Annotated in this window: 54 protein-coding genes, 1 pseudogene and 1 other annotated feature (2 of these 56 cut by a window edge); of the genes and pseudogenes, 28 read left to right on the forward strand and 27 right to left on the reverse strand. The window is 36.8% G+C overall.

What is annotated here, in order from left to right; translation table 11 throughout:
• Nucleotides 1–533, reverse strand: partial view of a monovalent cation:proton antiporter family protein gene (locus tag J2S08_RS02240; protein ID WP_307226249.1) — the start only. It extends 1,324 nt beyond the left edge of the window; only the first 533 of its 1,857 coding nucleotides appear in the window; its start codon is at nt 531–533; its stop codon lies beyond the left edge, outside the window.
• Nucleotides 534–628: 95 nt separating this feature from the next.
• Entirely contained in the window at nt 629–2,005 is a 1,377-nt protein-coding gene (gene mgtE, locus J2S08_RS02245) for a magnesium transporter (RefSeq protein WP_307226251.1), read from the reverse strand.
• A gap of 220 nt (nt 2,006–2,225) precedes the next feature.
• On the opposite strand from mgtE, the gene prpE reads away from it, so the two are divergent.
• Nucleotides 2,226–2,960, forward strand: coding sequence for a bis(5'-nucleosyl)-tetraphosphatase PrpE (gene prpE, locus J2S08_RS02250; RefSeq protein ID WP_307226253.1), 735 nt, complete (start codon nt 2,226–2,228; stop codon nt 2,958–2,960).
• A gap of 294 nt (nt 2,961–3,254) precedes the next feature.
• Here the strand turns inward: prpE and J2S08_RS02255 are convergent, their stop codons facing one another.
• From J2S08_RS02255 to J2S08_RS02270, 4 genes are all read right to left on the reverse strand, one after another.
• Entirely contained in the window at nt 3,255–4,136 is an 882-nt protein-coding gene (locus J2S08_RS02255) for an RluA family pseudouridine synthase (RefSeq protein ID WP_307226254.1), read from the reverse strand.
• 15 nt (nt 4,137–4,151) lie between these two features.
• The gene (locus J2S08_RS02260; protein WP_307226256.1) at nt 4,152–4,952 is read right to left on the reverse strand and encodes an NAD kinase; all 801 of its coding nucleotides are present in this window, start codon (nt 4,950–4,952) and stop codon (nt 4,152–4,154) included.
• Between the two features lie 103 nt (nt 4,953–5,055).
• Complete coding sequence (locus J2S08_RS02265; protein ID WP_307226258.1) at nt 5,056–5,748, reverse strand: GTP pyrophosphokinase; 693 nt, start codon at nt 5,746–5,748, stop codon at nt 5,056–5,058.
• 10 nt (nt 5,749–5,758) lie between these two features.
• Complete coding sequence (locus tag J2S08_RS02270; protein WP_307226259.1) at nt 5,759–6,136, reverse strand: UPF0738 family protein; 378 nt, start codon at nt 6,134–6,136, stop codon at nt 5,759–5,761.
• A gap of 421 nt (nt 6,137–6,557) precedes the next feature.
• On the opposite strand from J2S08_RS02270, the gene J2S08_RS02275 reads away from it, so the two are divergent.
• The 10 genes from J2S08_RS02275 to J2S08_RS02320 all read left to right on the forward strand — a co-directional run bounded on the left by J2S08_RS02275 (nt 6,558) and on the right by J2S08_RS02320 (nt 16,933).
• Nucleotides 6,558–7,148 carry a CYTH domain-containing protein gene (locus tag J2S08_RS02275; RefSeq protein WP_307226261.1) on the forward strand — a complete coding sequence of 197 codons (591 nt, stop codon included), beginning with the start codon at nt 6,558–6,560 and terminating at the stop codon, nt 7,146–7,148.
• 105 nt (nt 7,149–7,253) lie between these two features.
• Nucleotides 7,254–7,940 (forward strand): lytic transglycosylase domain-containing protein, encoded by a 687-nt coding sequence (locus J2S08_RS02280; RefSeq protein WP_307226263.1) that lies wholly within the window; start codon nt 7,254–7,256, stop codon nt 7,938–7,940.
• A 289-nt stretch (nt 7,941–8,229) separates the two neighbouring features.
• On the forward strand, nt 8,230–8,631 hold the full coding sequence (locus tag J2S08_RS02285) for a globin domain-containing protein (protein ID WP_307226265.1): 402 nt from the start codon (nt 8,230–8,232) through the stop codon (nt 8,629–8,631).
• The gene (locus tag J2S08_RS02290; protein WP_307226267.1) at nt 8,631–9,494 is read left to right on the forward strand and encodes a ClpXP adapter SpxH family protein; all 864 of its coding nucleotides are present in this window, start codon (nt 8,631–8,633) and stop codon (nt 9,492–9,494) included. The genes J2S08_RS02285 and J2S08_RS02290 overlap by 1 nt, the downstream gene beginning before the upstream one ends.
• A 489-nt stretch (nt 9,495–9,983) precedes the next feature.
• Entirely contained in the window at nt 9,984–11,216 is a 1,233-nt protein-coding gene (locus J2S08_RS02295) for a DUF418 domain-containing protein (RefSeq protein ID WP_307226269.1), read from the forward strand.
• Between the two features lie 256 nt (nt 11,217–11,472).
• Nucleotides 11,473–12,174, forward strand: a complete 702-nt coding sequence (locus J2S08_RS02300) for a response regulator transcription factor (protein WP_307226271.1) — start codon at nt 11,473–11,475, stop codon at nt 12,172–12,174.
• On the forward strand, nt 12,141–13,247 hold the full coding sequence (locus J2S08_RS02305) for a sensor histidine kinase (protein WP_307226273.1): 1,107 nt from the start codon (nt 12,141–12,143) through the stop codon (nt 13,245–13,247). The genes J2S08_RS02300 and J2S08_RS02305 overlap by 34 nt, the downstream gene beginning before the upstream one ends.
• A 509-nt stretch (nt 13,248–13,756) precedes the next feature.
• The gene (locus J2S08_RS02310; RefSeq protein ID WP_307226275.1) at nt 13,757–14,530 is read left to right on the forward strand and encodes an ABC transporter ATP-binding protein; all 774 of its coding nucleotides are present in this window, start codon (nt 13,757–13,759) and stop codon (nt 14,528–14,530) included.
• The gene (locus J2S08_RS02315) at nt 14,505–16,418 is read left to right on the forward strand and encodes an ABC transporter permease (protein ID WP_307226276.1); all 1,914 of its coding nucleotides are present in this window, start codon (nt 14,505–14,507) and stop codon (nt 16,416–16,418) included. The genes J2S08_RS02310 and J2S08_RS02315 overlap by 26 nt, the downstream gene beginning before the upstream one ends.
• Before the next feature lie 338 nt (nt 16,419–16,756).
• Complete coding sequence (locus J2S08_RS02320; RefSeq protein ID WP_370875617.1) at nt 16,757–16,933, forward strand: hypothetical protein; 177 nt, start codon at nt 16,757–16,759, stop codon at nt 16,931–16,933.
• 165 nt (nt 16,934–17,098) lie between these two features.
• Here the strand turns inward: J2S08_RS02320 and pepF are convergent, their stop codons facing one another.
• The 4 genes from pepF to spxA all read right to left on the reverse strand — a co-directional run bounded on the left by pepF (nt 17,099) and on the right by spxA (nt 22,146).
• Complete coding sequence (pepF, locus tag J2S08_RS02325; protein WP_307226280.1) at nt 17,099–18,916, reverse strand: oligoendopeptidase F; 1,818 nt, start codon at nt 18,914–18,916, stop codon at nt 17,099–17,101.
• A 403-nt stretch (nt 18,917–19,319) separates the two neighbouring features.
• The gene (locus J2S08_RS02330; RefSeq protein ID WP_307226282.1) at nt 19,320–20,540 is read right to left on the reverse strand and encodes a competence protein CoiA; all 1,221 of its coding nucleotides are present in this window, start codon (nt 20,538–20,540) and stop codon (nt 19,320–19,322) included.
• A 156-nt stretch (nt 20,541–20,696) separates the two neighbouring features.
• Entirely contained in the window at nt 20,697–21,356 is a 660-nt protein-coding gene (gene mecA, locus J2S08_RS02335; RefSeq protein WP_307226284.1) for an adaptor protein MecA, read from the reverse strand.
• Nucleotides 21,357–21,750: 394 nt separating this feature from the next.
• Entirely contained in the window at nt 21,751–22,146 is a 396-nt protein-coding gene (gene spxA / locus J2S08_RS02340) for a transcriptional regulator SpxA (RefSeq protein ID WP_307226287.1), read from the reverse strand.
• Nucleotides 22,147–23,017: 871 nt separating this feature from the next.
• Nucleotides 23,018–23,327: a binding site (T-box leader), on the forward strand.
• A 137-nt stretch (nt 23,328–23,464) separates the two neighbouring features.
• On the opposite strand from spxA, the gene trpS reads away from it, so the two are divergent.
• A complete protein-coding gene (gene trpS / locus J2S08_RS02345; protein ID WP_307226586.1) occupies nt 23,465–24,466 on the forward strand; it encodes a tryptophan--tRNA ligase in 1,002 nt (333 codons plus the stop codon).
• A 521-nt stretch (nt 24,467–24,987) separates the two neighbouring features.
• Here the strand turns inward: trpS and J2S08_RS02350 are convergent.
• From J2S08_RS02350 to J2S08_RS02360, 3 genes are all read right to left on the reverse strand, one after another.
• Entirely contained in the window at nt 24,988–25,734 is a 747-nt protein-coding gene (locus J2S08_RS02350) for a YjbA family protein (RefSeq protein ID WP_307226288.1), read from the reverse strand.
• 177 nt (nt 25,735–25,911) lie between these two features.
• Nucleotides 25,912–26,124, reverse strand: coding sequence for a hypothetical protein (locus J2S08_RS02355; protein WP_307226291.1), 213 nt, complete (start codon nt 26,122–26,124; stop codon nt 25,912–25,914).
• Nucleotides 26,125–26,328: 204 nt separating this feature from the next.
• The gene (locus J2S08_RS02360) at nt 26,329–27,117 is read right to left on the reverse strand and encodes a DUF2268 domain-containing putative Zn-dependent protease (RefSeq protein WP_307226293.1); all 789 of its coding nucleotides are present in this window, start codon (nt 27,115–27,117) and stop codon (nt 26,329–26,331) included.
• A 219-nt stretch (nt 27,118–27,336) separates the two neighbouring features.
• Here J2S08_RS02360 and J2S08_RS02365 point away from each other — a divergent pair, with 219 nt between their 5' ends.
• Nucleotides 27,337–28,476, forward strand: coding sequence for a DUF418 domain-containing protein (locus J2S08_RS02365; protein WP_307226295.1), 1,140 nt, complete (start codon nt 27,337–27,339; stop codon nt 28,474–28,476).
• A 294-nt stretch (nt 28,477–28,770) separates the two neighbouring features.
• On the opposite strand, the gene fabF is transcribed toward J2S08_RS02365, so the two are convergent.
• From fabF to J2S08_RS02385, 4 genes are all read right to left on the reverse strand, one after another.
• The gene (gene fabF / locus J2S08_RS02370; protein ID WP_307226297.1) at nt 28,771–30,012 is read right to left on the reverse strand and encodes a beta-ketoacyl-ACP synthase II; all 1,242 of its coding nucleotides are present in this window, start codon (nt 30,010–30,012) and stop codon (nt 28,771–28,773) included.
• A gap of 162 nt (nt 30,013–30,174) precedes the next feature.
• A complete protein-coding gene (locus tag J2S08_RS02375) occupies nt 30,175–31,113 on the reverse strand; it encodes a beta-ketoacyl-ACP synthase III (protein WP_307226299.1) in 939 nt (312 codons plus the stop codon).
• 543 nt (nt 31,114–31,656) lie between these two features.
• Nucleotides 31,657–32,610, reverse strand: a complete 954-nt coding sequence (locus J2S08_RS02380) for a BMP family ABC transporter substrate-binding protein (RefSeq protein WP_307226301.1) — start codon at nt 32,608–32,610, stop codon at nt 31,657–31,659.
• 359 nt (nt 32,611–32,969) lie between these two features.
• A complete protein-coding gene (locus J2S08_RS02385) occupies nt 32,970–33,836 on the reverse strand; it encodes a hypothetical protein (protein WP_307226303.1) in 867 nt (288 codons plus the stop codon).
• An 823-nt stretch (nt 33,837–34,659) separates the two neighbouring features.
• Between J2S08_RS02385 and J2S08_RS02390 the strand changes: the two genes are divergently transcribed.
• Complete coding sequence (locus tag J2S08_RS02390; RefSeq protein WP_307226304.1) at nt 34,660–34,845, forward strand: YjzD family protein; 186 nt, start codon at nt 34,660–34,662, stop codon at nt 34,843–34,845.
• 436 nt (nt 34,846–35,281) lie between these two features.
• On the opposite strand, the gene clpB is transcribed toward J2S08_RS02390, so the two are convergent.
• Entirely contained in the window at nt 35,282–37,885 is a 2,604-nt protein-coding gene (gene clpB / locus J2S08_RS02395; RefSeq protein WP_307226306.1) for an ATP-dependent chaperone ClpB, read from the reverse strand.
• Nucleotides 37,886–38,360: 475 nt separating this feature from the next.
• On the opposite strand from clpB, the gene J2S08_RS02400 reads away from it, so the two are divergent.
• A complete protein-coding gene (locus tag J2S08_RS02400; RefSeq protein WP_307226307.1) occupies nt 38,361–39,188 on the forward strand; it encodes an undecaprenyl-diphosphate phosphatase in 828 nt (275 codons plus the stop codon).
• 101 nt (nt 39,189–39,289) lie between these two features.
• Here J2S08_RS02400 and J2S08_RS02405 read toward each other — a convergent pair whose 3' ends face one another.
• On the reverse strand, nt 39,290–39,598 hold the full coding sequence (locus J2S08_RS02405) for a metal-sulfur cluster assembly factor (RefSeq protein WP_307226310.1): 309 nt from the start codon (nt 39,596–39,598) through the stop codon (nt 39,290–39,292).
• 340 nt (nt 39,599–39,938) lie between these two features.
• Between J2S08_RS02405 and J2S08_RS02410 the strand changes: the two genes are divergently transcribed.
• Nucleotides 39,939–40,751, forward strand: a complete 813-nt coding sequence (locus J2S08_RS02410) for a Cof-type HAD-IIB family hydrolase (protein ID WP_307226312.1) — start codon at nt 39,939–39,941, stop codon at nt 40,749–40,751.
• A gap of 147 nt (nt 40,752–40,898) precedes the next feature.
• Here J2S08_RS02410 and J2S08_RS02415 read toward each other — a convergent pair whose 3' ends face one another.
• The 5 genes from J2S08_RS02415 to J2S08_RS02435 form a co-directional block, all read right to left on the reverse strand.
• A complete protein-coding gene (locus tag J2S08_RS02415; RefSeq protein ID WP_307226314.1) occupies nt 40,899–41,501 on the reverse strand; it encodes a CPBP family intramembrane glutamic endopeptidase in 603 nt (200 codons plus the stop codon).
• A gap of 1,027 nt (nt 41,502–42,528) precedes the next feature.
• On the reverse strand, nt 42,529–42,993 hold the full coding sequence (locus J2S08_RS02420) for a hypothetical protein (RefSeq protein ID WP_307226316.1): 465 nt from the start codon (nt 42,991–42,993) through the stop codon (nt 42,529–42,531).
• Nucleotides 42,994–43,315: 322 nt separating this feature from the next.
• The gene (locus tag J2S08_RS02425; RefSeq protein WP_307226318.1) at nt 43,316–43,588 is read right to left on the reverse strand and encodes a hypothetical protein; all 273 of its coding nucleotides are present in this window, start codon (nt 43,586–43,588) and stop codon (nt 43,316–43,318) included.
• A 502-nt stretch (nt 43,589–44,090) separates the two neighbouring features.
• The gene (locus J2S08_RS02430; RefSeq protein WP_307226320.1) at nt 44,091–44,243 is read right to left on the reverse strand and encodes a hypothetical protein; all 153 of its coding nucleotides are present in this window, start codon (nt 44,241–44,243) and stop codon (nt 44,091–44,093) included.
• The gene (locus tag J2S08_RS02435) at nt 44,240–45,307 is read right to left on the reverse strand and encodes a Rap family tetratricopeptide repeat protein (RefSeq protein ID WP_307226322.1); all 1,068 of its coding nucleotides are present in this window, start codon (nt 45,305–45,307) and stop codon (nt 44,240–44,242) included. The genes J2S08_RS02430 and J2S08_RS02435 overlap by 4 nt, the downstream gene beginning before the upstream one ends.
• Before the next feature lie 506 nt (nt 45,308–45,813).
• Here J2S08_RS02435 and J2S08_RS02440 point away from each other — a divergent pair.
• Nucleotides 45,814–45,957, forward strand: coding sequence for a hypothetical protein (locus J2S08_RS02440; RefSeq protein WP_307226324.1), 144 nt, complete (start codon nt 45,814–45,816; stop codon nt 45,955–45,957).
• 58 nt (nt 45,958–46,015) lie between these two features.
• Here J2S08_RS02440 and J2S08_RS02445 read toward each other — a convergent pair whose 3' ends face one another.
• A complete protein-coding gene (locus J2S08_RS02445; protein ID WP_307226326.1) occupies nt 46,016–46,870 on the reverse strand; it encodes a YitT family protein in 855 nt (284 codons plus the stop codon).
• An 88-nt stretch (nt 46,871–46,958) separates the two neighbouring features.
• Here J2S08_RS02445 and J2S08_RS02450 point away from each other — a divergent pair, with 88 nt between their 5' ends.
• The 11 genes and pseudogenes from J2S08_RS02450 to J2S08_RS02490 all read left to right on the forward strand — a co-directional run bounded on the left by J2S08_RS02450 (nt 46,959) and on the right by J2S08_RS02490 (nt 55,620).
• Nucleotides 46,959–47,816, forward strand: coding sequence for a DegV family protein (locus J2S08_RS02450; RefSeq protein WP_307226327.1), 858 nt, complete (start codon nt 46,959–46,961; stop codon nt 47,814–47,816).
• A gap of 610 nt (nt 47,817–48,426) precedes the next feature.
• Nucleotides 48,427–48,801 (forward strand): GntR family transcriptional regulator, encoded by a 375-nt coding sequence (locus J2S08_RS02455; protein WP_307226329.1) that lies wholly within the window; start codon nt 48,427–48,429, stop codon nt 48,799–48,801.
• Nucleotides 48,802–48,803: 2 nt separating this feature from the next.
• Complete coding sequence (locus J2S08_RS02460; protein ID WP_307226331.1) at nt 48,804–49,667, forward strand: ABC transporter ATP-binding protein; 864 nt, start codon at nt 48,804–48,806, stop codon at nt 49,665–49,667.
• A gap of 1 nt (nt 49,668) precedes the next feature.
• On the forward strand, nt 49,669–50,310 hold the full coding sequence (locus tag J2S08_RS02465) for an ABC-2 transporter permease (RefSeq protein WP_307226333.1): 642 nt from the start codon (nt 49,669–49,671) through the stop codon (nt 50,308–50,310).
• 218 nt (nt 50,311–50,528) lie between these two features.
• Complete coding sequence (locus tag J2S08_RS02470) at nt 50,529–51,386, forward strand: CPBP family intramembrane glutamic endopeptidase (protein WP_307226335.1); 858 nt, start codon at nt 50,529–50,531, stop codon at nt 51,384–51,386.
• Nucleotides 51,387–51,523: 137 nt separating this feature from the next.
• The gene (locus J2S08_RS22360) at nt 51,524–51,760 is read left to right on the forward strand and encodes an ABC-2 transporter permease (protein ID WP_370875618.1); all 237 of its coding nucleotides are present in this window, start codon (nt 51,524–51,526) and stop codon (nt 51,758–51,760) included.
• A gap of 329 nt (nt 51,761–52,089) precedes the next feature.
• Nucleotides 52,090–52,911, forward strand: coding sequence for a CPBP family intramembrane glutamic endopeptidase (locus J2S08_RS02475; RefSeq protein ID WP_307226337.1), 822 nt, complete (start codon nt 52,090–52,092; stop codon nt 52,909–52,911).
• Between the two features lie 142 nt (nt 52,912–53,053).
• Entirely contained in the window at nt 53,054–54,016 is a 963-nt protein-coding gene (locus J2S08_RS02480; RefSeq protein WP_307226339.1) for a TraB/GumN family protein, read from the forward strand.
• 32 nt (nt 54,017–54,048) lie between these two features.
• Nucleotides 54,049–54,230: pseudogene (locus J2S08_RS22365) on the forward strand (hypothetical protein); the annotation flags it as partial.
• A gap of 260 nt (nt 54,231–54,490) precedes the next feature.
• Nucleotides 54,491–55,336 carry a CPBP family intramembrane glutamic endopeptidase gene (locus tag J2S08_RS02485; protein ID WP_307226341.1) on the forward strand — a complete coding sequence of 282 codons (846 nt, stop codon included), beginning with the start codon at nt 54,491–54,493 and terminating at the stop codon, nt 55,334–55,336.
• A gap of 95 nt (nt 55,337–55,431) precedes the next feature.
• On the forward strand, nt 55,432–55,620 hold the full coding sequence (locus tag J2S08_RS02490) for a hypothetical protein (protein ID WP_307226343.1): 189 nt from the start codon (nt 55,432–55,434) through the stop codon (nt 55,618–55,620).
• A gap of 7 nt (nt 55,621–55,627) precedes the next feature.
• Here the strand turns inward: J2S08_RS02490 and cydC are convergent, their stop codons facing one another.
• Both cydC and cydD read right to left on the reverse strand, forming a co-directional pair.
• Nucleotides 55,628–57,370 carry a thiol reductant ABC exporter subunit CydC gene (gene cydC / locus J2S08_RS02495; protein WP_307226344.1) on the reverse strand — a complete coding sequence of 581 codons (1,743 nt, stop codon included), beginning with the start codon at nt 57,368–57,370 and terminating at the stop codon, nt 55,628–55,630.
• A protein-coding gene (cydD, locus tag J2S08_RS02500; protein WP_307226346.1) for a thiol reductant ABC exporter subunit CydD crosses the window boundary here: on the reverse strand, nt 57,367–57,671 show its final stretch. Its footprint extends 1,426 nt past the window's final position; the window shows 305 of its 1,731 coding nt (coding positions 1,427–1,731); its start codon lies off the right edge, out of view — the gene reads right to left on this strand; the stop codon is at nt 57,367–57,369. Before cydD ends, cydC begins: the two co-directional genes overlap by 4 nt.

A 57,671-nucleotide genomic window follows, 5' to 3' on the forward strand; every position in this document is an offset into this window, starting at 1 on the left:
ACCATTGTAATCAAGTCAGCAATGACGGCGATTAACAAAATAATTTGACCGATTCCAGTTTTCATGATATTAGCTTCTTTTAACGTAGGTACAACGACTCCAAGCGAAATGGTTGAAATGATTAATGTCATCAAAAATGCATTTTCAATTAAACCAATCCAAACAAAAAGATAAGACAATAAGAGCGATATGACAAAAATACCAGCAAAAATAACGGTCGCTGTACCTAGACGATGAGGTTCCTTTTTTCCATTAGGCAGCAAAACCGTTTTTTTGTTTCCAGAAAACGCGGAAAAGTCAATCTCAACACCACTTAAAAACATTAAAAAAATGAATCCTAATGTTGACAATGTTTGCAGCCACATATCATCATGAACTAAATTTAGTCCACTTTTCCCTATTAATAGCCCCATTATAATTTCAGCAATAACGACTGGTATAAAATTCATTTTAAATCGATGTAGTAAAATAGGTGTTAGAAATGCGACAACAATAACAATCACAATCGAGATTAATGATGCTGGCTGCTCCAATGTAAACCTCCCCTTTCAGAAATAAATATCAAGGTATCTCTTCTTATCTAATAGCTGCCATGATGATAGAGGGTGGCTTTAAATAATACAATCTATCAATGAACCAAGTAATTCATAAACATCGTTGCCATTCCAAAATAAATAAGTATAGAAATAATGTCGTTAATCGTCGTAATAAAAGGTCCAGATGCAACTGCTGGATCAATCTTCAATTTATGCATGAAGAGAGGAACTAACGCCCCAGCAAGTGTTGCAACAAAAAGGGAAGCAAGGATTGATATGCCAACAAGCATACCAAGAAAAAGTTCTCCCTTCCATAGATAGACAATAATTGTAATTAAGATGCCGCATGTCGTTCCTGTGATGAAACCTGTACCTGCTTCACGAGCAATGAGTTTCCATTTGCTTTCTTTCTCAATATCACCGGTTGCAATACTTCTAACAGAGACTGCCAGTGCTTGCGTTCCTGTATTTCCAGCCATTCCTGCAATTAATGGGATAAACACTGCTAAGATAGCAACTTGGCTGAGAGTATCCTCAAAACGACCAATTAAACTAGCTGTAAACATCCCGAGAAACAGTAGAATGATCAACCAAGGTAATCTCTTCTTCGCAGCTGAAAATGGATTTTTATCAGTTGAATCGACATCGGTAACCCCTGCTAATTTTGAGTAATCGTCAGATGCTTCCTCATCCATTACATCGATAATATCGTCAAATGTAATAATGCCAAGCAAATGATTTTGAAAATCAACAACCGGTACAGCTAGGAAATTATAATCTTTCATCGTTCTAGCGACTTCCTCTTGATCTTCCCCTACTGAAACTGATACAACCCGATCATTAATAATTTCGGAAATCATTGTTTCATCGTCGCTAATAATTAAATCCCTTAAAGAAATAACACCTAGCAATCGTTTATAATCGTCAATGACATACACATAATAAATCGTTTCTGCTTTTGGTGCTTCACTTTTTAAAATATACATGGCGGACCGAACTGTTTGATTAGCTACAATCGCAACATATTCCGTCGTCATAATACTTCCAGCAGTATATTCTTCGTAGTGAAGCAAGTCTTTTATCTCCTGAGCTGCCTCAGGATTCATAATTGATAAATAACTAGCAACTTGAACCTTATCTAGACGATTAAGGACATCTACAGCATTATCAGCATACATATGGCTTAACATGTCTGCTGCATAGCTTGGGTCCATATCTGCTAACAACATCTCATATTCGTCATCTTCAATCTCAAGATTTTCGAACAAATTGGAAATTTCTTTAGGAGAAAGGTAATAATAGACATATATACGTTGCTGTTGTTCAAGTGTCATGAAAAACGTGGCTTGGTCATATGGATGGCTGTCTATAAATTCATCTCGAAAGACATCGATATTTTCTTCTTGAAGTGCCTTCAGCAATATTTCCTCATTCAATTGTCTTGCTTCCTCCATATAAGCTTCTCCCATCGTCACTTCCCCTCCTTCCATCTTGTCTTCATTATCCTAACAAATCTTTTCAAGATTGTCGTTACTTATCTTAAAAAAAGTAATGTAATGATATCGTCAGCTTTTTCTTGAAACGAACAACCTGATCTTTTAAATGGGAATTATTGGATTATATTGCTAAACTTAATCTTTATTAATTGGGAATCCTATTCATACAAAAAACATATTCCTGAGGTGAATCATGAATATTGATATTATTGGCGATATTCATGGATGCTTCCATGAATTTTATCAATTGACAGTTAAATTAGGTTATCAGTGGCAAGATGGAGTTCCTATCCATCCACATCAGCGCATCCTTGGGTTTGTAGGTGACTTAACAGACCGTGGACCACAATCATTAAAAACAATCGACGTTGTCTATCAACTTTGGCGACAGAAACTTGCTATCTATGTACCTGGAAATCATTGCAACAAACTTTATCGCTATTTTTTAGGACGTCCAGTCCAAAAAAAACATGGATTAGAAACAACTGTACATGAATTAATGCAGCTTTCAAAAACAGATTTTCATGATTATCAGGAAAAATTTATTCAACTTTATGAACATGCACCATTATATGCTCAATTGGATAATAAGCGATTGATTATTGCACATGCAGGCATCCGCGAGAAAGACATTGGAAGGTACAACAAGAATGTGAAAACATTTGTTTTATATGGAGATATCACTGGAGAAAAACATCCTGACGGTTCTCCAGTAAGAAGGGATTGGGCGGCCTCTTACGATGGAAAGGCGTTTATTGTTTATGGACATACACCCGTATTGCAAGCTCGTTTCTTGAAAAATACTGTTAATATCGATACTGGCGCTGTCTTCGGTGGAAAATTAACTGCGCTTCGATATCCTGAAAGAGAAATCGTTGATGTGCCTTCTACGATGCCCTTTAAACAAGAGAAATTTCGTTCCTATTAGCGTTTCACAACAAAAAAGAAGGGAGACTCAAAGGACGCCAAGGCGTTCTTTTACAGTCATCCCCTTTTTTAGAATACCATTAAAGATTTCTCTCATCCCCCACTGATAAGAAGTAGAACAAAGGCTAAGATCGCAGGCGGCCTCGAGAAGGAAACCGCTTTTCTTCGTGCGATGTTGATTCAAGAAGCTTTCCTTATCCTGTCGGCCCGAACCAATCGGACATTTGACTTTCAGTTTCCCCCCACCTAGCGCTTCTGATTCCTCGTGCTCTTGAGGTGGGGGTCTTACTCCCAGTTAGATGTGGGATAAATCGGCTGGCAAAGCAGAGCAAAAAGTAAGATGTTTATGCAAGAAAGGATGATAAAAGCGGAGCTCCTTACAGTGCAGTGCCTGTCTTTTAATTTGATCAAGAGGACCATCATATAACTCATCTCCCAAGAGTGGATGACCGATATGGGAGAGATGAACACGAATTTGATGTGTTCTCCCAGTTTCAAGTCGTAATTGTAGATGGCAAAAATCAGCATATTGGGAAATAACCCGATAATGGGTGGCAGCATACTGTCCATCCGATCGTACTTCCCGCTCTATGATGCTGTCGCACTTTCTGCCAATTGGCAACTCAATAAACCCTTCCTTTTCTTTGCATACTCCTTTTGCAAATGCTTCATATATTCTTTCTATCTTTTGCTGCTTTTGCATTTCACTAAAGAGATGGTGCGCATAACGATGCTTTGCAATGAGGACAAGACCTGACGTTTGGCGATCCAATCTTGTTACAATATGTACAGCTCGCTGCAAAGCTATTTGTTCATAATACCCTATAATCGCATTAGCTAGACTTCCGCTCGGATGCTCCCGCGAAGGAATGGTATTCATGCCTGCAGGTTTATCAACAACCAAAACATCTCGATCTTCATACTTTATAACAAGTGGAATATTCTCTCCTGCCAGCTTATTGCTAGGATTTTCTGGTGGAAACACAATCGTTAATATATCAGATGCTTGTAGCTGATAGCGGACATTTTGCTCAATCCCATTAACACATATCGATCCCCCAGAAAACTTAATAGCAGTAAGCGCTCTCCTAGACACGTGCTGCGTCTGTAAAAACTCCTTGATTGTCTTCATAGCGTTCTGCTGATCAATCTCCCATTGGAGAAAAAAAGCGGTCATTTTTTATCCTCCTTATTAATCAGCATCGGATATGAAGGAATCATGCACTCGTTTCCAAAAAGGGAATGGGCGAAAGCGCGCAAAGCGGACTTTTTCCTTTGCTACCCGAAATTGGATCGACTTTAAGTCGCGATGCAGTAGTGTTAAATGGTCAATCGTCACCATAAAATCTGGTCGATTTACTGGTTTTAACATACAAGTATGATGTCCTGGCAAAATTAAAGGTGAGCCGATCGTTCTAAACACTTTATTATTAATAGATGCCATTTCAGCTAGTTGAATGGATTGCAGAGAAGGATGAATAATTGCTCCACCTAATGCTTTATTGTATGCAGTACTGCCAGATGGAGTAGAAATACAAAGTCCGTCGCCTCTAAAACGTTCAAAATGCTCGCCGCGGATTTCAACATCCATAACGAGAGTACCTTCGACACTTTTTACTGTGCATTCATTTAATGCAAGATATCGTGATTCTTTTCCGCCATGCTGATAACGAACAATAACTTCTAAAAGCGGGTATTCAATCACTTGATACGGAGTTTTCGCAATTGCGATGACAAGCTTTTCAATTTCAGAAGGCACCCAATCTGCATAAAAGCCAAGATGGCCTGTATGTACACCAACAAAAGCAGTTTTATCAAGCCTTGAACTATAACGGTGAAAAGCATATAAAAGAGTCCCGTCGCCACCAACAGAAATAACGATATCTGGTTGACTTTCATCATATACTAGATCAAAATCTAATAAATATGTCCGCATCTTATGCATTAACGCATTCGACTGTGAATCACCTTTCGACGTAATGGAAAATTTCATGATCGACACCCTTTTGTGAAAATTTTCTTTAAAGTGCATGTTTAATAGCTGCTGTTGCATATAGGACAAGCAAGTAATAGGAACAAGCTATCAGTTCTTATAGTTAGTGATCTCCATTTTTATAAAAAGCCCCATTTAGTGAGCTTCCTTCACTTTTTTCCTTTTTCTCTTTTAACAGCGTTTCTTTGTTTTTTGAAAAATAGACTTGCGCTTCTTGAATTTCTTCCTTTATTTGTGACATTTCTTCATCCAATCGAAAAGCGGCTTCTGCCGCTCGCTTAAGTCGCATACTAATTTCATCTGGGAAGCGGCCTTTATATTTATAATGCAATGAATGTTCAATCGTCGCCCAAAAGTTCATAGCCAACGTGCGGATTTGAATTTCTGCAAGTATTATTTTTTCACCGTGAATTGTTTGAACAGGATATTCAATTACCACATGATAAGATCGATAACCGCTCGGTTTCTTATGGGAAATATAATCACGCTCTTCAACGATCCGCATATCATTACGGTTACGGAGCAGCTCAACCACTGTTTTAATATCATCTACAAATTGACACATCATTCTTAATCCGGCAATATCTTGCATATCGCTGCTTAATTTATCAAGAGGAATGCGCTTTTGATTTGCCTTATCCAAAATACTTGCAATTGGTTTCACACGTCCAGTCACAAATTCAATTGGCGAATGACTGTGATCGTATTGAAATTGTCCACGCATTCCTTTTAATTTTACTTTTAACTCCTCTACTGCCTGCTTATAAGGAGCAAGAAATTGATCCCAATGGTTCATCAACATCACCTCACAAAGCGGATAAAAACGTCGCTTCTACCTTTTTCACCATCTGCTCTCCATAATTTCCATTTCCTTGAATATTTTCAATCAAGTAAGTTAGTTCCTCGTGAAAGTTGATTAACTCAAGCCTTTCATTATAAGAAATAGCCTCAATCTTTGTCCCGCTTGCAAGCGCTGCTTTCAACGCCGGCCAGACTTGTTCATGAATATAAAAATAAACATACTCTTTTTCATCTGAGACCAAATATATAAATGCAGTTTCATCTGAATCGACAATCATTTGCGCTGCCGCTTCCAAAGAACGAAAAGAAACTTTTTCCTCTGTAAGCAACTCCAATGACAACGCTGTCTGATTGAATTTGTTAAAATGGATTTTTTTCCTCATCACGCATAACCTCCACCTTTCTTATTATAGCTTCAGTGCCCATCTTCTTCAAAGTTAAATAAAGTGAAACTTCCATGAGTGGGGGTTTTCTCCCATCCTACATACAAAGGATCTCAAGCTAAAGCGCGACGTCCTGCCGCAACGCTTGAGTGACCAACATCCTGTTGGCCCGAACCAATCGGACATTTGACTTTCAGTTAACCCCCACCTAGACTTCCTCGTTCCTCTTACTCTTGAGGTGGGGGTCTTACTGCCAGTTAGATGTGGGATAAACATTAATAGCATTCCTTTTCATCAAATAGGATAGAAAGCATCCCTTCAATCAAGCTGTTCAGAATGTAAAAGGCGAACATTCACAGTTCTTCATCTTGCATCACCTGCGATTTCAATAGATAATAAGTAAAAGGAGACAAGGAAAGGTTTGTTGCAATTGAGCGAAGCATTAGAAATAGAATTTAAAAATATCGTTTCAAAAGAGGATTTTCACGCTATGACAGCATTTTTTTCAATTTCTGAAGAGGACTTTCACCTACAAAAAAATCATTATTTTGATACAAACACATTTGCTTTAAAAAATAGCGGATGCGCTTTAAGAATTCGAAAAAAAGCAAATCAATTTGAATTGACATTTAAACAACCTGTAGAAGCTGGAGTACTGGAAACAAATCAAATGATCTCCGAACGAGAAGCTGCTGCAATGATAAAAAACGGTTACCTGCCTTCAGGAGAAGTGCAAGAGCTTTTGACAGCAAGAACACCAGCAATTGATTGCGTAGAATTTCTCGGATCTTTAACAACAAAAAGAGCAGAAATGCCATATAAAGATGGAACTTTGATGTTTGACCACAGTTTCTATTTAAAAAAGGAAGATTTTGAGATAGAATATGAAGTAAACGATGCACAACGAGGAAAAGAAGTCTTTCTCGACTTACTCAAACAGCTAGAAATCCCGCTTTGTCCAGCTGTAAGCAAACCGCTAAGATTTTGGAGGGCGAAGCAGGCGGATCATTAAAATAAGAGCTTTCTCCTAAAAGATTGAACTCGTACAAAAAGGGAAACTTCCATTTTCCTACTCTTGTACTCCAATCGTATAGAGAGCCTCGAAAGGAGATTAGTAATGAATACATCCAATCAGCTAAAGGTTATGTTTGAATTGCAAGCCTTACAGAATTTCTCAAGACCTTTTTCTACCTATCAAAACGAGAGTAATAGCAATTATTTATTTCAAGAAATGTTGAATTCAGCGCTTCAAGAAGTATTATTAAATGAACAGATGGGAAATAAAGAAACCACTTTTTCGCCTGCATCTTTATTATCAGCTCAAGGCATGTTCAATAATCACGATACCGTCCCTTTATTAAACAAACAGTATCAACCTATTAGTACATCATATGTTGGTGCAACTGGAAAACAGCATGTCAACACTCCACAAGATCTTGAGGCTATCATTGAAAAAGCGGCAGAAACCTATCAATTGCCTCCTGCCTTGATTAAAGCCGTCATTAAGCATGAATCTAACTTCAACCCGCAAACAGTCAGCAGTGCAGGTGCATCTGGCCTTATGCAGTTGATGCCTAGCACCGCGAAGGGTTTAGGAGTGAATAACATCTTTGATCCTGAAGAAAACATCAACGGAGGAAGCAAATATTTGCGAAGCATGCTAGACCGCTACAATGGAAGTATAGAATTAGCGCTTGCTGCTTATAATGCAGGACCGGGAAATGTTGATAAATATCAAGGAATTCCACCTTTCAAAGAAACACAACAATACGTTCAAAAAGTGACCAATACATTTTTGGCATAAGCATTCTTACATGATACATACACAAAAAATGAGCAGGTTGCCCTGCTCATTTTTTGTGTCCCTAAATCTATCATTTTTTCCAATTTTCCCCGTCCCTTCACTTTCTCGAAAAACATTGTACAATATGAAAGGTATGCTTTACATGGGATAAGCAATATTTTCGTTCAGTTCATCATGCATATCTTAGAATTTAGAACCTTTCAAACAACCCCAAAAGCTATTTATTTGAGTTATGAAATCTTGATTGCTACAATAAAAATACAATCTCAGATAAAAAGGAGACATTCATATGGTTGAGAAGCGCATGACGCCGTATGACCTAATTGGAGAGGAACAGCTCTCTAGTCTTGTAAATGCCTTTTATCTCCGGGTTGGAAAACATCCTGATCTTATCCCGATTTTCCCGGAAGATTTAACGGAAACTGCAAGAAAACAAAAGCAATTTTTAACGCAATTTTTAGGCGGTCCTCCGTTATACACTGAAGAACATGGACATCCGATGATGCGTGCTCGTCATTTAGCTCATAAAATTACACCTGCACGAGCAAAAGCTTGGCTTTCTTGCATGAGTGAAGCAATGGACGCTGTTCAATTGCAGGGGCCAGTACGTGATCAATTTTTCGCTCGCCTTACAATGACAGCTAGACACATGGTGAATACAGAAGATCTAGATACAGGTGAAAACGATTGATGAATAATAACATGTTTTGCCAATCTGATTGGTATCATATTGATCATAAACCGTTGGAAATTTACATGTTTATCGATCCGCTTTGTGCAGAGTGCTGGGCGTTAGAACCTATTATGAAAAAGCTGCACATTGAGTACGGAGCCTATTTTAGACTAAAGCATGTTTTAAGTGGACAATTAGCTACACTCAATCTTGGAGCAAAAAAACAAAGCAAGATTGCAAAAATATGGGAAATGACTGCAATTCGATCTGGAATGTCATGCGATGGAAGTTTTTGGCTAAAAAAGCCGATTTCTTCTCCTATTCTCACCTCCATATCGATAAAAGCTGCCGAGCTTCAAGGGAAAAGGGCAGGCATTAAATTTCTGCGGAAACTACAAGAACTGCTATTTCTTGAAAAAGAAAACATTTCGGACTTGCATGTACTTAAAAATGCAGCCGCAATCGTTGGATTAGATGTAGAGGAATTTGTAAAAGACTTACATTCAAAAAGTGCGTCCAAAGCGTTTCAATGCGACTTAAAAATTGCAGCAGAAATGGATGTAACAGAGATGCCGACTCTTGTCTTTTTCAATGAAAATATTGAGGATGAGGGCTTAAAGATTACGGGAATGTATACATATGACATCTATGTCCAGATTATTTCTGAAATGCTGGACAAAAAGCCTAAACCATCATCTATCCCACCACTGGAACAATTTTTACAACATTATAAGCTCGTAGCATCTAAAGAAATTTCAGTTGTTTATGAAATGCCTATTTCCCAAGTTGAAAAAGAAATGAAAAAATGGATACTTCAACAAAAAGTGGAAAAAATCCCTGCGAAGTATGGTACGTTTTGGAGATACATTGGAGAAGACTAAACAAATTTTTAAAATATTTAGAAATAAGTGGGGGGGCTTTCCCCCACTATGTTAAAGCAGCATTATTTTTTCCAATTGGCATTTTTTCAATAAAATTTTGACTAACCATAACGAAATTACAGGCTCTCCAGTATTGCTAATAGTCATGTGGCACTCCTCCAACTAATCATAGTTAGTTGTTTTTTTTATTCTCCAAATCCCATTTAATTTCATCATAAAGCTAACCTCTTTTTGATATTTTTCAGTATCTTTCTTGTATAAAATGTAAGTTATTTATTATGTTTTAAACGACTTCATTGTCATTTAACAATTTTTAATCATTGGAAAAAAATGTATGACTTTATGTCAATATTGTAAGCTAAACTTGTCTGTTTGTCATTTTATTCGATTTCTTCTCCTCCTTCTTTTCACTATGATAAATATAAATATCGCTCACTGATTAATGCAGCGGGGATCACTTATGAAAAAAGAAAAGAAGGTGTTTTTACTATGCAGCCATTACAACCTATACAGCCGCATGAACGAATTGAGATCATCGATATTATCCGGGGCATCGCTATTTTAGGCATACTCCTCGTTAACATCGCACATTTTAGTTATCCTGATCTTTATTTGCATATGACAGGAAAAGACCACTTTTTAATGAAAGATTGGCACAAACTAGACTTTATAATAGGAGATATTCTCAATATATTTGTCCGAATGAAATTTGTAATGATGTTTTCTTTTCTATTTGGGTTTGGGATGATCATCATGATGGAAAATGCACAAGCGAAAAAACGACGCTTTGTTCCTACGTATCTTCGCAGATTATTCGTGCTGCTCGTTATCGGCATCATCCATGGTTTTTTCATTTGGGATGGTGATATTCTCACACAATATGCACTGCTCGGATTTATCTTATTGCTATTCCGAAAATGCAAACCGAGAACTTTGGTTATCTTCTCGATCGTTTTCTATTTATTGTTCTCACTGCCATCTATACAAACTAGTTTTCAGACAATAGATCCAGAACAAGAACAGGCGATGATGCAATATCAAGAAGAAATGGCACAAATGTTCAATGATAAGGCGAAACAAGCACTTCAAGCTTATGGGAACGGCACTTTTACAGAAATCGTAAAACAGCGTGTTCATGATCGTATTTACTATATGGCCATTAATGGAATGCTTTCAACGAATCCACTGCTGTTTTTCTATGCATCGATCCCAATGTTTAGTTTGTTATTATTAGGTGCTGCATTTGCTAAGTCAAAGATTTTTCACGACCCATCTAAACATCTTAGATTGTTAAAAACATTATGGTGGTTAGGATTGCTCATTGGTTTGCCGGCAAATATCGCGTATGTCTTATGGAATGAAGATTTCCTGCTCCTAGGAGCACCACTGCTCATGTTATTTTATGTGACTTCCGTGGTATTTTTATTTCATTTTCAATGGGGAAAACGACTGCTCATGCCCTTTTCCGCTGTAGGTAGAACAGCTTTTACCAATTATCTGATGCAATCAGTGATTGGAACGCTCATATTTTATAATTATGGACTTGGTTTGTATGGCAAGGTGCAGCCATTCGTGGCTGTTTTGATCGCACTTGGTATCTTTATCTTCCAAATGTTTGTTAGCAATATTTGGCTGAAACAATACCGTTACGGCCCATTTGAATGGGTATGGCGAACGTTGACTTATGGTAAACGCCCTTCCTTTCGTCTAAAATCATCGTAAAAAACGTTCCTCTCCTAAGACTGCTCCAAATGTCATTAGACTTTTGGGGCAGTCCTTTTGCACTTTTCACGATAAACAGTAAAATAAGAATAAAAGTGTTCTTAAATCGTTTGGGAAAAATGACGTTTAAATATATTCTTTCTCGTGGTTAGTACCTTTGCGTTGAGAGGCAAGCCTCCTTATCAATGCATGTTCAAGCATTATTCTTATGTCATTTGCATACGAAGAACGAAACATGAAAAAGGAGCAAACAGAGATGTACAAAATTTTAGTTGTGGAAGATGATCAAAAAATGGCATCTATCATTTGTAACTATTTACAAAAATACGGGTATGATGCTCAATTTGCCAATGACTTTGAACGAATCAAAGAGCATTTTCTTGATTATCGGCCAGATTTAATCATTCTCGATATTAATTTGCCTTCCTTTGATGGTTTTTATTGGTGCCGGCAAATTCGCGGCTTTTCCAATGTGCCGATAATCTTTCTATCAGCACGCGCTGGCGAAATGGATCAAGTACTTGCAATTGAAAACGGCGGCGATGATTATATTACTAAACCTTTTCATCTTGAGGTAATGCTGGCAAAGATTAAAAGCGTGATTAGAAGAACCTATGGCGACTATGCTACAGCTACTGATCATGATGTTCTTGAAATCGAAGGGCTTTTTTTACATCGCAATAAAAATATAATCGAATTTAATCATCAAAAAATTGAATGCAGTCCGAAAGAATTTCGGCTTATCGATACACTAGCAAAAAAAACGGAACAAATTGTTTCAAGAGAGAAGTTGTTGGAAGCGCTCTGGGATGAAATCGACCTTGTTGATGATAATACATTAAATGTTAATGTCCGGAGAGTAAGAAACAAATTAAAAGAGCTTGGCATCTATGATGCGATCCAAACAGTAAGAGGACAAGGATATTGCTTAAAAAAAAGCTGGGGGCGGAAACATTGACTTTTTTTCATTTTCTTCGGGACAGACTTGGTTATGTAAGCTTTTATGTCCTTAATCTCATCATCGCTTTAGTCATTGTTAAACTTAGTTTGCTCGAAAAAAGCATTGATATTGAAACGAACTACTTTATTTATATTGCAATCATTTCTTTCGTGCTTCTGCTCTTATATTGTTTTATTTCTTATGTAAGACAGAAGCCTTTCTTCGATCAATTTCACCATGCATTGAACGATAAAGATTTGCATGCCCTTATTAAAATAGATCATGCCATTACATATGAACAAAAACAATTCTACAAGCTCTGTCTTGTAAGCTACAATGACTATTTGCAAAAGCTGCATCAATATGAAGCACAACAAAAACAAGCATACTATTTTACGAATCGCTGGACGCATCAAATGAAAACACCCTTATCTGTCATGCAACTGCTTATTCAAGAAGAAAACAACTGGAGCAAAGAAGAACTGCTTGAGCATATGGAAGAAGAAATCGTGAAACTAACGGATGGAATGCAGATGATGCTTTCTACCATTCGGCTGCAAAAATTTGAACTTGATTTCTCAATTCAACAAGTTCCACTCATTGCTCTCATCCGCTCTCTGCTTCATGAAAAACGCAAAACATTCATCCGTTATCATCTTTTTCCAAAGCTTGAAACTGGGCAAGATGAAATTTGGGTTGAATCCGACAAGAAATGGCTCACATTTGTGCTTGAACAACTATTAAATAATGCATTGAAGTACTCACAAGCTGCATCAACTGAAAGCAAGTATATTACCATCACTGTCACATCATCTGAAAAAGGGACAAAGATAGAGATAAAGGATGAAGGTATTGGCATAAAAAAAGAGGATGTCCCCCGCGTATTTGATGCCTTTTTTACTGGTGAAAATGGCCGTAAGCTCAGAGAGTCAACCGGTATGGGCTTATATCTGGCAAAACACATTTGTGACAAACTAAAACATAACATCACCATTGATTCGAAGGAAAACTGCGGAACAACCGTTGCGATTCATTTTCCTCCCCGTACAGATTATTATGATGTTTTGCAGAATAAAGAAAGCTTCAAATAGGCGCAGCTATACGATGTTTTAAATATGGTTGTTCATTATATCACAGTAAAGTGAAACTTCCATCAGTGGGGTTTTCTCTCATCCCCCACTGATGGGAAGTAGAACAGAGGCTAAGGTCGCAGGCGTCCTTGAAAAAAAAACCGCTTTTTCTTTGTGCGATGTATCGCTCCCGAAGCTTTCCTTCAAGAAGTTTTCCTTATCCTGTCATCCCCAACCAATCGGACATTTGACTTTCAGTTTCCCCACCTAAACATCTTCGATTTCTCTTACTCTTAAGGTGGGGAGCTTACTGTCAGTTCGATGTGAAATAAGAGGAAATAACTGTTAATGGTTATAAACCTCGGAGAAGCAATGCTGCCTGAGAGATTAGCTGGAGCCTTTTTACTTTTAAATGTAATAAAATGAATGACAACATTGTCACCTTTCTCGCTTTTATTGTCACCAAAATAAATAGCAAGCAAACGGCTTTTTATATAAAGTAGAGCTATAGAAGAAGGGAGTTTGCATACATGTTAAAGGCAACCAATATTACGAAAACGTACAGCTCAAAAAAAGGCAGCTATATGCATACAGCATTGCATCCATTCAATTTGCAAGTAGCTAAAGGGGAATTTGTCGGCATCATGGGACCTTCAGGAAGCGGCAAATCAACGTTATTGAATATACTAGCAACGATTGATCAGCCTTCTTCTGGTACAGTGGAGTTAGATGGCATCCTGACAAAACAATTAAATGATAAAGAGCTTGCATTGTTTAGAAGAAAACGGTTAGGTTTCATTTTTCAAGACTTTCATTTGCTTGATACGTTAAATGTTAGAGAAAACATCTTGCTGCCCCTTGTCCTTGAAAAAAGCAGCCTCCAAGACATGGAGAAACGTCTTCAGGAAATGGCGGTTATGCTCGGCATTCAAGATATTTTAGAAAAACGAACGTATGAACTCTCTGGTGGACAGCAGCAGCGAACAGCAGCAGCACGGGCAATGATACATGACCCAGATTTAATTTTAGCCGACGAGCCTACAGGCAATCTTGATTCCGCCTCAGCAAAATCTTTAATGGAGGCTCTTGCTGCGTTAAATGAACAGCAAGAACGCACCATCCTAATGGTGACCCATGATCCTGTTGCAGCAAGCTATTGTAAACGGATTGTTTTTATCCGTGACGGTCAAACGTTTACAGAAATTTATAAAGGGGAGCAAAGGCAAGCATTTTTTCAGAAAATCCTTCATGTGCTATCCGTGTTAGGGGGTTCTATCGATGACATTTCGCCAGCTCGTCATTAAAAACATTAAAGGAAATTTTCAACGGTATAGCTCATATTTATTAAGCAGTGCGTTTACTGTCTTTATATTTTATTTATTTGCTGCTTTCCTTTTCCATCCAGAAGTACGAAACCAAAATATTCATCCAATTATTACGATTTTGTTGATCGGTTGTGAGCTCGTTATTTTGTTTTTTACGATTTTCTTTGTTCTATATTCTAACGCTGCTTTTATGAAATCACGAAAAAAAGAATTTGGGCTCTTGAAAATGATCGGGCTTCATAATAGACAAATCGGCAAACTCGTCTTTTTTGAATTTACATTTATCTCTATACTAGCAATTATCATCGGGATCTTATTTGGAATCCTGTTTTCGAAGTTATTTTTTATGAGTATTAATGCTATTTTGCAGCCTGTCATCCCACTCGCTTTTACAGTCCCAAGTACTGCATTGTGGATCACCAGCGGTATTTTTTTGTTTTTATTTGAAATCATTACATTGTTCGGTTTAAAAGAGATAAGAAAAAGTGAAATTATTGATCTCTTGCAAGAAGCAAAGAAACCGAAATCGCTGCCTTCTTTCTCACTGTTTCTCGTTATTTTAGGGATCATATTACTAGGTATCGGTTATGCCTTATCTGCCGTTCCTCATTTGCTCGTGTTGTTTTTCTCGATGATTCCAATTTTAATTCTAGTAATCATAGGCACTTATTTATTATTCATGCAGATGACTACTGCAGTGCTTCACCAGCTCCGACGAATGCCAAGAATCTACTTAAAGCATACAAATATGACAACAATCAGTTTGCTCATGTTCAAACTAAAAGACCATGCAAGAATGCTCAGTGTTATCGCTATCTTAAGTGCTGTCGTCACCTCCAGTATGGGAATGCTATTATGGTTTCATCACTTTTCCAACACTAATATGCGGGGACCACAAGATATGGAAATCATTCAAAAAGGATTAAATAATCCATCTATATACGAGAAAGACGAGATAGCTGCAATCGCAGAGAAGTATGAAATGGTAATGAAGGATTACCATAGCGCTACTTTTTTACCATCTACGGTTAAAATAAATAATAGAGAGGCTGCAATGTGGATCATTTCTGAGAGTGGATACAATGAGAGAATAAAATTCTTTAAAGAAGTAGAGCCATTAAAAGTTTCACAAGGAAAAGGAATATTTATCTCCCCCTTCGACAATGGATATTTTAACGCACCAATCTATAAAGAAAAAAGCATCGACATCCCGCTTGAAAATGACATGATCACAATAGAGGTAGAGAAGGCCATTTTTAACGTGACGATGGTTCTTGGAAATTGGGGTGCACCTTTTTTATTTGTTGTTAGTGATCAACAATTTCAAGAATGGGAAGCACTCATGCCAATAGAACAACACATTGTCATGCATGATTATTATTTTGACGATATTCGAAACGGCAAGGAATTCATGAAAGATTTAAGAAAAAACGCTGGAAAAAACTCAGATCTTTTGTTAGATGGCATCAGTACTTATCTTGATGTCAGCAAAGGCAATACACTCCTAATGTTTATCGGCGTTTTCATCGCTTGCCTGTTTTTTCTCGCCTCTGGAAGCTTGATCTATTTCAAGATGTTTACAGAAATTCAGGATGATCGAAAAATATATATGATCTTATCGAAACTAGGAATGACTGTAGGGGAAATGAAGTATGCGATTACTATTCAAATGGCGATTCTCTTTTTTCTGCCTGTCGCCGTTGGCTCTATTCACACGTTATTTGCATATAATTCGGCTAGAATCAACCTAGGTGCACATACCATTTGGTATGAAGGATTAACTGCAATTGGCATCTATATTCTCTTTCAGGCTATCTACTTTATGATTGCTAGAAAGATTTATCTTAAAAAAATGATCTCACAATAGAGTTAGAAAGAAACATAAAAAAAACATGTCGACGGTCGACATGCTTTTTTTTAGAAATGTTTATCTACATTTCTATAAAACAAAGGGGATGGGAGAAATTTTCACGATCAAACAAAGGGGTATCATGTTTGCTTGTGATTAACTTCACATCAATAATATACCATGTTCATATTTCATGAGCAAGTATATGTTAACTATTTCACAATATTGTCAAAGATCTTGTCATGCTTCTAACTGAACATCATATAATGATAATATAGAGATTTCAATTTGTACAGGCTTTCTCGTTCATTATCTTTGTACTATTTATAAAGTACAAAAACAAGGAGGCAATGTCATTGCGGTATGTTATTTTGTCATTTTTTATTATTTTCGTCTGCTTTTCATTCGGATTGAATATTCTCGGCTTATTGAAGCTTCTTCCTCTCTATATTACTTCTCCATTATTATTCTTCTCGCTTTTTTTATTACTTGCTCATTTGAATAATCGAAAGCGATTTCGCGGCTTTCATTAAATAACGCATCAATAAGTATGATTTAAGAGACAACTGCTTTCTTATATATCTTTTACATTTTCATTTCGTTTTTCATGGCAAGAGCCTGAGGATGCAATCTCATCAGGCTCTTGCAGCGTTTCAGTATTTAATATATGCCTCGATTATCATCAACACTGTAATGATCTATTTTGATAACAGTCTTTCCAATTCATCCAATCTTTCTTCAAACACTTTGCATGCTGCAGCAATCGGTTCAGGGCTTGTCATATCAACTCCAGCCTTTTTTAATACTTCTATTGGATAATCAGATTTTCCTGCTTTTAAAAATTGTATATATTTTTCGACAGCTGGCTCTCCTTCTTCAATGATTTTCTTGCTTAGAGCTGTTGCAGCGCTAAACCCTGTCGCATATTGATACACATAATAATTGTAATAGAAGTGTGGAATTCTAGCCCATTCCATTCCGATTTCTTCATCGATTACTATTTCATCACCATAATATTTTCGATTTAATGCTGCATACTCTTTTGTCAACATGTCAGCAGTCAATGCTTCCCCATTCTGTGCCTTCTGATGAATAAGATGTTCAAACTCAGCAAACATCGTTTGACGGAAAACAGTACCGCGAAATCCTTCCAAATAATGATTTAATAAAAAGGTCCGCTGCACTTCATCATCAATTGTTTTCAGTAAATAGTCATTTAACAGTGCTTCATTACATGTGGAAGCAACTTCTGCAACAAAAATAGAATAGCTGCCATAAATATATGGCTGTGTTTTACGTGTGTAATAGCTATGGACACTGTGGCCAAATTCATGAGCAAGTGTAAATAAATTATGAATATTGTTCTGCCAATTCATTAGAATATAAGGATTTGTTCCATAAGAGCCTGAGGAGTAAGCACCATTTCGCTTGCCTTTGTTTTCAACAACATCCACCCAACGGTTCTCAAATCCTTCTTTCAATACACTTGCATACTCTGCTCCAAGCGGTTTTAATCCTTTTAATACCAATTCCTTTGCTTCTTCGTATGTAAAGTTCATCTTTGCTTCCTGTACAAGCGGTGTATAGAGATCATACATATGCAGTGTATCGACCTCAAGTGCTTTTTTGCGTAGTTTGACATAACGATGCAGTAATGGCAAGTGCTCTTGAATCGTTGAGATTAAGTGATCATATACACTTTCGGGGATGTTGTTTGCCGAAAGTGCAGCATGTCGTGCCGAATGGTAATGGTGGACTTGTGCATAAAAGTTATCTGTTTTAATTTGTCCGCTTAATGTACTAGCAAATGTATTGCGAAATTTCCCATAAGTTTCGTATACTTTTTGAAAGGCCTCTTTACGAACTCGACGATCTTTACTCTCAAGAAAATCGACATAGCGTCCATGGGTAATTTGAACATCCTCGCCATTCTCATCTTTCATATACGGAAATTCCAAATCAGCATTATTTAATATTCCAAATGTATTACTAGAAGCCGACAAAACATCAGAACTTTGAGCTAAAAGCGATTCCTCCTTTGCTGAAAGTACGTGAGGACGCTGTAGAGTAATTTTTTCCAAAGCATGCTTATAAAGACGAAGCTCTTGCTTTTCTTCTATATAACGCTGTAAAACATGATCTTCAAGCGCTAATATTTCAGGTACAATAAAGGAAAGGGCACTAGATGCTTGCGCATATAATCCTTTTATACGATCATCTAAACCTTGGTAAAAAGCATTTGTCGTATCTTGATCATAACGCATGTGTGCATATGTATATAGTTTACCAACACGTTCTGAAACCTCATCATCGTATACCAACGTTTGATATAAAGATTCCGCATCTTTCCCTACCGTTCCTTTAAAACCATCAGCTTTCTTTAAAAGTTCCATTACCGCTTTATATTCTTCTTCCCATAATTGATCTGTTGCAAAAATATCTTCTAAACGCCACGTAAGTGCTTCTGAAACTTCACTTCGATTAGGAAGTACCTTTACTGTTGGCTGTTTGCTCATTAAAATCCCTCACTTTTCATTTTTCTCATTCTGTACTTTCTTTCTTTAAAACAAAAGTTCCTGCATGAACACAAGATTTTCATCCTTGATGACATCCAGAGTGTCTTATCATCATATCATAAACTGCGTCATTTCTTATACCGAATATTGCATCACTACAACTTTTTTTAATAATAAAGTAAAACTTCCATCAGTGGGAGTTTTCTCTCATCCCCCACTGATAGAACAAAGGCTAAGATCTCAGGCGTCCTCGAAAAAGGAGAACACTTTTTCTTCGTACGATGCTGATTCAAGAAGCCTTTCCTTATCCTGTCGGCCCGAACCAATCGGACATTTGACTTTCAGTTTCCCCCACCTAGCGCTTCTGATTCCTCTTACTCCCCGAAGTGGGGGTCTTGACTCGTCAGTTAGATGTGGGATAAATAAAAAGATATCTTGCATACTGTTTGTAAAAGTTACGCTCTTCTTGATAAGCAGCTTCAACATTTTGTGAAAAAGAAAGCTTCTTTACAAGTTGATAGTTGGAACAGCCATATTTTAAAATATATCCGGTTTTCACAAGAACATTCAAATAAGCTAAAAAAAGTTGATCGCAACTTTGATTAGTTTCATGATTTAACAGCAGTGTGCGAAATTGAATATGTCTCTTCTCTACTCGTATAGCCATTTTTTGAAATAAATCATGATCAGTAAACGTGTCCCCTTTTTTTAACTTGCTAAGAAAATCATGCCAAACATAAAACTGCCATTCGATCACATTTGTTTTACAATTATTTTGGTTTATCGGTACGCCAATAATAGGAGGCAGTAAATAGGTGGTTAGCTTACTTTCATAAATAGCTTTCAAAAAAGGATCTGAACGATTTTTTGTGAAATATACTTTTTGATTCAACCACTGTCTCTTTTCATTTATCCAATCGGTTAACGAATATCGACTTTTTTTGGTTTCTTTTGAAACGGTTAAAGGAAATGTTGCTTTACTGAGAGGTATTGAATGCAGTTGGCCGAATGTTTTACGAGCAGTTACTGGAAGAAGGTAAGACAGGCAATAGAAGCGTTTTGTTCGTGGTTTATAACTTAACAGATAGTAGGAACGTGAACGATATATACCTACAAGGGACCATTGAAATTCATTGAGCAGATAAAGAGAAGTAGTTTTTTTCATTTGTTTTTGATATGGCAGTCCACCTAGCACCCAAACTGGGATAATTCCTTTCTGCCGATATCCTTCTGTCCTTTTTATTATTTGTCGCAATGGAATTGATGAGCATTGATATTCGATTGCGTAAGAATGGCCATCTTTCTTCACAAAAATATCAGCACGCTGCTTGATGGAAGTAAAATAATGTTCAAGATACACGGTCTTTGTCATCGTTTGCAGCCAAACATAAAGATCTTTTTTTCCTTGTAAGTGCATTTCACTTTCTGGCTCTGATTCAGCATGACAATTTATTAGGCGTTGATGGGCAAAATGAGGAATCTTTTTCTTACCGGCTTTAAAAATAAGTTTGCTTTGGCATTGGGGGCAATAAAATGGAGACCTGTTGCGAAAGTTGATCATTTCGTTTGGACCTAAATAGTGTACAGCAACTTTTTTTCCATCTTTATCTAACGCAATGAACAAATGAGGATCACCCTTTCTTTTGGTTATATTTATACACACTAGTATTTCGACATCTCTTTCATCATTCCTTCTCTTTTTCAAAATCTATCATTTAGTCTTGTTTTAATTTTTTTCATAAAGAAAAAACCGATTAAACGTAATCGGTTTTAATAAAAGTTAGTCAAAATATTGATTCAGTGTATGAAAAACATCTGTTTCAATAATAACATTGCCATATTCTGCTAGATAGTGTGATGTAATCGAGGAATCTTTTCCATATTCCAGCAAAATGCTTATCACATTGTCAATTTGTTCTTCTGCAAACAACTCTTCTGGAAATTCTATATATAAATAATATTGATCACGGAATGAGTAGAGTTTTGTCTGCAAATGCTCAAGCCCTGGTCTTTTCGCAAGCATTAAAACGCTCTCGAAATCTTGAAAACAAATGACAAAATCCAGCAAATCTTCGTCTTGATCATCTTGATGCTTTAAATAAAAGTTTTCATCTAAAAATGCTTCAATATTCTCATCCAAAGGCAGTTCTCTTAATTTATCCTCAGGTATTGGAAGCTCAAATTTATTTCCATCTTTAGAAAGCTGTGCTTTTGTTACTAAAACCTCTAAACCTTTGTCTAACGCTTGGACTTGAATCCAGAGCGGACCTTCTGGAACAAACTCTTCTTCATCATGAACTTCATCCATCATTTCCCAAAAAAGTTCTTCACTTCTTTCTCGGTTATACCAAATTTCCTCTCGGTTGAAGCCCCTTTCCTCGATATCCAAATAAGAGATGAAAAATTTGACAGTATTTTCATTTATTCGTTCGATTTCCATCCTGCAACTCTCCCTTCCGATTTAAGATGATGAAGGGACTTTACCCCTAGGAAAATAATTTATCCCATCGTGCTTACAAAACGATTTTATCAGCATCGTCTTATCACTCATTTTATGATAAAAATCGCAGAAAGGGAAACAAAAGCTATTCCCATTTTTTATTTCATCATTTAAAAGGTTATTATGACTGCACGTCGGATGATAAAAATAGACTAATGCATATCATTTTGAAGACATCCATTATTATATACTTCGCTCTATTGTTTCATTCGTTTTATTATTCTATCCAAGAAATTAATAATCAGAATGTTCTAATAATTCCCCTAAATGAAAAAGGTCCATTTATGATAAAACGCCCCCATCCCAAGCTGGGAGTGAAGACGTCTTAAATTCTTTAATTAACGAGCCTCTGTGCTTCACGAAGCTGGAAAGTCCGAACTCTTCTTGGTAGAAATCTACGGATTTCATCCTCATTATATCCAACTTGCAGCCGCTTCTCATCCAAAATGATCGGCCGACGCAACAATCCTGGATTTTTCTGAATCAATTCAAATAGCTGCTGTAAAGGCAGTGTATCTAAATCAACATTTAACTTTTGAAATATTTTAGAACGAGTAGAAATAATCTCATCTGTTCCATCTTCAGTCATTCTCAAAATTTCTTTAATCTCCGCCAAAGTAAGCGGTTCTGAAAATATATTTCGTTCCGTATAGCCAATCTTGTGCTCTTCAAGCCAAGTTCTAGCTTTCCGACATGATGTACAACTAGGTGAAGTGTATAATGTTACCATAAAATCATTCACACTCCCATGTAATTTTTGAATGATACTGTTGTAGAAAATATATTTTAATTTAAGTATCCATTCGCATCTCATTTAACACGGACGAATTAATATACAGACCTGCACAACGAAATACGGATTATGCATAACTTAATTTAAAATAATGGTTTTTAAGTACGATTTAAACAAAAGCAATTGATCATTTCAGTGATGAACCCTTGCCTATTGCGTCAATCAAAATACCTAAAAAGCTTAACAATCATCTAAACAATATTATACACTAATCAATCATGATATTGAATATATTTTTCAAAAATCACTTGTCCTGTTATCATTCTTGTACATTTTGTGTCAAGAAGATGACAAAACAATGATTTTTTGATGACTAAATGTCATCATTTTTTGATGAGAGAATTCAAGCCCATCATTTTTTTAACGTCAGTTACAGTTTTTTCTGCTCAAGATGAGTTGACCTTACTATCATAACCAAATTTTTGTATTTATATGTACTCACTAGAAATCTTTAGAATCAGCCCCAAGTTTTTCTTTGCGGTAAAGAGAAAGTTGAAACTTTATCAATGAGGATTTTCGTGTATCCCTTAAAAGCAAAACACCTTACAAAGAAGAAATATTACTTTTCTTTGTAAGGTGTTTTGCTTTCGGACTCGAACAAATCGTACTTTAATACGAGAAAGAAATTCCTTTCCCTTTCCCGCATCACATACCTAGAAAAAACCAAGATCATAATCAATTTTCATCACAAACGAATTTACATTGTTTTGGACAACAAGGAAAGTTGCTTCCTCACTTGCTTTCTTCTATGATAGTTCATATAATAAAAAGAAATAATCATTAATGGTTAGCTTCTCTAATCAACATGGAAGATGTGATGACAAAGAAGAGTACATACTGGGAACACTTCAAGAGAGTTTGCGGGTGGTGTGAGCAAATAGTATCCCATATGGAATGGACTTTCGAGCTCTGTTTGTGAAAAACATGAGAATGATCATTTTATTAGCGAACAGCGAATGCCGATCGTTATCTCGGCGCCATTTATGCAACTTCTCTAGTGAATTTTTTCTTCCCGATACATGTGAAAGAGACATCACAAACTGAAGGCGCCATAATGGACTAAGCGACTCAATTAGAGTACTTAGGGTGGAACCGCGGATATACCATTCGTCCCTATTAATGGACGAATGGTTTTTTGTGTTGACAGCAGCAATTCTAACCGTTAGTGAAGGTTTTTTAATCTGTCTTCAAGGCACCATTAAAAAACGAATAAATAAGGCACAAATACAAAAAAAGTTGAAACATAGGAGGCTTCATCATGAAAACAATATTTTCTGGAATTCAACCCAGCGGCACAATTACCCTTGGAAATTATCTTGGTGCAATGAAACAATTTTTAGACTTGCAGCATGAATACAACTGTTACTTCTGTATCGTAGATCAACATGCTATTACAGTTCCTCAGGATCGACTTGAACTGCGGAAAAATATTCGCAGCCTTGCCGCTTTTTACCTGGCGATTGGATTAGATCCAGAACGAATTACACTGTTTATCCAATCAGAAGTGCCTGCACATGCTCAAGCAGCATGGATGCTTCAATGTGTTGCTTATATTGGTGAGCTGGAAAGGATGACACAATTTAAAGATAAGTCTACGGGCAGAGATGCGGTAACTGCTGGTTTACTTACTTATCCGCCATTGATGGCTGCTGACATTTTATTGTATGGTACAGATCTTGTACCTGTTGGCGATGATCAAAAACAACATCTGGAATTAACGAGAAATTTAGCAGAACGTTTTAATAATAAATATAACGATATATTTACCATTCCAGAAATAAGCATTCCTAAAATTGGCGCTCGCATCATGTCTTTGCAAAATCCAAATAAAAAAATGAGCAAATCAGATCCAAACAGCAAAGGCTATATCTCCATGCTTGATACTCCAAAGCAAATTGAAAAGAAAATGAAAAGTGCCGTTACGGATTCCTCAGGAATTGTGAAATATGACAAAGAGAATAAACCAGGTATTTCTAATCTGTTATCCATTTATTCTATTTTAGATAAAACACCAATAGCAGAGCTCGAAAAGAAATACGAAGGAAAAGGATACGGGGAGTTTAAAGCAGATATCGCACAAATAGTTATCAAAACGATCGAACCTATCCAAGAGAAATATAATAAGCTCATGGAATCAAGCGAACTAGATAACATATTAGATAAGGGTGCTGAAAAAGCAAATATTGCAGCAAATAAAATGCTTAGAAAAATGGAGAATGCCATGGGCCTTGGACGAAAAACAAAGAAGATAAAGTAAAACTTCATCAGTGGGGGCTCTCATTCCTCACTGATGGAAGTAGAACAATGGCTAAGATCGCAGGCGTCCTCGAAAAGGAAGCCGCTTTTCTTCGTACGATGCTGATTTAAGAAGCTTTCCTTATCCTGTCGGCCCGAACCAATTGGACATTTGACTTTCAGTTATCCCCACCTAGGCCTCCTAATTCTTGAAGTGGAGGTCTTGACTCGGCAGTTCGTTATGGTATAAAGTCAAACTTCCATTAGTGGCCCTCCCCCCCCACTGATAAGAAGTTGAACACAGGCTTAAGAGACAAACATCCACGAAAAAAGAAATCACTTTTTTTCATGGATATATACCTAGAAGTAGAAGTAAGATGTTAGCGATGAGTGATAAGCACTTTTCCCACCTCCAGATATGTATGAAAAACGCACCTGACAATGAAGGATCTTCCGATGTGACTATTTCTTTTAAAACGTAAAAAAGTGGCTGATCATTTTATTCAGTCACTTTTTACTTTGGTTTTATTTGCAAAATACCCTCTAATTTACTTTTGGTTTCTGTTCTACTTCCCAGCGTTTTTCAAAAAAGGTATGGCCTTTAACCATCTTTTCGCAAAGTTGAATATGTTTCTGGCTCCATCCTTCTTTCGTTTCTTCAAATAATTCATTCCAAGCTGTTTCAAAGTTTTTCTTTTGAATTTCCTCATATTTATCTGGCGCCCATTCTGTGTACCAATATCTTATTTCTGCAATACTGGCTGACGAATAAAGGTGATCCAATGCCATGAACAACAGCTGCTTCAGCTGTCTTTCTCTTCTTGTCAGTCCTTTCATTAATGCAGGTGCTGGCGAAAGAATATGATAGTCCTTTTGATTCTTTTTAGCGTCAAATTGATATGTCTTTGGCTTCTGATCCTCGATCATTTCATATACTAGCTGTTCTTGTCTTGGGATTAAGCGGCTTTTCCTCATCGGAATTTGGTAGCCAATTGTATCAACAGCAAGAATCCCATTGCCATCTGTAACAACAAAACAGTTTTCAAGCTTCATTCTTTCATGGTTTTTTCGTAAAAATGCCTTTTGGCAAACATCGTCCAATAAAGCTTGAGGCAAAGCAGACAAGTCGTTTTCTATATAATGATACAATACATTTTCTACATACAGTAAAGGTACTTGGTCTAATAACTCGATTACATCATCCCGTCGCCATTCATGAAAATGGCAAACATTGTAACCATTCTCCTCTCCTTCAAACCAATTTACCCATACATCATGAAGATACAGCATCTCTTACCCCTCACTTTATTCCATATTTGTCTCTCAGTATAAGCGGAAATAAGTAAATTTATTCCTGTCTCTTTAAGATGTTGGACAAATATTGTTAATTACAAAGACAATCGCTGCCATTCTAACGATGAAAGGGAATATGCAACTAGCCATAACCAAGATTTGAGAACATCTTTCTTAACGCTGATTTTTACTAGAGGAAAAAATGGCGATTAACATGAATACAAGACCAACTAAAAATAACTGGCACTCGATTCGATAAAGAATAAATTGTACGTATTCTTGAAAAGTTTTTCCCGCAGCCATTAAATTTAAATAACTGATAATATGAACACCGCCAACGACCGAAAAGCCAAAACCTGTTAATAAGAGAAAAGCTCTTAAGATCAATTTTCATAACATCCTTATCTAAAATGGAAGCTTTTCCACAATCATTGGATTATTTACAATTTAATATCTCGCTATATTATTCTTAAAAAATAGATTGCATTGTGGATAATAAAAGCAGTGAGCTTGTCCATACTTTGTAGGATATTATATGTATTGATTACACTTTTAGAACTTGCTGCAGGTGGAATTTTCTCCACCTGTTTTTTATTCTAATTTCAAAAAATCATCTTGTAAAAAAGTATTAGAAGGTACTCCTAACGTTTTCGCAATCGAAAAATCGGATGCCTGTTTTTTATAGTGAGCAATTATGTGATAGCCAATTACATAGCCAATCATTCTCGGATAGGCCCGCTTGCCAAACAAAATATCATCATGTCTTGCTTCTGACCTTGTAATATGCAAATATTGTTTAATTGCCCTTTGCCATAAGGAAGCAAGTCGCTTCTCCTGATATGATGTACACCATGGTGCTACGTAATCTACCCCGCAACAGTCAAGTACAGCATGTTCCGCCAATCCTTCTAAAACAAGGGAGTCCAATAACGTATAATCGTTAATCTCTTTTTTTAAACGACTCATTCGTGCAGCGTGATGATACTCATGAACAAATAATGCCTCCCATTCCTTTTCATCACCTACACTAGAGAGAAACAAAAAAATCTGCTTAGGAAACGTAATACCAGAACGCCCCCTTGTGTCTCTCATGAAACTTCGGTTGCCTTCTTCCATTGGGAAAATATAAATATTAATAGTTGGACCATCCCAAAGGCTGCGATATTTTTGATAAATTTGATTTATTTTTTTCCAAGCCTCTTTTTCTTCCAATATTTGAAAAACACGTTGTGCACGCCGGGGATGTTGGTACATCCCAAATGAGCAAAGATAGCGATAAAACCTTGTAGGATTCTCTACTGTCGGCTTTACCTTTTGTAATAGCTCCAAAGGTTTATCAAGTGCTTGTTTCAACCACTGATCTGTCCTTATTATTGTCATGCTCCTCACCTTATGTCCTGTTTTTATTAGCTTATGCATAACATGCTCCCATGGCCTTCAATATGACCATTATTTCTAAACTGTTAATCAAAAAAATAGCATCATAAATCAAAAAAAGCTTTCACTATTGTTGTAAAGTAGGAATTACTTAGTCACTCGTCCATATTGAAAAAGGGACTTAGTATGTTATGAAAGATAATAGATTGTGAGGTTGATAAATTGAAAAGGTTAGTCTTATTAGATGTACTTCGTGGTTTTGCTATTCTCGGTACGCTAGGAACAAATATTTGGATTTTTGCAACGGTTGGCGATCTTTCTATTTACTCTCAAGATATCGTTGGTTGGTGGAAAACGAGTGATGGGTGGATCATGATGCTAATTGACATTTTTATTAATGGTAAGTTTTTAAGTTTGCTCACAATCTTGTTTGGCATAGGTCTTGCAATAAAATATGAAAAAACACTTGAAAAAGGAATGCCTTGGCCTAGAGCATATATTTGGTCGTGCATCCTCTTATTTATTGATGGTCTTATTCATTTTCTGCTAGTCTTTGAATATGATATCTTAATGAGCTATGCAATAACTGCAATCGTTGTCTCCTTTCTAGTGAAAAAGCGCAATCGGATTTTAAAAAGGATTATTGTTCTTTTACTTCCAATTCATTTGTTGATCATAGGTGCTTCCTCATTTGCGTTTTATTACTCAACTCATGATGAAGGAATACAAGCAGAATTAGCAGCAGATAACCAAAAAACTGCGCATCTTTATATGGAAGGGAGTTGGCTGGAACAAGTTCTTTACCGTGTTGAACAATTTTTGCCGTTAAGGACGGAAGCGATCATGGTACTTCCTATGAATACGATATTATTTTTGACAGGAATATTATTATTTCGTGCAGGTGCTTTTGCTCACCATGAAAAAGGCAGAAAAATCCGCCGTAAGCTTTTTAAATGGGGGATACTCATTGGGCTGCCGCTTCATATGCTTATGATGGTTAATAACGGCTTATTCTCCATTATAAGCAGGTATATCTTTGCACCATTCTTAGCATTCGGCTATATTGGTTTGTTCTCCATTATATTGGAAAAGGGTTATATAAAACTGTTCACAGACCGTTTACAAGAGATTGGCAGAACAGCATTAAGCTGCTACATCATGCAAAACATCATCGCTTCAGTGATTTTCTATGGATGGGGATTCGGTTTGACTCCTATTAACAATGGTTGGTTGACTCTCCTTATATGGATGCTAATCTCGTTATTTCTTATGTTTTTTGCAAATATGTGGCTACGAAAGTTTAAACAGGGTCCGATTGAAACGATTTGGCGCTATACGGCTAATGCACCTTTTCGTGCTTAACGTTAAAGCATAAAAGAAAGTGAAACTTCCATGAGAGGGGGGTTTCTCTCATCCCCCACACATGAGAAGTAGAGTCGCAACGTTCTCGAAAAAGAAAACCGTTTTTTCTTCGTGCGATGCTGATTCAAGAAGCTTTTCTAAGGTCGGCTCGAACCAATCGAACATTTGACTTTCAGTTATCCCCACCTAGCGCTTCTGATTCCTCTTACTTCCCGAGGTGGGGTCTTACTGCCAGTTAGATGTGGGATAAAATAAAAGGTGATCCAAAAGCAAAATTCTTTTGGATCACCTTTTTTATGCTTCGTATTTCTTAAAGAGAATAGTTGCATTATGCCCGCCAAAGCCTAACGAATTGCTGAGTGCAGCACGAACGTCTCTCGTTCTTGCCTTATTGGCTACATAGTCCAAATCACATTCAGGATCTGGTGTTTCATAATGGATAGTTGGCGGTATAATACCTTCTTTAATGGATAAAATCGAAATAATTGCTTCGACTCCGCCAGCTGCTCCCAGTAAATGTCCAGTCATGGACTTTGTTGAGCTTATTGCCAGCTTATAGGCATGTTCGCCAAACACATCTTTAACTGCCATTGTCTCAAACTTGTCATTGTACGGAGTACTTGTCCCATGTGCATTAATGTAATCAATATCAGCCGGCTCCAATCCGCCATCAGCTAATGCTAATTTCATTGCTCGCGCTCCGCCTTCTCCTCCAGGAGCAGGAGCCGTAATATGATAAGCATCGCCAGTTGATCCGTAGCCAATTAATTCTGCATAAATTGTTGCTCCACGGCGAAGCGCATATTCTAGCTCTTCGAGGACAACGATGCCTGCTCCTTCACCAATAACAAATCCATCTCGATTGGCATCAAATGGTCTGCTCGCTGTTTCGGGATCAGGGTTTGTAGTAAGCGCTGTATTAGCACAAAAGCCAGCTACGGACATTTGTGTAATCGGTGCTTCAGCCCCTCCAGTCACCATGACATCTGCATCTCCACGCTGAATCACTTTAAAGGCATCACCAATGGAGTTTGTTCCTGTTGCACATGCGGTGACAGTACAAGAATTGACGCCTTTAGCACCTAAGGCGATTGAAACTTGCCCAGTTGCCATATCGGGAATCATCATTGGAACAAAAAAAGGACTTACGCGCCGATACCCGCGTTTTTGAAACATTTGGAATTGGTTTTCAAACGTTTCCATGCCTCCAATTCCTGAACCAATCCAAACTCCAACTCGATTGGCATTATGTTCATCGATCGTTAAACCTGCGTCTTTCACTGCCATCAGTGAAGCAGCAATCGCATAATGGGTAAAACGATCCATTTTTCTTGCTTCTTTTCTTTCCAAATATGTTTCAGGATCAAAATCCTTTACTTCAGCTGCCACTTTTGCTGGATAATCATCTGCGTTTAATCGCGTTAATGGACCGATACCCGATTTTCCTGCAATGATGTTTTCCCAAGTTGTTTGAGCGTCATTGCCTACGGGAGAAACTGCTCCGATTCCAGTGACAACTACACGTTTTTTCTCCATAAAAACATCTCCTTCACACAATAAGAAGATTGTAAGTGAGTATTCAAAAAGTAATGAAAGCTAATATAAAAAACGAACGGAATGTACACAGTTTTTACATGATGCATACAAATTATCCCGCTAGTATTCAAGATTTTTTAAGCAATATCTCTTTCACTTTCACTACTTACCCCATTTTACTACAATTGCTCCCCAAGTTAAACCTCCGCCAAAACCAACCATGACAATTATATCATCCTCTTTAATATTTCCGGCTTCTAGCTCGTCAATAATAGAAACAGGTATGGATGCGGAAGAAGTATTGCCATACTTATGAATTGTTTTTGACATTTTTTCTACTGGCAAGTTTAACCGCTGCCTAGCAGATTCCATAATCCGAATGTTAGCTTGATGAGGAATTAAAAAGTCAACGTCATCCTTTGTCAATCCGGCTTTTTCCAACACATTTACAGCTGATTCTCCCATTTGTCTAACTGCAAATTTGAACACTTCACGGCCATTCATCACAATATGCTTCTGTTCGTTCTCATATAATTGGCTGCCGCCTGAACCATCTGCCCCAAGTTCAAAGGCTAAAACCCCTCTTCCTTTTGATACGGGCCCCATAACTGCTGCTCCAGCTCCATCGCCGAATAAAACAGCTGTATTGCGATCTTCCCAATTTGTTATCTTCGAAAGCTTCTCGACACCAACAATAAGTACATAACGATAAGCCTTGCTTTCAATAAATTGCTTTGCAGTTGCTACACCATACATAAATCCAGAACAAGCTGCACTAATATCCATTGCAGCAGCTTTGACAGCACCAAGACGATGCTGAATCATACAAGATACAGAAGGAAATGGGCGATCTGGTGTGACCGTTGCCACTAAAATTAAATCAATTTCTTCCGCCGTTATTCCTGCATCTTGAATAGCTCTTTTTGCTGCTTCATATGCCATATCAGACGTATCACAATCATCTTCGGCAATTCTTCTTTCTTCTATTCCTGTTCGTGTACGAATCCATTCATCAGAAGTATCCATTACTTTTTCTAAGTCATGATTCGTAACTATTTTTTCCGGATGGAATTTTCCCATGCCAATGATTCCTGCATTCATGCCCGTATCTCCTTCTTTCTCAGACATCATTATTTATTCTGCTTCTTATTGAGAGATAGGAAGTGGAAGTAAGTTTTTTCTCACCTCTCGCTTCTAATAAGTCAACTAATGAAGTTCTCTTTCCAGACTTTTTAAGCACTTACTCTTCGCTTTAATAATCTACTATCTTCCATCATGCTGAACCCTCTATTGTCCAACTACAATCTTGCTAACTAAAACTTTACAAGTTTCAGCAGCTTCTAAAGATTTGATGAACGGGAAGGGACGCTGCTTTACCCTCAGGGCGTTCGCGTCAACCGTTTTAATGCGTGCTACACTCAATAATCAGTGTAAAATCAACTAGCAGATTTTATAATAGCACCTATTATGACTTGGTACTAATTTTAAAGGAATAATTGTGTTTTGGCAAGTATAGAAAAGTAAACATACTGAAGTGAAGAAGGTGTTAAAGAGTCTTTTCTTGATAAATAGATCTAAAGCTCCTTTATACTCGCTAGGGGTATCGTAGTACATTATTCAATGCTGCAGAGATACAAAAAATTGCTAGTTTATAGCATTCGGCAGTTTTCCAGCTTTGATGTATTCTTCCAAATAATGATCGACTTTTTCGATAAAGTTTTCTTTTACGTTCGAACTATATTTTCCTATGGATAGAACACCTTCTTGAAAACCTACATGAACATTACCAGATTGCAATGTTCCTCTGCTATACTTTTCAGCAACAATTCCATATAGTTTATCTACATCTTGAACAGTGCTAGTCAAAACTGTTGCCCCTCCTAAATCAGACTGATCAGAGACATACCCTATCGCATATAAACCGTTTGCCTTTAATTGCTCTATGACAGGAACTGTGTAGCCATCCCCCGCTGGATAAACAACATCTACATTGTATTGATTTAATGTATCTAAAAGCTCTAATGCTTTTTGACAGTCATCCCAATCACCTGTATAGACGACATAGACGGTAGCGGAAGCATTCTCAAAGGCTACACCATCAATAAACCCTTCAACCTCAGGCTGCCATCTTTTAGCAGCAATCATCCCAACTTGGTTTGTTTTCGTAGCATGACCAGCTGTCATACCTCCAAAAAAACCCATTGCATGACTATCAAACGTTAAGCTCGTCGTATTTTTTAATCGTGCTTCTCCATTGAAACTAACAAAATGTATATGAGGATATACCAATCCAATTTCATTAAAAAAATCGGCGTACTCTTTGCCATGCCCAAATATAAGCTGAACTCCCTTTTGATCAAATTCTTTAACCGCTTCTGCAACTACAGTCTTTGTTGTCATTCCTTCTCTATAATAAACATCGGCATTAAATGCTGATTGAATTTTTAACATTCCTTTGTATCCTTTTGTACCCCATACTTGGTCGCTGACGGTTTCTGGTACAAGCAGTCCAATTGTTTTTAGTTTAATTTTTTCCGTGTTGGTACATCCTAATAGTATGGAGGTCAATGAGAAGAAAATCAGCAATCTTTTCAACATGTACACCAACTGCTACTAAAAAACATAGACATAAACGCATCAACCAATGTTGAAATGTCATTATGCTGTTTATTTTCCCATTATCAATGTACAACATATCCATTTGTTTGTTCTTCTAAGATGCTTTCTTTCTGAATAACGTATTTGTCTATTAGATGTTGTTCAAAAACTCGTGTAAGTTCAGTTCTTTTTGAACACGTCCTATTCATGTTTTTAGTGCAGATTTCACCTGCCTTTCCTTAAAGATAACACGCCCTTTTTTAAACGAGATATTTAATGAAAAGCTCTTTCTATTTTACAATTCATATGAACAGATTGAAAGAACTACTTAACTAATACATGCAATAAAGGGAAAACAACTATTTTTTTGTACATGAAGAACGAGAAAGGTGATTGAAAGATGTAAAATACTTTCCTTGCATTTCCCACCATTGCCGCTGTCGCATGATATGATTGACGAAAGGCTCTTCTTCATCCACAATTAAACTGACAGCATCGTTCAACATCTCTTTCGGCTTTCCTTTCATAGATCTTTCAACTCCTAACAGACTTAAATAGGCATTCCATGCTCCTGATTCTTTATTTTGAAGTATGAAATGTGAGTCAGCAGCAGGGCTTTTCACATGATCAATAAGAAAATTCACCGCAGTTTCAATGAATAGTGCGTCGAAAGTGTCATCTAAATAATTCATCTCATCCATCCTGCTTCCATTTTGGATGATTTGTTGAAATAAGAGTGTATTTGGCTGCCAAGGGCCAAATAATGTTGGTACATAATACCACCTGACTTCATCTACAGTAGCGCTGTCATCGTGGAAAACAGAATTAAGAGACGATCTTAGCTTTTCTAGTGTACCATGATTCGATTCCAAAAATTGTTTCGGTGCAATCCAAACGATTTTCTCGACCTTATCCCTATTTTTATTTAAAAAAGCTTGATAGGAATGCTTCCACTTTTCAATTACTCTTTTATCGTATTCAATATAAAAATCAAAAATAGGGATAAAGCAAATCGTTGAAGGCACTGCATCTAATCGATTTGCCTCTTCCGACTCCCAAAAGGAAATATTAGCATTTCGACCGACTTCCAACCACTTTTCCTCGTGATAATCACGAAGCCATTCTTGCTGATCGAAAGCAATAACCTCATACCCTTTTTCAAGCAAATTTTTACAAAGCATGAATCCTAGAAACTGTTGAGCATTCCAAACAACTGCATGATGCATAGAATAAACTCCTCCTTTTCTTATTTTTAATTTGTACACATCAATTTGGAAACACTGTAATTGAAAAATAAAGTGAAACTTCCATCAGTGGGGGTTTTCTCATCCCCCACTGATGAGAAGTAGAACAAAGGCTAAGATCGCAACGTCCTCGAAAAGGAAACCGCTTTTCTTCGTGCGATGTTTCGCTGCCGAAGCTTTCCTTGTCCTGTTGCAACGCCTTTATGACCGACATCCTCAAAAAAGAAGAGCACTTTTTCTTCGTGCGATGCTGATTCAAGAAGCTTTCCTTATCCTGTCGGCCTGAACCAATCGGACATTTGACTTTCAGTTATCCCCCACCTAGCGCTTCTGATTCCTCTTACTCCCCGAGGTGGGGGGGCTTACTGCCAGTTAGATGTGGGATAAAATAGTCACGATAGGTTTTTTATTAACAAAGATCGTTCTCCTTTAGCATATGTATCCACCTTCTATTTTTTGTTCTTTTGTTGGGAACAATATTGGTTAAAACATCCCTGCTTTGTTCATAGAATTGTATTATTTTTCATTTGAAAACGATCTCGTCTATGATAAGATATACTAGGAATAGATTGTGAGCTCAGTATATACAATAAAGCATTGCTCGAAAATATTGCGAGTTTAAAAATCAATGTAGTTTTAACGAGAAGGCAAAGGATGATTGTTCAAAAATGATCTTGTGAAGCTGCGGATTTTTAAGATGAACTCGTTTGAGCTTCACTTAAACGTCTGGGATTCGCTTTTGAAGCAGCGCTCATTCTCTTTGGAGAAGACGAATATGGATCGAATTGAAATGGGGTGATTAAAAGTGAGGTTTTTCTGGACGCTTTTCTGGACTTTCTTGCTTGTACAAATGGTTGCTTATGTTGGAGGTTCGATGACAGGTGCACCATATGATTTTAATACAGCGGCTATACTAGGAGTAGCAGCAACAGTCCTAATTGTTCTTATATCTACTGTCATTCCTAATAAACCAATTGAAGAAAATAAGTAAAGAAAAACTTCCACTTGTGGGGGTTTTTTCATTTATTCCACATTTAACTGGCGAGTCAAGATCCCACCTCAAAAATAAGAGAAATCAGAAGTGCTAGGTAGGGGCAAATGTCCGATTGGTTCGGGCCGATAGGATAAGGAAAGCTTCTCGAATCATCTTGAATTAGCATCACCCGAAAAAAAATGCTCTTCTTTCTTGATAACGCTTTCGTACTTAAGCTTTGTTCCACTTCTTATCAGTGAGGGATGAGAGCCCCCCACTTATGGAAGTTTTACTTAATTTTTAGACGTGAACCTTGGAGTTTGAACACATTATCTCATTTGCTTTTATTTGGCTTCTTTTAACGAGAAAACACTCATGATTTTTATCATGAGTGTTTTTCAGGCAAGCTATATTCAATCATTCATTAGAAAACTATTTCTCATCCAGTCCGCTTTTATTCATAATGTATCGTAATTTCATTTCCTTCTACATCCAACTTAGCATGCTGATGCGGCTTCACATCTCCTTTAATAATATCCTTTGCGATTTTTGTTTCTATTTGACGCTGAATATATCGTTTTAAAGGACGTGCGCCATAAACAGGATCATAGGCAGCATCTGCGATAAATTGCTGTGCCTCTTCTGACAATTGCAGCTGAATATGCTGCTCCTGCAATCTTAACTCCAATTCTTTCATAAACTTTGCAACAATGCCCTTCATATGCTGCATAGATAGCGGCTTAAACATCACAATATCATCAATTCGATTCAAAAATTCAGGTCGAAAAGATTTTCGTAATTGTCCAAGTACAAGCTCCTTCGTTGCTTCCGTGATTTCTTCATCGCCACTTTCCCGTTCAAGCAGGAAGGAAGACCCGATATTAGATGTCATGATAATGACAGTATTTTTAAAATCAACCTTCCGTCCTTGCGAATCAGTTATTTGACCATCATCTAATACTTGCAGGAGAAGATTAAATACTTCTGGATGAGCCTTTTCCATTTCATCCAACAAAATGACCGCGTACGGTTTACGGCGAACAGCCTCTGTTAATTGTCCGCCCTCTTCATAGCCAACATAGCCAGGGGGTGCTCCAATCAAACGCGAAACAGCATGCTTCTCCATGTATTCCGACATATCAATGCGGATCATATGTTCCTCACTATCAAATAAAGTTTGCGCTAGCGCTTTTGCTAACTCAGTTTTTCCCACTCCAGTTGGTCCGAGAAACACAAACGAACCAATTGGTCTATTAGGGTCTTTAATGCCGGCTCGTGCCCGCAATACCGCTTCACTGACAAGTTCGACAGCTTCTTCTTGACCAATTACACGTTCATGAAGAATACTTTCCAATCGAAGCAGCTTTTCCCGCTCTCCTTCTACTAATTTAGTAACGGGAATCCCCGTCCAGCGTGCGACAATTTCAGCAATTTCTTCTTCTGTCACTTCTTCACGCACTAAACGATTTTCATCTTGTTGATGTGCTGTCATCATTTCTTCAAGGGCTTTCAGTTCTTTTTCAGCTGCTGGAATCTTCCCATGACGAAGCTCCGCTGCCTTGTTTAAATCATATTCATTTTCCGCTTCTTCCAGTTCTCTTCTCAACATGTCAAGCTGTTCACGTTTTGCTTGAATGCTTTGAATATCCGCTTTTTCAGACTCCCACTTCGCTTTCATTTCATTTGCAGCATCTTTTAAATCAGCTAGTTCTTTTTGGAGAATGTCCAATCTTTCTTTACTAACAGCATCGGACTCTTGCTTTAATGCTGCTTCCTCAATTTCTAATTGCATGACTCTTCGCGTTACCTCATCTAATTCACTCGGCATAGAATCAATTTCGACCCGAATCGTTGCACAAGCCTCATCAACAAGATCAATCGCCTTGTCTGGTAAAAATCTATCCGTTATATAGCGATTAGATAGTGTTGCTGCTGCAACCAAGGCGCGATCATGGATGTTGACACCATGATGAATTTCAAACCTTTCCTTTAAGCCTCTTAAAATAGAAATCGTATCCTCTAACGTCGGCTCCTGTACGAGTACTTGTTGAAAGCGTCTTTCCAGCGCCGCATCTTTTTCTATATATTGGCGATATTCGTCCAGCGTAGTAGCGCCGATACAGTGAAGTTCCCCTCGAGCAAGCATAGGTTTTAACATATTGCCAGCATCCATTGCCCCCTCTGTTTTACCAGCACCAACAATCATATGTAATTCATCAATAAAGAGGAGAATTCTGCCGTCGCTATTTTTTACTTCATTTAAAACTGCCTTCAATCGTTCTTCAAATTCGCCTCTAAATTTAGCACCTGCTACTAATGCTCCGATATCTAGTGAAAAAATCGTTTTATCTTTTAGCCCTTCTGGAACATCTTTGCGAACAATCCGCTGTGCCAACCCTTCTACTATCGCAGTTTTCCCAACACCAGGCTCTCCAATAATAACGGGGTTATTCTTCGTTTTTCGTGATAAGATTCTAATAACGTGACGAATCTCAGTATCGCGGCCAATAACAGGATCTACTTTTCCAGCCTTCACTTCAGCTACTAAGTCTCTGCCATATTTCTTTAATACTTCGTAAGTTGCTTCTGGATTTTGTGTCGTCACTTTGTTGTTCCCCCTTATCGCCATTACTTCTTTTCGGATTTTGGCGCTCGTAATGTCATGTTGCTGCAAAAATTGAGTTATTTCATGCTGATTTTGCTCCATCAAAGCTAGTATCAAGTGTTCAACAGACAAATATTCATCTTCCAATGCAGCTTTTTCTTTTTCAGCTGCAGTCAATAATTGTTGAAGCGACGGAGATACATATTGTCCACTTCCTTGCTGATTTCCAAAAACCTGAGGCTTTTTTTCAAGCATATGATTGATGACAGGCAGCAGCGAAGTTTTTTCTAAACCTAAACGTTTGTAGACAGTTTGAAGAAGACTATCTGGCTTATCTATTAACACTTTCCAAAGGTGGGCAACATCAATTTCTTGATGATTTAATTGAGCTGCAAGCTGCTGTGCATGCATCATTCCTTCCTGCAATACCATTGTCATTTTATTGATGTCCATAGAAACACCTTCCCTTATGTTTAGTTGTTGTTAAGATTGCTAGATTGTGATGACAGGCTTCTTTTTATCATGTTATATTAGTTGATGGTACAAACATAAGATAGAGTAAAACTTCCCTTAATGAAAAAGGAAAACTTTTTTCTTCGTGCGCTATATTTGCAAGAGAAGCTTTTCTTCTTCTACTCCTGTTAGCCTATAGGGGATCACAAAAGATTGCTATCTACATTAATGAAGGTGGACAAAGATTGGCCGCAGCATTCTCAAAATAATCAGCACCCTTCATTTGTGAGCCAACATCCTGGATAATTTGCCATTATGTTTGAAAGCTTTTCTTATCCTGTCAAAACAAATCAATCGGACTTTTACTTTTAGCAGTGAAAGGAAAATAGTGAGAGGTGAGAAAACACCTGCCTCCTACTAGCAACCTTTTACTTCTAAAACAACTATGTCGGATAAAAGCTGGAGGTTATAGTGAATGGATTTTGAATCTTTATATTTACTTTTAAAATATTTGTTTTTAGGGGTGCTTCAAGGTTTTACTGAGCCGATCCCGATTTCTTCGAGTGGACACGTAAAATTAGCTCAGTACTTTATGGGCTTAGAAATAGAAGGCCTAACCTTTGAGCTCCTTGTTAATACAGCGTCCTTGTTCGCTGTCCTTCTTATATACCGCTTAGATATTATGAGGCTAGCAAATGGCAGTATACGTTTCCTCCGTACACGAGAACCTGAAGATAAAAAAGACTTTTACTTTGTCCTTTATCTTGTTATCGGAACTATTCCAGCTGGAGTAATTGGCGTCTTGTTTGGAGATTATATATCCGAGCATTTATCTTCGGTTAAGACAATTGCCATTACATTATTAGTAACAGGAATCGCTTTATGGATGATTAGAAATTTGCGCGGCCGCAAACAAGATGGCGACTTACGTGTAAAGGATGCCATCATTGTTGGTTTCGCCCAAGCCGTTGCTTTAATTCCTGGAATTAGCCGATCAGGTGCAACCATTGTTGCTTCTATGGCAAGAGGGATGAAACAGGAAACTGCTCTTCGCTATTCCTTTCTTTTGTATATTCCTGTTAGTGTAGGCGGGATGATACTAAGCTTTAAGGATATCTTCCAAGATCCAAATCTTGGGACACTGGCTATTCCTTATACGGTTGCATTTATTAGCTCTTTTATCGCATCATATTTCTCCTTAAAATGGTTCATGAATGTTATGGCAAAAGGCAACTTGAAATATTTTGCTTATTATTGTTTTATTGTCGGTATATTAGTACTCGGATTATTGAATTGGCTATAAGCCCTATAAAGAAGATTTTTCATTCACCCTCCCTTCATTTAGCTTAAAGGGAGGGATTATCATTACCGACATTATCTTTCGATAGAAGCTCTTTTATTCACTTACCGAATACCAAGGGCGATTTTCGCGTAACGAGACATTCGATCTTTTGTCCATGGCGGATTCCAAACAATGCTCACTTCTGTTTCTTTTACTTCAGGAATATCACTTAAAGCAGCATTTACTTGGTCAACAATCACGCCAGCTAAAGGACAGCCCATTGAAGTTAAAGTCATAGTGACAACTGTTTTTCCATTTTCATCCATCTCTACATCATAAACAAGTCCCAAGTTGACGATGTCTATACCAAGTTCAGGATCAATGACTTGTTCTAAAGCGCCCATAATATTTTCTTTTAAATCTTCATCCATTTGTTTATCCCGTCCTTTTTTATTATATTTTAGTTTATTGGAATGGGTTTAGCCCCCATTTAATCTGGTGAAGTTGCTTCCCCAGCTGATTCCTTTCGTTTTTATTGTTCCTTAGTTACTTGCTCTCTTTTATCATACCAAAGAGGATAAAGATGTTGTCAACTGTTTGCACACGTGAACCTATATATAGCTATTTGGCAAATGCCATTTGCTTGATCCGCTTTTAGTTTAGTAAGATCATCAATAGAAAGATTATTTAATTTTTTCATCAAGGAATTCGCACATTGTATAAAGATATAGACTTCTTAAGACGTTTTGAAAGCAGAGAAGGAGAGATGACATGACAAAGAAACATTTAATTGCGTTAGATTTAGACGGTACGTTATTAACTGATGAAAAAAAGATTTCAGAGAAAACAAAAACTACCTTGCAGAAAGCGAAACAGGCTGGCCATATTATCATGATTGCTACTGGCAGGCCTTATCGTGCAAGTGAGATGTATTATCGTGAACTTAGTCTTAATACACCGATAGTCAATTTTAACGGCGCTTTTGTTCATCACCCTATTGATTCTGATTGGGGATTTTATCATGAACCGTTATCTTTAAAGGTTGCCCGCGATATTGTAGAAGCATGCCAGGAATTTGATTTTTATAATATTGTCGCCGAAGTAATGGACGACGTTTACTTCCATTATCATGATGAAAAACTACTAGATGTATTCAAAATAGGTCTGCCGAAATTTACATCAGGTGATTTACGTCAATATTTGGAAGATAATCCTACCTCTATGCTTATTCATGCAAATGAAGAGCACGTGCCTGCTATACGCCGCCATTTAAGTGATGTTCACGCAGAAGTAATAGATCACCGCCGTTGGGCAGCTCCTTGGCATGTCATTGAAATTGTTCGCCACGGTTTAAATAAAGCGGTTGGTATTAAAAAAGTGGCAGAATACTACCAAATTCCTAAAGAGAACATTATCGCTTTTGGAGACGAAGACAATGATTTGGAAATGATTGAATTTGCAGGGATAGGCGTTGCCATGGGAAACGGCATTAAAGAACTAAAAAATATCGCTAATGAAGTGACGCTAACAAATGAAGAGGATGGAATTAGTGTATTTCTTGAAGAGCGGTTGAAACTGAAGTAAGCTGATAATCCAATGATTCCATCTGAAAATTCCTAAAAAATAAAAGTAAAACGGGCGGTTTAAGCCGCCTGTTTTATTTTTCGATAGTTTGTTACGTAAGATTGAAATAAAGACACTCATTCATTTCTTAAGGAGTTTTATATGCTTTTAAAAATAAAACACATTAAGCATACCATGAAATAAACTTGCGGGAATGACACTTTTTGATTTATCTCGAAGCCAACTAATAATAAAAGAAAAAAGAAATAATTGCCCACAATATAACGTTGTGTTAACAAAAATATCATTTGAATATCTATATAAAATAGCTACTGGAATATGCCAAATAGACCATAGCAGAGCAGTAATAAAATAAGCTTTCACCCTGCTTATTTTATTCAATTCAGTTCGTAAGAAACCACGCCAGGCAACTTCTTCTACTAATGCTGACAGTGTTGAGATGGTTAGACCTATCAATATCATGATAAAAAATTGTTCCATTGTCCAATTCAAGTGAAATGAAAGGAAAACTGGTATAATGATTGCAATGAAATACCAACGGAATTGTCCAATTGAAACCCCTAGCGTTGGGATTATTTTTTCCTTATAAATTACTTTTTGTACTAAAACAACAGAGAGAAAAGGAATCGCCATTGCAAAACCTAAAAATTTTTGTGGATTATTCATAAAAGCAATCAAAATATGGAACCCCAAAGTTAAACCAAATGTGATTCCAATAAATAGAATTACTTTTTTAACGTTGACTTTCATTATACACCGCCTTTTTAATACTCAGCCTAATGAATCATTTCTCTCAAAACCTCTCCTTTTCATAAGTATAACGGAATAATCTGTTTTTAAAATATTTTTAACCAAAAATGAAGGAAAGAATATTAAAATGATCGATCTTTTTTCTCTATAAACATCGCTGCCATTTTTAACAAAGCTTGATGATTACTCAATGACAGCAAGTAGTGAATCATTTGTTAATTTTTATAAATATTAAAGGACTCCTTATTAGGAAGTCCTTGTTCAATACAGAAATCATCTTCTTTGTGCAGCCTAGTCTTTTATAGAATGTCCTTTACATTTTCCTATTTTTTTGTGTGATTGAACTTACTAGCTAAAACAATATTAAAAACACCGAAAATGATGGTTAATATCATAATAGCTATAAAAATCTTTTCTGCTGGTAGCAGAAAGTACACAATCATTAAAGCAGCCACATATATTACATACCCAATATTAAATATCTTCCTGAAATTCATGATAGCATTTCCCCTTTGATGTTTTATCATTACCTAAGTGGCGGACAGTTCAAGAAGTTGGTATTGGAAATCTTACAGCATTGCTTGTTTCATCTGACAAAAGAGTTTCTAGAGCAGTACCGATTCTATAACTAAAGTAACACTTCACTTTATGTTGACATCTTTATAAGAATTATACTGCCTGCCCAAAGAAAATATGCAACTTGAGTTAAATAATACATTGTAAATTCAACTTTGGTAAGTTTCCTTTCTCGTCTAATTTTTCTTAGCTTCCAATAATAAAAAAATGAACATAGGACTAGAAGCAATACAGAAACTTCATGTGTGCTTTCTAATATACTAATAGCAATGATTACTCAACTCCCTCATTTTGATTGATTATTCTAAGAGAACCATTAGGAATAAATATTATAGAACCGAAAAGAATCCCTTAGAGCATTATTACTAAAGATGCAAAAAGAGATTCTTTTCTTTTTTATCCATACTTAAGTTTGTTCTGAGCGTTACTGATGAAGTTCAATGTAAGTATTTTATTCCACAGGCGTAGCTCCACAGGTTAAAGAAAAAATAAATATAGATATAGGTTTAATAGCAATACCTGCAAGTGCTAGAACTCCTGCTGCTGCAATCCATTGTTTGTTCTTCACGTACTCTAAAAATTCATCTAACGCGTCGCCCGCTATCCCAACGGCCTGAGACCAGCATCTTTTAAAAGCATTGCTATAGATAGTAAATGAACTCTGATCATTCATATACTCAACAACTGCCACAATACCTTCTTTTTCATTTTCACTATATGGTGAATTATTCAACGCCTGCTCATCAATAACGTAAAGTCCAGTGGACTCATCTGTAACTGCAATTTCTGTGAAAATGTACGCTAGTTCCTTTGCCATCGCTACTATTTGTTCAGATGTAGCAACATTTTCTTGTTCATTATTAGCAGCTGCGGCCGAAGCAAGGATTGGGGTGAACACTACTGTAAAAATCATCATCCAAGACATCATTTTACCTTGAAAAAAATAGAGGCTTTACTGATTGATTTCTCGATAACGATAAAGCCCCATAGCTTCTGTAATCAGAAGTAATGGGGCTTCATTATTATTTATTTTTTTGCGCGATCAGCATCAAACAATAAAGCAAGAATAATAAAGCGTATATCATCATATACATTTTAGAGAATTTAATCTTTTTAGAATAGTATATAAACAAATATACTAAAGTTACGATCATTAAAAATACTGAATATAGGCTAACCAAGTTATACATTTAAAAACCCACTTCATCTAGATTTAACTGTATATATTAATGCCCAAGTCATATCCAAAATAACGCCTTTGCCATTATTCTTTGACTCCATGTCTTCTGCAAGTTTTCCAGATATGCAGAAGTAATACCTGTGACACTGCCCAACTGCGGAATCCAAAATAAGGCAGCTGTTATCAGTCCTGCATCCACTGATGCACTTCGTAATTGAGAAATCGCATCTTTAGCTTGTTGATTATTATACGTAGCTCTTATACCCCACCAAAAAGTTTCTGATGTATACCCCTTGCTGTAAGTAGTAAATGTAGTGTCAGTTATAGACAAATCATCATTAACTAAAGCCTCTCCATTTGCTACTTTCTTATTAATTTCTTTGAAGGATTTCTCTAAAAGTTGTACTTCATTTCGAATATATACATCTTGTGGGATATTTTTGTCTATATATAAAAAACCTTGATTGTCCTTATGAACATAAGGCGCTACTTCTAAAACTAATGGATACTGTTTATTTCTTATGCGTGTTCTAATGATGTAAATTGATAAAAATTAATTTAATATACCACGTATTTTTTAGGCTACATCCCAAAACTCCTCCTTTGTTACACATTCCAATACTTCGCTAGTCTATGATGTTCCCATTATCATGCTGTCAAACATTCCAATGAGAAAGTATTATAAGTTAGACCTAATTATTAGACAATAACCGACATTATATAACGTTTTATCTTATTGATTTAGGTATATTAGTTCATTGCATTCAAAAAACTGAATGATTGATCTCTAAAATAGAAAATGACTTCGTTTACCGAAGTCATTTTCTTACTAATTATATATATTTTCCATGATTGAACCCAACATAGAAATTATTTGTTTCCGTATGAATGGATGCGGTATCAAAAGAAGCCTCTTTTATATCTGTTCCAAATACCAAAGCGCCTATTGCTACGAATCCTACTAGCATTAATTTTAATTTTTTCATTTTAATTTCCCCCGTTCTAATAATTTTTCCTCTGCTTTGTAGCTAAGAATAAAGTATCCACTAGATTTTTTGTAATTATCCTTATCAAAAAGTCCAATAGCCAGTTCCTTTGCATAATTCTTTACATAATGCCATAAATCTTCACTTTTAAAATACTCGATGGCATCTTTTGTTATTTCCTCTAGCTGCTCTATTGGTAATTGATCATTCAATGCCTTCAGAATGTTGAAATGATGTATATATTCTTTATTACAGACTTTTAATCCTTTTTCAATATATGTTGTTACTTCTTCTTTTTTTACAATTTTAAAATATTCACGAGCCAATAAGAACATCGTTTTATAATCTTTTTCTTCGTCTTCAAATGATTCGGAAAGATATCGAATCGCTAACTCTGAGAAATTTTGATCTGCATATAACAATCCTAAATTGTAATTAACTTTTAAAATTAATGATTTTTCATCCAGTTCTTGGAGAATGTTGATGGAGGCAATAAGGTGTTTTTCTGCAAGATGAAACTCTCTTAATGCAGTATAGGCCATTCCTAGCATATTTTCAGAAGCAGCTAACTTCACTTCATAACCAGGATTTTTAGAAAAAAATTGTTTGGCTTTTAATGCACAATTTACTGTTTCAACACACTGATCGATTAAGTAATAAAAGACTGAAGCTCTATAGTTGAATTCAGCTTTTTCTGCTTCATCTGGAATGGACTCCAATAATTTCTCAGCATATTCACAATGTTTTTTAGCGTTACTATAATTGCCAATCCCCGTAGCATAGATGAATTTAAAAAAATGATAATAATATTGTAAAAATTTATTCGTATCCTCTGAAATAACTAATTCTTCGTTTAGATGATGTTCAAAATCCTCTATTAAGATTTTGTACCGAAAATCTAACAAAGAATAGTAAATAAGTATTTCTTGATCTGGTTCAATATTATTTATCTTTTTATCAATTTCCTCTTTTAATTTTCTTGCCTTAATAACATGATGTGAACGTATTTCGACATACCAATCATTTAGCAGTTTCGTTATATCTTCTTTTGCTATAACCCCCACATCCAATTATACCACCCTTTTCCAAAGTTATTTTAAGCTTTTGTTACAATTATGGTAAATTTTACATTATACTCTCATTATAACAATCATTTCTTTTTTTCCAATGAGAAAAAAGACATAAACTGTCCTTTTTTTACAATTAAAGATAGTAAAATTGATTGTTTTAATAAGTTAATTTGTTGGAATGGGGGTAAATAGGATTTGAATTCCTTTTATAAGCGTTTGTTTAGTGCAAACTAACGTTAATGGTTCTACTGCAGCCGCTCAAATCGTAATTCTCGAAGGTTAAAATGGAGGACAAAAAGAACCGAGAAATTCTAGGAACGATAGATGCGAGGATCGGAACGTATATATAATACGTGAGAACCGGAGCAGCAGAGTGACACCGAAATTCGACAGTTATTTTTACCGGACATTTTAAACATCTGCTTATGATTCTTATGAAAAAGAGCATACTAAAAAAAGAGCACCCTGCTCAACTTCTCGAAAAAGGAAGCTGATCACCTTTGAAGAAGACGAATCAGTCCAAGCACTACGAAAAGCAAGGAAATGGAAATGATATGTTGGATGCTGCTTCATCCTCCACACTGCAGAAAGCAGAAGCCAAAAAAATTGAAAAGATGAAAATCTCTTCACGTGGCGGTGCGTAGCAAGCTGTATGAACTAAAGAGCAGGACCAACCAAATAGTTGACGTCCTGCTTTTTCTTTTAATCTTTACGAAAAAATCCTAGTATTCCAGTTGTCTGTACGATATTTGTGAAAGCGTGCGGATCGATTTCTTTAATAATCCGTTCGAGGTCGTATAATTCATAACGAGTTAATACGATAATCATCATTTCCTTTTCCTCATTAGAAAAAGCACCTTTTGCTGGAACAACGGTGATGCCGCGAACCATTTTGTCGTGGATCGCTTTTTTCAATTCTTCGGTTTTCTTTGTAATAATCATTGCTGTATGTTTTTGATGACGTGTATGTATCGTATCAATGACACGGGTAGAAACATATAGCGTTACTAACGTATATAATGCTTTTTCCCAGCCATAGACAGCTCCGGCTGTTATAATGATAACAGCATTCATAATAAAAAAATAAGTGCCAACAGAACGGCCTTTCATTTTCGAAAGTACAAGGGCTACAATGTCCATTCCTCCAGTAGATGCTCCAACCCTAAGGGTCATACCGATGCCAATAGCTGCAATGACACCTCCAAATACGGCATTTAGAATAATATCTGGCGATTGCGCTTCGATTGGAACCAGTTCAAGAAAGAGAGACATCAGTGCAACGGAAATAATACTATAGACAGTAAATGAGCGGCCAACTTTTTTCCACCCTAAAATAGCAACAGGAATATTTAGGATAGCTAACAAAATACCAGTTGACATCTTCATTGGCGTAAAATCAGTAAAAAGGTTTGCCAACAACTGTGCAGCGCCGGCAAAACCACTTGCATAGACATTAGCAGGGATTAAAAACAAGTTCATTCCTATCGCATTTAATAATGCACCAATAAAAACAACTATGATTTTTTTCCCATGCTCAAACACCAAATTCTCTTTCATGTTATCCTCCTATTTTAAATGAATCCTATCGTTTCTCGTAAAAAACTGTATACTTACATCATACAATACTTTTTAAAGGGTGAAGGATATGACAATTAAATTATTTGTGGACAGTGCCTGCGACCTGCCACTTTCCTATTTACAAGAAAATAATATCACTTTATTGCCGCTTCATGTTCACATCGATGATAAAAGCTATGAAGATTTACAAACTATTGCACCAGAAGAAGTATACAAAGCAATTCACGCTGGAAAAATGCCAAAGACATCTCAGGCTGCTCCAGAGTTAATGAAGCAATTATTTACTGAACTTGCAAAATCTCAAGAACAAGGCATCTACATCGCCTTCTCTTCTGCATTATCAGGCACCTACCAAACAGCTGTAATGGTCTACAATCAAGTAAAAGAAGATTATCCAGATCTTGATTTAACGATTATTGATTCTAAATGTGCCTCTTTAGGCTATGGTTTAGTCGTCAGAAAAGCAAATGAACTGTTGCAAATGAATGCTTCAAAGAGTGATATTGTACAGGACTGCGAATGGTACTGTCAACATATGGAGCATTTATTTACAGTAGAAGATTTAGACTTTCTTGCTAGAGGAGGACGCTTATCGAAGGCTTCTGCCTTTCTCGGAGGACTTCTGCAAATTAAACCGCTGCTTCATGTGGAAGAAGGAAAGCTGATTCCACTTGAAAAAATAAGAGGCCGAAAAAAATTAATGAGAAGAATGCTGGATATTATGAAAGATCGCGGTGTTGACCTTGAGAAGCAGACAATTGGCATTAGTCATGGAGACGATCAAGAAGCAGCAGAAGAACTAAAAAAAATGATACAAACACAATTTCACACAAAGAATGTCATCATTCATATGATCGGTTCTGCTATAGGGTCGCATTCTGGTCCTGGAACACTCGCACTCTTTTTTCTAAACAAAACAAAGTGACGCTTCCATCAATTTTTTTATTTCTCATATCATAGAATGTCTTTAAAGTACATGGTGCGCATCCTTATACTCATATGTTTGCTTTTACCACACATATCGAGACCATTACGTTGATACAACGAGCAGATCCGTAGAAATCCTTTGTTTTCAGCACTTTTTCAAGCATATTGTCTTCACGAGAGAAGGAGAAAAAATCGAAAATAAGATGATTAAAAATGATATCAATGTTTCTGTTGTGGGAACACAAGGAAATAGAATATTCAGATTTAAAGGGGTGCTGCTAAAATGGTACTCCTTTTCTCTTATTTAGACGTTCAGAAATGAGCGTCTTTTTTCTCGCCCGAAAACAGAAAGGACCTTTTTTATTGTTTTAATGCAAACTAGAAAGGAGAACATTTGATGAATGTAAGGCAGAATCTTTGTCTTTTTGAGTGTCAGAAAGAATTGGTCTATTGATATGCATTTAAAAGAGCGACAAACTCATAGGGATTTAGAGGTTTGCGTGTTCATTTTTTCTGCGACTTTGTTCTGAAAGGATTGACAGAACCAACGAAACGTAATATAGTGTACTTGTTCAATAAGTACACTACATTACAATAGGAGGGCTCTTGTGGAGATTATCATTAGTAGCAATTCAAGTAAACCCATTTATGAACAGATAACTTCCCAAATTAAAGAAATGATTATGAGCGGTGAATTGCAGACAGGCGACCCTCTTCCCTCTATGCGCTCATTGGCAAGAACTATTCATGTTAGTGTCATTACTGTTCAAAAGGCTTATGAAGACTTGCAACGAGATGGGTTCATAGAAACTACTGTTGGACGAGGTAGTTTTGTAGCGGCGCAAAACAGAGATTTTATACAAGAAGAACAACAAAAAAAGATAGAGGAACATTTAGCGATCGCTGCAGAAACTGCTCGCATAAGTGGTATTAAATTAGAAAAGTTAATTGAATTGATCTCCATTTTTTACGAGGAGGAATAGATATGAATTATAGTTTAGAAATAGAGAACCTTTCAAAAACATATCCTCATTCAGATTTTTATTTAGACAATGTTTCTTTTAGCATTCCTGAAGGTTGCATTATGGGGTTTGTTGGTGAAAACGGAGCGGGTAAAACAACAACCATAAGCATCATCTTAAATACGATAAAAAAAGATAGTGGAACAGTTAAAGTACTCGGGCAGGAAATGGATGGCAACAATACAGATGTTCGTGAAGATATCGGTGTTGTTTTTGATGCTAACAATTTTTCCACTGCATTAACTCCTAAAAAACTTGCAAATGTTATGGCAAAGGTATATAAAAATTGGAATCAAAAGTTTTTTATAGCGACCACAAGAAAACTTGACATTCCCTTAGATAAAAAAATAAAGCAATTTTCTCGTGGAATGACAACGAAGTTAGCTATTACTGTGGCATTGTCACATAGTCCAAAACTACTTATTTTAGACGAAGCAACTTCTGGATTAGACCCTGTTGTACGAGAAGAAATTTTAGATATATTTCTTGAATTTGTAGAAAACGAAAATCATTCTATTTTAATGTCTTCTCACATCACTAGTGATTTGGAAAAAGTGGCTGATTATATTACCTTCATTCATCAAGGGAAAATTATTTTAACCGAAAAAAAAGATACTTTAATTTACAAATATGGAATTGCTCGTTGCAAATCAGAACAATTTAGTCATTTAGATAAAGAAGATATTCTTTCTTATAGAAAAAGAGGATATCAGGTAGATGTGCTCGTAAGGGATAAAAAAGCTTTTGAACGAAAATACGATAGCATCATAATTGACAATGGCACTATTGATGAAATCATGCTGTTACTTATTAAGGGGAAGGATTAATATGAGAGGTCTACTGCTAAATAATTTATATTCAATGTCAGGTAATATAAAACTTTCTTTTTGTATGGCACTAATACTGGTTTTTGTACCCATCTTTATAAGTGATAGCTCCTTTTTGTCTATGATAATGAGTATGCAGTTGTTTATATTTATTTCGAACACGGGAGCATCCCTACAAATAGATGAAAGTTCTAAATGGAATAAATTTGAACTTACATTGCCAGTCAAAAGAAGAACGATTATCAATGCAAAATATGTGTCGTTCATTATACTAATTGCATTAGGTATTTTAATTAGCACTTTAACAGCAATAGTTTTCATTGTATTTAAAGGTAGTGTTGATATAAAAGACCTTATTTTGGGTTATTGTTTTGGATTAACACTATCTATTTCTACTCCAGCTTTTATGTATCCCTTTATATTAAAAATGGGAGCAGAAAAAAGCGATCTAATCATAGTTCTGTCTGGCTGCTTATCCGTAGTCCTAATGTATTCAATATCAATTCTTTTATCATTGTTTGTAACAGGTATTAGTTTTAGAAGCCCTATTGTTTGCATTACTTCGGTAATTGTGTCGGTGCTTTTGTTTATCCTCTCTTACTTTTTAGCAGTATGGATACATCGTAACAAGGAATATGACTAGAGTAAAATTCAAAAATGAGTGATGTTTAAAAAGTACCAAACGGAAAAGAACAAATCTGGTTATGAACAAAGCTATAAAATATATGAATGTGAAGATTGTATGATCACGAAGCATCTTCCACAAGCTAAAAATGTTTGCAAGCTTCTATAAATCTACTAACGGTAATATTTATGTCGATGGTAAAATAAAATATTTTTTACATATGGAGGAAATAATATATGAAACGAAAATGGATACTTCTTCTACTCGCTGGATGGATCACGATAACCGGCGGTTTGTTCCTAAGTGGGCAGACTGGCACGATTGCTGAACAACAATTCGGCTACAACCGACAGTTAATTCAGGGGCTCGTGGCGACTGGGCTGGTGGTTCCACTTATTTTGTATTTATATCAGCATGTCTATCGGCTGACTGGTGTAAAACCAAAAAAGCCGGTCTATTCATGGAAAAGTGGCTATCACTTTATAACAGGAGTGCTTCTGGCAATTGTACTCACTTCGTTAGGTTTTATGATCGCGACTTCTCAAGGATGGATCATCATTGAACAATGGCATACCCCTGATCATTGGTTCGCTGCGCTGCTTATAAACTCGCTCATTGCCTTTTTGTTTGAAGCTTTGCCGGAGGAATTAGCTTTACGTGGAATGATATATGATGTCTTACGTCATCGATTCTCCACTTGGCTAGCGGTATTATTCCAAACACTGTTATTTGTCTGTGTCCCTATAGCAATGGCCCTGATGTCGGGGATAGTTGGACTTACTTTTGAAAACGTCCCCCTGGCTTATATTATATTAATTCTATGCTTTGGGATATGTTTGCAGTTGCTTCGTCTCTGGACTGGAAGTCTCTGGACGACGATTGGTTTTCACATAGCATTCTTAGAAATTAACAGGTTTGTCATCATCGGGTCAGATGAAGAATATAATCCGCCAATTGTAACCTACCACGAATCAGTGCTCGGAGCTGGTGGATTGATCACTCTCACCATGCTTGTGATTGGCGGTATCATTGTATCGCTCTTTATATTAGGTACGAAGCGTTTTATACGGAAAAGAGCGATAATGACAATATGACTCCATGGATCATTTTTTTAATTATCTCACAGTTAAAAAGTGAATGATTGTACCTTAAAATCAAGCATTACAGACATCTTAAAGCTTTTATAAAAAAACTCTAAAGAACGAGTAAATACTCAAACAAACCAGCTTTTATGTATCCTTTTATATTAAAATTTGGAACAGAAAAAAGCGATCCAATCATATTTCTGTCTTCCGGCTTATCCGTAGTCCTAATGTTTTCAATATCAATTCTTTTATCATTGTTTGTACCAAGTATTAGTTTTCGAAGCCCTATTGTTGTAATTACTTCGTTAATTGTGTCGGTGCTTTTGTTTATCCTCTCTTACTTTTTGGCAGTATGGATACATCGCAACAAGGAATATAACTAGAGTAAAATTCAAATATAAGGAATGTTTAAAAAGTACCAAACGAAAAAGAACAAATCTGGTTATGAACAAAGCTATAAAATATATGAAATCTGTCTATTCGTTTTAATCTCTATTTCTATTTGAATAATCCGTCTACTAACGAAAAGAGTTTCCATTAAAATGTTAGAGGATAAAAAGTTTATCGTAAATGGAAAGCCGATACCCTCCTTAGTTTAATAATCAAAAGAGGTGTATGTATTTTAAGTTGGCAAGCTTCTATAAATCTACTAGCGGTAATATTTATGCTGATGGTAAAATAAAACATTTTTCGCATATGGAGGAAATAATATATGAAACGAAAATGGATACTTCTTCTACTCACCGGATGGGTTACATTCACCGTCGGTTTCTTCCTAAGTGTTCTTTCTGCTACGATTGCTGAACAACAATTCGGTGTATCTGAAAACGTTCGAAAATTAATTCAGGGGCTCGTGATGAGTGGGCTGGTGGTTCCACCTATTTTGTATTTGTATCAGCATGTCTATCGGCTGACTGGTATAAAACCGAAAAAGCCGGTCTATTCATGGAAAAGTGCCTATCACTTTATAACAGGGGTACTTCTAGCCATTGTACTCGCTTCATTAGGTTTTATGATCGCGACTGCTCAAGGATGGGTCATCATTGAACAATGGCATACCCCTGATCATTGGTTTACTGCGCTACTTATAAACTCGATCTTTGCCTTTTTGTTTGAAGCTTTGCCGGAGGAATTAGCATTTCGGGGTATGCTGTATGATGTCTTACGTCATCGATTCTCCACTTGGCTAGCGGTATTATTTCAAACACTGTTATTTGTCTTGTCCGCTATAGCAAATGGTGGAGGTCCAGGAATGTATATTATACAAATTCTATGCTTTGGGATATGTTTGCAGTTGCTGCGTCTTTGGACTGGAAGTCTCTGGGCGACGATTGGTTTTCACATAGCATACTTAGAAATTATCAGGTTTGTCATCTCGGCACATGGATACGGCGTTCCGCCAATTGTAACCTACCACGACTCAGTGCTTGGACTTGGTGGAGTATTTATCGGTCACTGCATGATTGTAATTGGCGGTATCATTGTATCACTCTTTATATTACGTGCAAAGCGTTTTATACGGAAAAGAGCATAATGATATTAGGACAGATATTGTAGATTCTATCGCTTTTTCACCTTTTGTTGACCCACAAAGTAATTTGGCTTAGTTATGTAACAGTTAGACATCACCCTAAATGACATTTACTACGTTTAAAAATGGAGAGGAGCAAAGCATAATGAAGTTTTTATTTTCTATTGCATTAACCTTATTACTCACTGCATGTGGTAGCCTAGCTACAACTACTGAAACAGAAGCGACAAATGGTACCCAAGAGGAAGAAACAAGTCACGAAAGTGAAGTTCATAACGGGAATGGAGGATTTTTATGGAAAGTCCAAGAAGGAGATACGACTGTATATTTACAAGGTACCATTCATGTAGCTTATGAAGATATGTATCCATTAAATCCATACCTCGAAGCAGCCTATGATGAAGCAGATGTGTTACTTCCAGAGATAGATTGGCCACACGCTGACCCATCAGCAGGTCTCAGTGAAGAAGAAGCAATGGAACTATTTACCTTAGAGGATGGTTTGACTTTATCAGAGCTTTTGGGTGAAGAAATATTTGAAGACTTGATAAAGATACTAGAGCCTCAAGGGCTGACTGGCGAAATGATTAATCATTTTAAACCTTGGTATATCACTGATTTGTTAAATCAACAAGTTCTTTTATCAAAAGACAGTAAAGCTACACTTGAAGGTGGCGTTGACTATCATTACCTTGAACGTGCTGCAGAGGATGGAAAAGAAATAAAGGAATTAGAAGGGTTCATAGTTAGCCTGCTTGCTCTAGATAGTATGTCGATGGAGTTACAAGTAGAGAGATTAAAAGATACCATTGATCAAAGTGATATGGACGTACCTGAATTTCCTATAGATGATTTGGTCGATGTTTGGTTAGCTGGAGATGAAGAAACATTTATTAAATATTGGAATATGACAACTTACGGTGAAGAGTATGACGATGTTTTTTTATTCCGTCGCAATTCTGATAATGCTGATATCATTGATTCTCTTTTACAGGAAGATACTGATAAAACTTACCTTGCTCTTATCGGAGCATTCCACTTTATCACTGAACCAGGAGTTCAACATTATCTCGAAGAAAAAGGCTATACTGTTGAAAGAATCTATTAGATGTTACAAAAAGGACTACCTGTTTAGATAATGGATTAATTTCGAAAGGCCTCGCCATTTCGGTTATTGGAGTTTAGCAAGTTCGACCTTGTTAACATTAATCATTGTATCGATTGTTTACGAAGTTTTATCGAAGCTTTTCAAGAAAAATCGGAAGGAAATAAGGATAACCAGTAGAAAAGACCTACAAAATGATAAAGTGTACCCCTTGTAAAGGACATTTTAAAAAAGACTATATTACACCAAGAAGATGATTTCTGTATTGAACAGGGGTCATCTTCCATGAAACCTTGGCTCATTTCTTCCTTCATCTGCAATCGCAACAGCGATTTTTTTCCTTTGACACTTCTAAACCTACTATAAGGAGCTTAACATATTTTAAAAATACTGCTAGTCAACGTGTCGAAAAATTTGACACTCTTGAAACGGCTCAAACCGTTGATATATCAATATTTATAGAGGGAGGAAATATATATGAAACGAAAATGGATACTTCTTCTACTCGCCGGATGGGTTACAATAACCGTCGGTTTGTTCCTTGGTGGTCTTTCTGGCACGATTGCTGAACAACAATTCGGCGTACCTAACAACGTTCGAAAGTTAATTATGGGGCTCGTGATGAGTGGGCTGGTGATTCCACCTATTTTGTATTTGTATCAGCATGTCTATCGGCTGACTGGTGTAAAACCGAAAAAGCCGGTCTATTCATGGAAAAGTGGCTATCACTTTATAACAGGAGTGCTTCTGGCCATTGTACTCGCTTCGTTAGGTTTTATGATCGCGACTTCTCAAGGATGGATCGTCATTGAACAATGGCATCCCCCTGATCATTGGTTTGCTGCGCTGCTTATAAACTCGTTCATTGCCTTTTTGTTTGAAGCTTTGCCGGAGGAATTAGCATTTCGGGGTATGCTGTATGATGTCTTACGTCATCGATTCTCCACTTGGCTAGCGGTATTATTTCAAACACTGTTATTTGTCTGTTTCCCGATAGCAAATGTCCTGATGGCGGTGATTGTTGGACTTACTATTGAAAGCGTCTCCCTGGGTTATATTATATTACTTCTATGCTTTGGGATATGTTTGCAGTTGCTTCGTCTCTGGACTGGAAGCCTCTGGACGACGATCGGTTTTCACCTGGCCTTCTTAGAAATTAACAGGTTTGTCTTATCAAATGAATATCCAGCAATTTTAAACTACCACGACTTATTGCTTGGAGCTGGTGGAGGATTTATCTCTTTCTACATGATTGTAATTGGCGGCATCATTGTATCACTCTTTATATTAGGTGCAAAGCGTTTTATATGGAAAAGAGCATAATGACAATACGACTCCATGGATCACTTTTCTAACTTTCTCGCAGTTAAAAGGTGCAACAACCGGATTTCCGTATCAATGAATTCCGTGGAGTACGAATGAAAGCATTAATGGATGAGTTGTTTGAAGCAATGATACTCAAATTTTGCCTCGCTACTTTCATAAAAATGTTTCCATTTAAAAAAGCAGCTAAGAAAAATGTTTTATTTTTCTTTAGCTGCTTTACTTTTAAGGGCTTATCGGACAGCCCTAATATCCAACAAAAACCGATCATGGCGGCAAAATGATCGATTTTTATATTTCATGGAAAGGTGCATCAAGTGCGTATAGTTGCTGATACCGAGCATTGTTTTTCAGTAAATATGGATGCGTTCCCGACATCGTAATTTTACCGTCTTCCAAAAATAGTATTTCGTCCATCTGCTCCACACCTGTTAAATGGTGGGTAACCCATAACAGTGTCTTTCCATTAAGCGTCTGAAAAATAGTAGACAACAATGCATTTTCTGTTCGTGGATCTAAACCTATTGTCGGCTCATCTAATATCACAATCGGATTGTTCTGCAACAAAATTCGCGCAAGGGCAATTCTTTGCCTTTCACCGCCTGAAAACCGTTGTCCCATTTCATGCATGGAAGTATGATAGCCATTAGGCAATGACTCAATAAGTGTATCCAACTGCGCTTGTTTAGCAGCAGCTCGAATCTCCTCATCCGTTGCCTGAGGTTTTCCTAAACGGATATTATTAGCAATCGTCGTATCAAACAGATGCGGCTGTTGATTAAAGACTGAAATAACGGAGGAAATATCACGATCGAGCAAATGTGTTTCAATCTCATTAGCTGTGACAGTTCCTTGCTCTGGCAGCAAAGCACCATGCATTAATTTTATTAAAGTAGATTTGCCAGCTCCGCTGCGTCCAAGGACAGCGACCTTTTTTCCTTGTGGAATTTCCAGAGAAACATTTTTTAATATCCAATGATCCGATTCTCCATATCGATAAGACACATCTTGCAGCTTGATATGCACATGCTCCCAATCTGATTGCTCAAATGGAAAGTGATGATTGTCTGAAGTTTTCTCCTCGATTTGCTCAATATTTTCTATTCTCTCTAAAGAATCTTGATATCTAGGTATTTTTTCAACGGCCATTGCGATCGGAACGAAAGCATCCATTACTGGAAAAACGACCAATATAAATGCCGCAATCAGCGTAACTGCTATTTCATGCTGGCTAGATTGATTGCCAGCCCAAATCATCATTGATAGAACGATCCCTCCAATGACGAGCTGATTAAGGAGATTCCGCCATCTCTCCCAATTGTGAACTGACCGTTCTATATCAACAAGTTTTCTCTCATCAACTTCATATGTTTCAATAAATGACTGCTTTCTTCCGCTTACTTGCCAATCATAAATGCCAAGTACGGCATCTGTTAACTTTTCATATAACTGATGACGGCCTTTCTTTGCTTGTTGGTGCTTTTTCCGGGTTACAATAAGAGAAACAAGCGGAACTGCAAACAATATCACAGCAACATAGAGCGCCATCATGAGTGCGAATATCCAATCAAATACGCCTAATCCGATTATTAACAGTCCATAAACAAACAAAGAGACGATCGCTGGGAATACAGTTCGCAAATAAACATCTTGAAGATGTTCGATATCATCTGCCAACACCCCTAGCATATCACCGGTTCGAAAACGTGAGCGAATAAAAAGGGCTTGAGGCTCTAAGATACGATATAAACGAACCCGCATCGACGCTAAAATTCTTAGTACTGTGTCATGACCAACGAGACGCTCTAAATAGCGAGAAACAGCTTGACTAATACTCGTTGCTCGGACAGCAACGATCGGCACATAGATAAGCATAATATTTTCTGGACGAAGCGCTGCTTTTGAAATCAAAAAGCCAGAAAGAAACAAAAGCATTGCTGAAGAAAGGACACCAAGCACTCCTAGAGCTACGGCTAATGATAAACGCCAAGCATGACGTTTTAAATAGGGAAAAATCCATCCTTTTTGCTTCATCGTCTTCCCTCCATTTGTGACCTAATAAGCTCATAGTAGACACCTTTTTGCTTAACAAGTGTGTCATGTGTACCGATCTCAGCTAAGCATCCTTTATCCAATACAAGTATCATGTCCATGTGAGGCATCCAGTGGAGACGATGGGTGGCAAGAAACACCCACTTCTCAGCAAAAAGTTTGAGCATCGTTGTTTTTAATTCATATTCCGTTTCAATATCTAAATGAGCAGTTGGCTCATCTAGCAATATCATCGGCCGCTTGCTCAAGAATGCACGAGCAAGTGCAACACGCTGCTCTTGGC

This window comes from Bacillus chungangensis (assembly GCF_030812995.1).
Lineage (GTDB): Bacteria > Bacillota > Bacilli > Bacillales > Bacillaceae_C > Bacillus_CF > Bacillus_CF chungangensis.

Excerpts from the sequence above, each read along its gene's own strand:
- J2S08_RS02300 (WP_307226271.1), top strand. The coding sequence starts at position 11,473 with ATGTACAAAATTTTAGTTGTGGAAGATGATCAAAAAATGGCATCTATC.
- J2S08_RS02360 (WP_307226293.1), bottom strand. The coding sequence starts at position 27,117 with ATGACAATAATAAGGACAGATCAGTGGTTGAAACAAGCACTTGATAAA.
- J2S08_RS02285 (WP_307226265.1), top strand. The coding sequence starts at position 8,230 with ATGGTTGAGAAGCGCATGACGCCGTATGACCTAATTGGAGAGGAACAG.
- J2S08_RS02295 (WP_307226269.1), top strand. The coding sequence starts at position 9,984 with ATGCAGCCATTACAACCTATACAGCCGCATGAACGAATTGAGATCATC.
- J2S08_RS02255 (WP_307226254.1), bottom strand. The coding sequence starts at position 4,136 with ATGACCGCTTTTTTTCTCCAATGGGAGATTGATCAGCAGAACGCTATG.
- mgtE (WP_307226251.1), bottom strand. The coding sequence starts at position 2,005 with ATGGGAGAAGCTTATATGGAGGAAGCAAGACAATTGAATGAGGAAATA.
- mecA (WP_307226284.1), bottom strand. The coding sequence starts at position 21,356 with ATGGAAATCGAACGAATAAATGAAAATACTGTCAAATTTTTCATCTCT.
- J2S08_RS02315 (WP_307226276.1), top strand. The coding sequence starts at position 14,505 with ATGACATTTCGCCAGCTCGTCATTAAAAACATTAAAGGAAATTTTCAA.
- J2S08_RS02310 (WP_307226275.1), top strand. The coding sequence starts at position 13,757 with ATGTTAAAGGCAACCAATATTACGAAAACGTACAGCTCAAAAAAAGGC.
- J2S08_RS02415 (WP_307226314.1), bottom strand. The coding sequence starts at position 41,501 with ATGAAAGTCAACGTTAAAAAAGTAATTCTATTTATTGGAATCACATTT.
- pepF (WP_307226280.1), bottom strand. The coding sequence starts at position 18,916 with ATGAGCAAACAGCCAACAGTAAAGGTACTTCCTAATCGAAGTGAAGTT.
- J2S08_RS02265 (WP_307226258.1), bottom strand. The coding sequence starts at position 5,748 with ATGAACCATTGGGATCAATTTCTTGCTCCTTATAAGCAGGCAGTAGAG.
- J2S08_RS02350 (WP_307226288.1), bottom strand. The coding sequence starts at position 25,734 with ATGCTGTATCTTCATGATGTATGGGTAAATTGGTTTGAAGGAGAGGAG.
- J2S08_RS02260 (WP_307226256.1), bottom strand. The coding sequence starts at position 4,952 with ATGAAATTTTCCATTACGTCGAAAGGTGATTCACAGTCGAATGCGTTA.
- J2S08_RS02465 (WP_307226333.1), top strand. The coding sequence starts at position 49,669 with ATGAGAGGTCTACTGCTAAATAATTTATATTCAATGTCAGGTAATATA.
- J2S08_RS02405 (WP_307226310.1), bottom strand. The coding sequence starts at position 39,598 with ATGGATGAAGATTTAAAAGAAAATATTATGGGCGCTTTAGAACAAGTC.
- J2S08_RS02420 (WP_307226316.1), bottom strand. The coding sequence starts at position 42,993 with ATGATGATTTTTACAGTAGTGTTCACCCCAATCCTTGCTTCGGCCGCA.
- fabF (WP_307226297.1), bottom strand. The coding sequence starts at position 30,012 with ATGGAGAAAAAACGTGTAGTTGTCACTGGAATCGGAGCAGTTTCTCCC.
- J2S08_RS02445 (WP_307226326.1), bottom strand. The coding sequence starts at position 46,870 with ATGAAAGAGAATTTGGTGTTTGAGCATGGGAAAAAAATCATAGTTGTT.
- J2S08_RS02460 (WP_307226331.1), top strand. The coding sequence starts at position 48,804 with ATGAATTATAGTTTAGAAATAGAGAACCTTTCAAAAACATATCCTCAT.
- J2S08_RS22360 (WP_370875618.1), top strand. The coding sequence starts at position 51,524 with ATGTATCCTTTTATATTAAAATTTGGAACAGAAAAAAGCGATCCAATC.
- J2S08_RS02375 (WP_307226299.1), bottom strand. The coding sequence starts at position 31,113 with ATGAATGCAGGAATCATTGGCATGGGAAAATTCCATCCGGAAAAAATA.
- J2S08_RS02490 (WP_307226343.1), top strand. The coding sequence starts at position 55,432 with ATGAAAGCATTAATGGATGAGTTGTTTGAAGCAATGATACTCAAATTT.
- J2S08_RS02470 (WP_307226335.1), top strand. The coding sequence starts at position 50,529 with ATGAAACGAAAATGGATACTTCTTCTACTCGCTGGATGGATCACGATA.
- prpE (WP_307226253.1), top strand. The coding sequence starts at position 2,226 with ATGAATATTGATATTATTGGCGATATTCATGGATGCTTCCATGAATTT.
- J2S08_RS02380 (WP_307226301.1), bottom strand. The coding sequence starts at position 32,610 with ATGTTGAAAAGATTGCTGATTTTCTTCTCATTGACCTCCATACTATTA.
- J2S08_RS02450 (WP_307226327.1), top strand. The coding sequence starts at position 46,959 with ATGACAATTAAATTATTTGTGGACAGTGCCTGCGACCTGCCACTTTCC.
- spxA (WP_307226287.1), bottom strand. The coding sequence starts at position 22,146 with ATGGTAACATTATACACTTCACCTAGTTGTACATCATGTCGGAAAGCT.
- J2S08_RS02280 (WP_307226263.1), top strand. The coding sequence starts at position 7,254 with ATGAATACATCCAATCAGCTAAAGGTTATGTTTGAATTGCAAGCCTTA.
- cydC (WP_307226344.1), bottom strand. The coding sequence starts at position 57,370 with ATGAAGCAAAAAGGATGGATTTTTCCCTATTTAAAACGTCATGCTTGG.
- J2S08_RS02290 (WP_307226267.1), top strand. The coding sequence starts at position 8,631 with ATGAATAATAACATGTTTTGCCAATCTGATTGGTATCATATTGATCAT.
- J2S08_RS02410 (WP_307226312.1), top strand. The coding sequence starts at position 39,939 with ATGACAAAGAAACATTTAATTGCGTTAGATTTAGACGGTACGTTATTA.
- J2S08_RS02430 (WP_307226320.1), bottom strand. The coding sequence starts at position 44,243 with ATGAAAAAATTAAAATTAATGCTAGTAGGATTCGTAGCAATAGGCGCT.
- J2S08_RS02270 (WP_307226259.1), bottom strand. The coding sequence starts at position 6,136 with ATGAGGAAAAAAATCCATTTTAACAAATTCAATCAGACAGCGTTGTCA.
- J2S08_RS02480 (WP_307226339.1), top strand. The coding sequence starts at position 53,054 with ATGAAGTTTTTATTTTCTATTGCATTAACCTTATTACTCACTGCATGT.
- J2S08_RS02475 (WP_307226337.1), top strand. The coding sequence starts at position 52,090 with ATGAAACGAAAATGGATACTTCTTCTACTCACCGGATGGGTTACATTC.
- J2S08_RS02400 (WP_307226307.1), top strand. The coding sequence starts at position 38,361 with ATGGATTTTGAATCTTTATATTTACTTTTAAAATATTTGTTTTTAGGG.
- J2S08_RS02385 (WP_307226303.1), bottom strand. The coding sequence starts at position 33,836 with ATGCATCATGCAGTTGTTTGGAATGCTCAACAGTTTCTAGGATTCATG.
- clpB (WP_307226306.1), bottom strand. The coding sequence starts at position 37,885 with ATGGACATCAATAAAATGACAATGGTATTGCAGGAAGGAATGATGCAT.
- J2S08_RS02485 (WP_307226341.1), top strand. The coding sequence starts at position 54,491 with ATGAAACGAAAATGGATACTTCTTCTACTCGCCGGATGGGTTACAATA.